A 56099-nucleotide genomic window follows, 5' to 3' on the forward strand; every position below is an offset into this window, starting at 1 on the left:
CCGGCCCCCGACTACCCGCTGTGGACGGCCGCCGTCTCCCTCTCCGGCGGCACGGCGGTCCACTACCGCTGCGACGAGCAGTCGGACTGGATGCCGGACCTCGCGGACGTCGAGCGCAAGGTCACCGACCGCACCAAGGCCATCGTCATCATCAACCCGAACAACCCCACGGGCGCGGTGTACGACGAGGCGATGGTGCGGGGCCTCACGGACATCGCCCGCCGCCACAACCTGCTGGTCTGCTCCGACGAGATCTACGACAAGATCCTCTACGACGGCGCCCGGCACACCCCGACCGCCTCGGTCGCCCCGGACCTGCTGACCCTCACCTTCAACGGCATGTCGAAGGCGTACCGGGTGGCCGGCTACCGGGTCGGCTGGATGTCGATCTCCGGCCCGCGCGCCCACGCCGACTCCTACATCGAGGGTCTGACGATCCTGGCGAACATGCGGCTGTGCGCGAACATGCCGGGCCAGCACGGCGTTGTGGCCGCGCTGAGCGGACGGCAGACCATCAACGACCTGGTGCTGCCCGGCGGGCGGCTCAAGGAGCAGATGGACACCGCGTACGAGCTGCTGACGCAGATCCCGGGCGTGACGTGCGTACGGCCGAAGGGGGCGCTGTACCTCTTCCCGCGGCTGGACCCGACGGTGTTCAAGATCAGGGACGACCGGCGGATGGTCCTGGACCTGCTGCGGCGGGAGAAGATCATGGTGGTCCAGGGCACCGGCTTCAACTGGCCGGAGCCGGACCACTTCCGGGTGGTGACCCTGCCGACGGTGACGGATCTCCGGGACGCCGTGGGCCGTATCGGGCGCTTCCTGGACGGCTACAGCCAGCACTGACGTCACCGCGACGCTCACGGCCGGTGATGGACCGGTCCCGGTTTTGCGATCGGCTCAACTTTAGACGAAATCTAAGCTAGGATGGTTTCCTGTCAGAGCACGGGAGGCCATCCTCATGTACGAACCGATCCGTACCAAGTCGGTCCACAGCACGATGGCCGGCACCACCTCCGACTTCCCCCACCGGTCCCGCGAGGAGGAGCTGGACATCCAGCTCGCGGGGCATCTCGCGGCACTGCTCGCCGTCACCGACGAGCTGCGCGCGCCGGCACCGTCCACCGACCTGGACACCGCGGCCGAACGGCTCGCGCAGCAGGTGGCCCGGCTGCGGGGAGGACGGACGCCGGTCCGTACGACCCCGACCGTCAACCGGTCCGAGCCGCCCCTGGCGGCCCTCCACGAGCGGGCGCACACCCTGGCGGGCCGCGCGCTCGTCGTCGCGGCGTCCCGCGCGGACACGGCGGCGGCGATCCTGGCGGCGGAGCGCATGGACGCGCACGCCGCCGCGCTGGCGGAGCACAAGGAGCTGAGCGCCGCCGGCTGACCCCTCCCGGGGTCCCGTGAACGGCCCCGGTCCGCGTGCACCCGCAGCGACGCGCGGACCGGGCGCCCTACACCGCGCCGACTCGAACGGCGCGCCGACCGCACCCTCGTCGGCCGGCGCCCGCGCGGCCGCGACGCCCACGCGGGGCGGGCTCCGGACCCGCCGGACCGCGTCGGAGCGACCCGCGACGAGCCGGCACCGGCCCGCGGAGATCCTGGTCCCGCCCGGCGGTCATCGACCGGGTCTCGTCCTCGAAGAAGGCGGCCGGCTCCGTGAACGGGCCGCCGCCCGCGTGCCGCGTCGTCGGGCAGCGAAGGACCACGGGGTGCGAGCCGTACCGGCCCGATCGCCGGGCGGGACGGCCGAACCGCCCGACGAGCAGCCCGAACGCCGTGCGGCGAGTCACCGCCACGGTGACGGCCACGACCACGGCCTGCACCGCCGCGCACTGCGCGAAGGCGCCGGCCGCACGCCCCCGCCCGGGCCGGGTCGCCGTCACGGCGGACGGGAACCCCGCGCCGGCGGCCGACGACCAGCACCACCCGGCCACCCCACCACGCTCCCGCACAGGCGAAGGCCCGCCGTCACCGGGCCGTCGGGGCGGACGGTCCGGGGACGGCGGGCCCAGAGCTCCTCACGCCGTTGTGCGGAGCCTCGCCGGTCCTTGGTGCTCACCGCGGCCGGCCGTGACGATGTTGCTGGTCAGGGCACGATCGGAGCCGGCCGCGGCGTCTTGGGGGGCTTGCTCAGCCCAGGCGCTCCACCAGCGCGCGGTACTCGTCCCACAGCTCCTTGGGCGTGTGGTCGCCGAAGGTGTTGAGGTGCTCGGGGACCAGGGCGGCCTCCTCACGCCACACGTCCTTGTCGACGGTGAGCAGGAAGTCCAGGTCGGAGTCGGACAGGTCGAGACCGTCGGTGTCGAGGGCCTCCCTGGTCGGCAGGATGCCGATCGGGGTCTCGACGCCCTCCGCCTTGCCCTCCAGGCGCTCCACGATCCACTTCAGCACGCGGCTGTTCTCGCCGAAGCCGGGCCAGACGAACGCGCCCTCGTCGTTCTTCCGGAACCAGTTGACGTAGTAGATCTTCGGCAGCTTCGCCGGGTCCTTGTCCTTGGCGACGTCGATCCAGTGGCCCATGTAGTCGCCCATGTTGTAGCCGCAGAACGGCAGCATGGCGAACGGGTCGCGGCGCAGCTCGCCGACCTTGCCCTCGGCCGCGGCGGTCTTCTCGGAGGCCACGTTGGCGCCGAGGAACACACCGTGGTTCCAGTCGAAGGACTCCGTCACCAGCGGTACGGCGGTGGCCCGGCGCCCGCCGAAGAGGATCGCCGAGATCGGCACGCCCCGGGGGTCCTCCCACTCGGGCGCGATGATCGGGCACTGGGACGCCGGGACGGTGAAGCGGGCGTTCGGGTGGGCGGCCGGGGTGCCGGACTGCGGCGTCCAGTCGTTGCCCTTCCAGTCCGTCAGGTGGGCCGGAGTCTCCTCCGTCATGCCCTCCCACCAGATGTCGTTGTCGTCCGTGAGCGCCACGTTCGTGAAGACCGAGTTGCCCCACAGCGTCTTCATGGCGTTGGCGTTGGTGTGCTCACCGGTGCCGGGCGCGACGCCGAAGAAGCCGGCCTCGGGGTTGATGGCGTACAGGCGGCCGTCCTCGCCGAAGCGCATCCAGGCGATGTCGTCGCCGATCGTCTCCACCGTCCAGCCGGAGATCGTCGGCTCCAGCATGGCGAGGTTCGTCTTTCCGCAGGCGCTCGGGAAGGCCGCGGCGACGTACTTGGACTCGCCCTGCGGCGGGGTCAGTTTGAGGATCAGCATGTGCTCGGCGAGCCAGCCCTCGTCGCGGGCCATGACGGAGGCGATGCGCAGGGCGTAGCACTTCTTGCCGAGCAGGGCGTTGCCGCCGTAGCCGGAGCCGTAGGACCAGATCTCGCGGGTCTCGGGGAAGTGGGAGATGTACTTGGTGCTGTTGCAGGGCCACGGGACGTCCTCCTGGCCCTCCTCCAGCGGCGCCCCGAGCGTGTGCACGGCACGCACGAAGAAGCCGTCGGAGCCCAGTTCGTCCAGCACCGGCCGGCCCATCCGGGTCATGGTGCGCATGGACACGGCGACGTAGGCGGAGTCGGTGATCTCGACGCCGATCGCGGAGAGGTCCGAGCCGAGCGGGCCCATGCAGAACGGGACGACGTACATCGTCCGGCCGCGCATCGAGCCGCGGAAGACGCCCTTCTCGCCCTGGAAGATCTCCCGCATCTCCGCGGGGGCCTTCCAGTGGTTGGTCGGGCCCGCGTCCTCCTCCTTCTCGGAGCAGATGAAGGTGCGGTCCTCGACCCGGGCGACATCGGTCGGATCGGAGGCCGCGTAGTACGAGTTGGGGCGCTTGATCGGGTCGAGTTTCCGGAAGGTGCCCTTCTCGACCAGCTCCTCGCACAGGCGCTGGTACTCGGCCTCGGATCCGTCACACCAGACCACGTTGTCCGGCTGGGTCAGTTCGGCGATCTCGTTGACCCACGAGATCAGTTCCTGGTGCTGGGTGGGGATGACGGGGGGAGCCGCGATGTCGCGCGCCACGATCGCTCCTAGGTGAGGGTTTTGTCCTTGTCTGCCCCGTGGGGGCCGCGACCCGGATGCTTCGCAGCGAGCTGCTGAGCGCTCATCCGGTGCCGACCGCACTCATTTGATCATCCGACGTGTCGGCGCATCTGTCCAGAGGAGGTCACAGATGAGCGGCGTGAGGCTCGCCACGTGGACCCACGGGCACTCTCGCGGGTAGCCGGCCGACCGTGAGAGGATGGCCACTCCTGGCCCCCATCTCGCCCTGTCGAGCCGTAACTTACGGTTCCGTAGGTACGATGCGGGACATGACTGCGTCCGCCCCCGACGCGCGTACGGAGACTCCGGCCGCCGGCCAGGGTCCTGTCGCGCTCTCCCTGCCGCATCCGGTCAAACCCAAACTCCGCGGCTGGCTGCATCTCGGCATGTTCCCGGCCGCCCTCATCGCGGGCCTCGTGCTCACCGCGCTCGCCGACTCCCCGCGCGGCCGCCTGGCCTGCGGCATCTACGCCCTGACCGCGTGCCTGCTGTTCGGCGTGAGCGCGCTGTACCACCGGGGCGACTGGAGTCCGCGCATGGACGGCATCCTGCGCCGGCTCGACCACGCCAACATCTTCCTGATCATCGCGGGCACCTACACCCCGCTGACCATGCTGCTCCTGCCCGGAGCCAAGGGACAGTGGCTGCTGTGGGGCATCTGGGCCGCCGCGGCGGCAGGCATCGTCTTCCGGGTGTTCTGGGTGGGCGCCCCGCGCTGGCTGTACACCCCGTGCTACATCGCGATGGGCTGGGCGGCCGTCTTCTTCCTGCCGGACTTCATGCGCACGGGCGGCATCACCGTCCTCGTCCTGGTGGTCGTGGGCGGTCTCCTCTACAGCGCGGGCGGCGTGATCTACGGCATCCAGCGCCCCAACCCCTCACCGCGGTGGTTCGGCTTCCACGAGGTCTTCCACTCCTTCACGCTGGCCGCGTTCGTCGTGCACTACGTCGGCATCTCGCTGGTGGCGTACCAGCACGCGTAGCCGCGCGCGGATCCCGTTCCCCCGCTCCTTCCTCCCGCTCATTCCAGGGCCACGGCTTTCGAGCCGTGGCCCTTTTTCTTGACAGCTGCAGGTTTATGACAGTTACTCTCATTTAATGGTTACTGCCACTTCACCCGATCCCCGCCGCTGGTGGGCCCTCGGCGCCCTCGTCGCGAGCATGCTGACGCTCGGCTTCGACATGACGATCCTCAACGTGGCGCTGCCGACGATGGCCGGACAGCTCGGCGCCGGCACCGGGGAACAGCAGTGGATGGCGGACGCGTACGTCGTCGTCTTCGCCGCGCTGATGCTCCCGGCGGGACTCCTCGGCGACCGGTTCGGACGGCGCCGGATGCTGATGACCGGGCTCGGCGTCTTCCTGGCCGGTTCGCTGGCGGGCACGCTGGCCGGCGACGTGGACGCCGTCATCGCGGCGCGCACCGTGATGGGCGTCGGCGCGGCGCTGGTCACGCCGCTCGCCCTGTCGGTCCTGCCCTCGCTGTTCGCGCCGGACGAGCGCACCAAGGCCGTCGGCATCGTCTCCGCCGGCTCGATGCTCGGCCTGCCGCTCGGTCCGATCATCGGCGGCTGGCTGCTCGACCACTTCTGGTGGGGCTCGGTCTTCCTCATCAACGTGCCGATGGCCGCGCTCGGCATCGCCGCCTGCGTCTTCCTGCTGCCCGAGACCCGCGACCCGGCCTCCCCCAGGGTCGACGCCCTCTCCACGGCGCTCACCGCCGCCGGGCTCGGCGCGCTCGTCTACGCGATCATCGAGGCGCCCGCCCGGGGCTGGACCGACCCCTTGGTGCCGGCCCTGTCCGGCGCGGCCGTCGTCCTGATCGCCGCGCTGGTGCTGCGCGAACGGCGGTCGGCGCGGCCCATGCTCGACATGACCCTGCTCGCCCGCCGCGGCTTCCTGTTCAACACGCTCGCGGCGACCCTGGTGATGTTCGTCCTGTCCGGCCTGATGTTCGTCCTGCCGCCGTACCTCCAGGCCGTCCTCGGCCACGACGCCCTCGGCACCGGGGTGCGGCTGCTGCCGATGATGGGCGGCCTGCTGGTGGCCGCGCGGGCCGCCCAGCCCGTCGTCGCCCGGTTCGGGGCGCGGGCCGTGGTCGGCGCGGGCCTGGTCGTCCTGGCCTTCGCCGCGTTCCTGGGCAGCCGTACGACGGTGGAGTCCGGCTACGGCTTCACCGCGCTGTGGCTGTCCGTCGCCGGACTCGGCTGCGGCCTCTCGATCGTGCCCGCGATGACCGGCGCCCTGAGCACCCTGCCCGCCGACCGGGCCGGCAGCGGCTCCGGGCTGCTGATGACGCTGCGCCAGGTGGGCGGCGCGATCGGCATCGCCCTGCTCGGCAGCCTGCTCGCGGGCGCCTACCGCGACCGCCTGGACGTCAGCGGGCTGCCCGCGGGCGCCGCCGACACCGCCGGCGAGTCGGTGGTCGCCGCCCACCTCGTCGCGGGCCGGACCGGCCCGGCCGACCTCGCGGCCTCCGCGAACGGCGCGTACGTCCACGGCATGAGCCTCACCCTGCTGGTGTGCGGAACCGCCGCCCTGGTCGCCGCCCTGCTGACCGCCGCCCTCCTGCCGGGCACACCGCCGGCCGCCGCCGCCGAGGACCCGAGCGGACCACCGGCCACTGCCACTGCCACCGAGGACCCGAGCGGTCCGGCCGTGGTCACCCCTCGCGCCGATGCCCGACAATGACCAGCATGACGGCCGCACGTACCTCTTCCCCCGCCGACCGCCCCCAGCTCGGACTCCGCGAACGCAAGAAGATCAAGACCCGCGAGGCCATCCGCGCCGCGACCTACGCGCTGGTCGAGGAGCAGGGCTACGAGGCCACCACGATCGAGCAGATCGCCGACCGGGCCGAGGTGTCACCGTCGACCGTCTTCCGCTACTTCCCGACCAAGGAGGACATCGTCCTCACGGACGAGTACGACCCCGTCCTGGTCGAGGAACTGCGCTCCCGGCCCGCCGGCGAACCGTGGCCGGACAGTCTCCGGCACGTGATGCGCGAGGCCATCCGCACGGGCGTCGAGGGCGACATGGAGGTGGCCCGGCTGCGCACCCGGCTGATGGTCGAGGTCCCCGCGGTGCGCTCCCGGATGATGGAGAGCATGTCGGTCACCGGTCGCATGCTCTGCACCGCCATCGGCGAGCGCACCGGCCGCGACCCCGACAGCCTGGAGGTGCGGATCTACGCGATGTCCCTCATCGGCGGCCTGATGGAGACGTCCCTGTACTGGGCCGAGAGGGGCCACCAGGACGATTTCACCTCCCTCGTCGACCGCACCCTGTCGGTCCTCCAGCACGGTCTCCCCCGGGAAAACCCCTGAGGCGCCGCCGCTCCCGCGTGCCATCCTGACCGGGTGAGCACACCCGAGATCCACGTCGACGTCGCCCCCGAGCTGGCCCTGTTCGTTCCGCACGCCCGGCGCGGGGGCGCCCACGCCCTCGCCGTCGACGGGGTCTCCACCCTGGGCCATGTCGTCGAGTCCCTCGGCGTCCCGCTGACCGAGGTCGGCACGCTGGTCGTCGACGGCCGTGAGGTGCCCGTCTCGCACGTCCCGGCGCACGGCGAGTCGGTGAGCGTCCGCCCGGTCGAGCGCCCCCAGCGGGTCCCGGGCGCGCCGCTGCGCTTCCTCCTCGACGTCCACCTCGGCACCCTCGCCCGCCGGCTGCGGCTGCTCGGCGTGGACACGGCGTACGAGTCGACGGACATCGGCGATCCGGCGCTCGCGGCACGCTCGGCGGCCGAGCGGCGGGTCATGCTCAGCCGCGACCGGGGCCTGCTGCGCCGCCGCGAGCTGTGGGCCGGCGCGTTCGTCTACAGCACCCGGCCCGACGACCAACTCCGCGACGTCCTCGACCGGTTCGCGCCCGAGCTGCGCCCCTGGACGCGGTGCACCGCGTGCAACGGACTGCTGAAGGAGGCGAGCAAGGACGAGGTGGCGCACCAGCTGAAGCACGGCACGCAGCGGTCGTACGACGTGTTCGCGCAGTGCCGGGAGTGCGGGCGGGCGTACTGGAAGGGCGCGCACCACGAGCAGCTGGAGGCCATCGTGGAGCGCGCCCTGGAGGAGTTCGCGGGCGACCGCTAGTCCTACGTCCTCCTCACGTCGCCCTTTCCGCAGGCGATGCCGTCCTTGTTGCGGTCCAGGCCGTGGCGGTCACGGCCGCCGACCGGGAGGCCGGTGCCGTAGCCCTTCTTCTTGAGCCAGTCGCACCGCTCGGGGATCTTGTCCACCTTCTTCGGGAAGGTCCACGGCACGCACTGGCTGATGGTGCCGTAGGAGTGGTCGCAGCCGTCGAAGCCGGCGGGCATCTTGTGGCCCTTGTGCCCCTGGTGGTGCTGGACGTCGGTCCTGGCGGTGCTCTTCGGGCTCACCGTGCTCTTCTTGCTCGCCGGAACCTCGGTCAGGTCCTCCGCGAACTCCAGCACGCGGGCCTGGGCGACCTGCCCGTCGGCGCCGATCCGCACCCAGCGGGACACCGAGGGCACGCCGTTGGCGTCCACCACCGACAGCATGTACCAGCCGGGCGGTGCCAGGTTGGGGTTGCTGGTCAGACTGAGGTCGATGGTGTTGCCCTCGACCGTCATCGGCAGGTCGACATAGCGCTGGTTGGGGTCGGAGGAGTGGGTGATCGCGGCCGGACGGATCAGGGACGCCTTGACCACCGGCTTGTCGACCGTGATGCGCTGCGCGGTGCCGTACGCCCAGCTGGCGTTGGCCACCGAGGTGATCTTCGGCCGGGCGCCCTTGAAGAGGTACGGCGGCTTGTAGATCGACACCCGCTGGTCGAAGGAGCCGTCGCCCGGGTTGTCGCCGACGCTCAGGACACGGCCGTCGGGCAGCAGCAGGGACGAGGAGTGGTACGTCCGCGGGACCGGGTCGGTGGCCAGGCCCGGCTCGAACGTGTTGGTCGCCGGGTCGTACATCGAGGCCTCGAAGACGGGGTCCTCGCGGTAGGTGTGCAGGGCGCCGCCGGTCTCCAGGACCTTGCCGTCCGGGAGGATGACCGCCGAGACGTACACCTTGCCCTGGTCGCCGGTCTGCCGGGTGCCGTCCTGGTAGCGGCCCTGCGGCAGGTTCGGTCCGGGCACGTACTGCGGCGCGTCGGCCTTCATGTCGATGACGTCGACGAGCCGGTGCGCGTCGGGCGAGACGGTGTGGTTGCCGCCGCCGATGGTGATGACCCTCTGGTCCTGGGCGGGCGGCAGCAGCACCGACATGGACTGGTCCCGCTCGTCCTTCCTGCGCAGGCCGGGTACGTCGGCGATGGTGCCGGCGTCGTAGTCGTAGACGGAGGCGCCGGTGCCGGGCAGGCCGTTGCCGAAGACGTGGCTGCCGGTGTAGAAGAGGCGGCCGTCCTGGAGCAGGATCATCGACGGGTACAGGCCCCAGAAGGACCAGGCCTGCTTGGCCTCGCCGAGCGGCAGCCACTTGTTCTGGGCGTGGGAGAAGTGCTCGTTGACGACCGTGCCCGAGGAGTCCTCGGCGAGGCCGCCCAGCGAGATGACGTCACCGTTGCCCATCGCGGTCGCCGACGGGTACCAGTGGCCCGCCAGCATGTCGTTGACCTTGGTGTACTTGTTCTGCGCCGGGTCGAAGACGTAGCTGGACCTGAGGCCCTTGTAGCCGACGCTGCCGTCGGGTGCGGCGTAGTCCTTGTTGCCGCCCATGACCAGGACGCGGCCGTCGGGGAGCTGGACGTGTCCGGCGCAGAAGAAGTCCTCCGGCGTCGGGATGTCGGTGTAGGTGCCCGCCACCGGGTCGTATACCGAGGTCTTGAAGGTGCCGGCCTCGAACATGTCGAGGTCGTTGCCGGAGCCGGCGATCAGCAGGACCTTGCCGGTGTGCAGCAGCACCGAGTGGATCGCCCGGACCGGCGTCTTCGTGGTCTGGACGGTCCACTCGCCCTTGCACTGCGGTCCCGTGCCGCCCGTGGTGCAGGGGTCGGGGGCCGAGGGGACGGTGGCGTCGGTCATCGCGTAGTCGTCGGTGGTGAGGGTGCCCACGCCGTAGAGGGCGCCGCCCCAGGTGATCCGGTCGGTGTGGGGCGGGATCACCGGGGTGCGGACCTCGGTGCGGGCCCAGCCGGCCGACTGTTCCAGGGTCTTGAGGTCGGTCCAGTAGACCCAGCCCTGGATGGTGTCGTGGCGGAAGAGGGTGAAGGCCACGTTCGGCGTCGTCGACTTGTACCAGAACGACAGGTCGTACTGGTGGTCCGGAGTGACCTGCGGGGCGCAGGAGTTCTCCAGCATCATCGTCTTGCGGTCGCCGTCGGCGCGCCGGGTCAGCTCGATGCGGACGGCGCGGCTGCCGGAGTGGGCGTCGTCGGTGACGGTGAAGGTGTGGTCGTTGTCTCCCCAGCCCGACTTCTCGAAGCACTGCGGGAACTGGGAGGCTCCGTCGAGGATCTCCAGGCCCGGGTTCGTGACCAGGTTGGTGGCGGCGGTGGCGGGTTGGACGCCCAGCGGGCCGAGCCCGAGGGCGGCGGCGAAGAGCATGAGGGCGGTCAGCAGCAGGCGGGGCGTTCTGCCTCGTGGCAGTGGCCGGCGCCATGCTGGTCTTCGGGCTCCGTACATGTGGGTCCCCTTTTGCTCACGGGCCCCCGTCCGGGACGGGGGCCCGTGTGTCACTCGTCGTTCTCGATGCGGAGGATGTCGATCCGGCCGCCGCCCTCGCCGAAGGTGGCGACGGGCGTGCCGTGCGCGAACAGGTCCCGCAGGGTGGGCAGGTGTTCGCGCTCACCGCGCAGGGCCGCGGTGGACACCACGTAGTCGATGTCCTTCCAGCCGTGCGGCAGCGTCTTGGTGACCGCCGGGTCCTGGTCGAGCTTGTAGTGCCAGATGACACCGGTGCCCGGCCGGTAGCCGGCGTCGACCGCGTCCAGCCACAGCACGCCGTCGGTGACGATGCGCACGCGGTCGCGGTCGCCGACGGGCGTCTCGCGCAGCCAGCGCGCGGCGTCGTGGTAGACGCCGTTGTCGTGGGCCTGCACGGCGGCGCGGTCCCGCTCGTACCAGTGCGGTCCGGCGAGTGCCGCGGCGGCGGCCGCGGCCGCGACGGCGGCGACGGTCCGCAGGTGCGGTGTGCCGGGCAGCCGGGCCACCACGGCCTGGGTGAGCCCGGCGAGGGTGAGCGCCAGGAACGGCAGGACCTGCACGATGTACATCTGCGGCAGGTATCCGCCGGGCCGCAGCGCGACGAGGGCCAGCACCAGGACGGCGAGCGCGGCCGGCCGCAGCCGGCGCACCGCGAAGGCGCACACGGCCGCCGCGGCACCGCCGATCAGCAGGTACGGGTCCCGGTCCAGCCAGTCCGTGAAGAGCTGGTGGGCGTCGGTGCCCTCCTGGAAGGCCGAGCCGCTGCCCTCGCGTCCGCCGAGCTGGAACTTGAGCGTGCCGAGCAGGGACACGTGTCCGTCGCCCGGGAACAGCTCGCCCTTGAGCAGCGCGTACAGCGGATAGAACAGGCCGGTCAGGACGAACCCGGAGCCGAAGCCCGCGAAGGAGAACTTGCGGGTGCTGGAGTGGCTGCCCTGCCAGAGGGTGACCAGCAGGACGGGCAGCAGGACCCCGATGGTCTCCTTGGAGAGCACCGCCACCGCGAACGCCATGCCGGCCGCGACGTGGTGCCACAGGTGGCGGCGCGGCGACAGCGCGAACGCGAAGGACACCAGCACCCACAGGACGGCGATGTTGTCCAGGTAGATCTGCCGGTGCAGCACCACGGCGAGCGGTGACAGCGCGTACAGCAGCATGGCCGCGGCGGCGGTGGGCCGGGCGAGCCCGAGGCGCCGGCCGATCACGTAGACCAGGACGCTCGCGGCCGCGGCCACCGGCAGCATGGCGATCCGCCCCTGCACGAAGGTGGGCAGGTCGGGCAGGAGCCAGTTGGGCAGCCAGGAGACGCCGGCGAGCTGGATCCAGCCCAGGGGCGGGTGGTCGTACCAGTAGGTGTAATGCGCGAGTTCACCGTGCTGTACGGCCCACGCCTGCGCGAGATATGTGCCCTCGTCATCATTCGGGAATGGGTAATTGCCGATTCCCAGGATCCTCACGAGGAGGCCCGCGAGGAATACGGGGGCAACCCAGAAAACATCCTTCCGTAACACGCCCCCGCGTATGGAGGTGTGCCCGCCGCCCGAATCCTCGGACGACGGACGGGAAACGGAAGAAGAGCCTTCGGAAACTTCTGTATCGGACGCATCACGCGCACGCGTGTGCGGTATTGCGATCCCCATGCGAAAATCCCCCCACCCACTTCTGGGCCTGATGACAGCCGTGGGCCTCCCCCATGAAACCCCCCGGAATCAGGCATGCCGGAGCATCATGACACACCCTCGGACCCCACATAAGCCGAACCTATGATTCCGCTTGCGGCGGGGATCATCACGCCGAGGCCACATTGCGGGGGAAATGCCGAACCTGCTAACTTCGGCCCTACTTTGCTCGTGGGCCTTGCTTCGATCATGCGCGAAAACGCCGGGAAACCGGGGTGGGAACCGGCTGGGAACCGGCCCGTCGCCAAGGGCCATGAATGATCACGAGCATCTTTGGAAGTCCCGTCGGTCGGGGGGCCGCAGACGGACGAGGGCATTCCGCGCACACCCGAGTCGAACCACCGTTCACATCAAGGATGACCAAGAAAGACCGAGGGGGGAATTCGTGGTCTCCGCCATTCTTTTCATTGATTCGATCATCCTCATGGCCGCCGCCGGCGTGACCCTGTGGTGGATGCTGCACGCCTGGCGCACCCCGGAGACTCTGGAGTCGACGGCCTTCGCCACACCGGACGGCAGAGCGGAGCTGTCCTTCTCGCTCCTCGTCCCCGCCCGGCACGAGGAGGCCGTCCTGCGGCACACGGTCGAGCAGATGCTGCGCATCGACCACCCGGACTTCGAGATCCTGCTGATCGTCGGCCACGACGACCCGGGGACCGCCGCCATCGCCCACGAGCTCGCCGCCGAGCACCCCGACACGGTGCGCACGGTGGTCGACACCCACGCCAGCAAGAACAAGCCCCGCGCCCTCAACACCGCGCTGCCGCACGCCCGCGGGCAGGTCATCGGGGTCTTCGACGCCGAGGACGTCGTCCACCCCGAGCTGCTCAGCCACGTCGACTTCGCCTTCCGGCGCGAGGACGCCGACGTCGTCCAGGGCGGCGTCCAGCTCATCAACTACCAGAGCAGCTGGTACAGCCTGCGCAACTGCCTGGAGTACTTCTTCTGGTTCCGCAGCCGGCTGCACCTGCACGCCCGCAAGGGGTTCATCCCGCTCGGCGGCAACACCGTCTTCGTCCGGTCCGCGCTGCTGCGGGAGACCGGCGGCTGGGACGGCGACTGCCTCGCCGAGGACTGCGACCTGGGGGTCCGGCTGTCCAGCGGCGGCGCCAGGGTCGTCGTCGCCTACCACTCCGCGCTCGTCACCCGTGAGGAGACGCCCGACTCCGTCAGGGCGCTCTACAAGCAGCGCACCCGCTGGAACCAGGGCTTCCTCCAGGTGCTGCGCAAGGGAGAGTGGCGCCGGCTGCCCGGCTTCGGCCAGCGGATGCTCGCCCGCTACACGCTCAGCACGCCGTTCGTGCAGGCCGCGACCGGCGTGATGATCCCGATGGGCATTTTCCTCGCCCTCGTCGGCGGCGTCCCGCTGCCGTTCTCGATGTTCGCCTGGCTGCCCATGCTGCCGATGGCCGCGATGATCGTCTTCGAGGCGGTCGCGCTGCACGACTTCGGCCGCGAGTACGGCTTCCGCATCGGCTTCGGGCACTACGCCAAACTCGTCCTCGGCGGCCCCGTGTACGCCGTGATCCTCGCGGCCGCCGCGCTGCGTGCCGTGTGGCGCGAGTACACCGGGCGCCGCGACTGGGAGCTGACCTCCCACGTCGGCGCGCACCTGCCCGTCCAGACCCCGCAGCCCCAGGAGGTACGGTGACGGCGCTGCCGGCCGACGTGTCCCTAGTCGTCCCGACCTTCAACGAGGCCGACAACATCCACGAGCTGCTCGCCCGCGTCTGCGCCGCGATCCCCGCCGGGATCCGCGCGGAGGTCGTCTTCGCCGACGACTCCACCGACCACACCTGCGAGGTCATCGAGGAGGCGGCGCGGTACAGCCCGGTCCCGGTGGTCCTGCACCACCGGCCGGTCCCCGAGGGCGGCTTGGGCGGCGCGGTGGTCGAGGGCATCTCCCGGGCCTCGGCCCCGTGGATCGTCGTCATCGACGCCGACCTCCAGCACCCGCCGGAACTCATCCCCGAACTGATCGCCCGGGGCGAGGCCACCGGCGCCGAACTGGTCGTGGCCAGCCGCTACGCGGCCGGCGGCGACCGCGGCGGCCTGGACGGCGGCTACCGCAAAATGGTCTCCAGCACCTCCACGCTGGTCACCAAGTCGCTCTTCCCCCGCGCCCTGAGCGGGCTCACCGACCCGATGAGCGGCTTCTTCGCCATCCGCCGCACGGCGGTCGACCGCGCGTCCACCGAGGACGAGGGCCTCCAGCCGCTCGGCTACAAGATCCTCCTCGAACTGGCGGTGCGGTGCCGGCCCCGCGGCATCGCCGAGGTCCCGTACGCCTTCGGCGAGCGCCACGCCGGCGAGTCCAAGTCGACGGCCCGCGAGGGCATGCGCTTCCTGCGCCACCTGATCACCCTGCGCACCGCCGACCCCCGTGCCCGAGCGGTCGTGTTCGGCCTGGTCGGCCTGTCGGGCTTCGTCCCGAACCTGGCCCTGCTCTGGCTGCTCACCACCTGGGCCCCGGGCCTGCACTACGCCCCGGCGGAGATCATCGCCAACCAGGCGGGACTCCTCTGGAACTTCGCCCTGATCGACTCCTTCGTCTACCGCAACCAACGCGGCCACCGCCGGCGCGCCATACGCCTGCTGTCGTTCGCGGCCGTCGGCAACGCCGACCTGGTCGCCCGCATCCCGCTGGGCGCGCTCTTCATCAGCGCCGGCGGGATGACCGCCCTGCCCGCCACGGCCCTCGCCATGGCGATCGTCTTCACGGCCCGATTCCTGGTCGTCGACCGCTGGCTCTACCGCCGCCTGCGCCTGCGGGAGACGGTCGGGCGGGAGACGGTGCCGGTCACCCGGGTCGCCCCCGAGAAGGTGGCGGACCCGGTACCGGACCCGCTGGGCTGACCGGACGCGGAAGGGCCCGGGGGCGTAAGCGTCCCCGGGCCCTTCCGCCGCACCGGCGAAGGCGACACGCCGCCGTTCGGGGGCGCGGGGCCGTATCGATGTGCGGTTCCGCCGCGCGGGCGCGACCGGCCACGGGGGCGCCGCACCCCGCGCGCGGAACGCCCCCCTCACCTCACGGCGTGACCTTCTCCCGCAGTGCGGCCGCGTCCGTCACCGGCATGTCGCACACGAAGCCCCGGCAGACGTACGCCGTCGGCGCGCCGTCGATCAGCGTGCGGTCGGCGAGCAGCGGGAACTCGTCGCCGCCCGGCGTGCCGCAGGCGACCACCGCACCCGGCGCGGTCCCCAGCAGGGCGGTGCGGTGCAGTTCCCTGGTGGCGGGGTCGTCGGCGGAGGGTCCGGCCACCGCCACCTCGCGCGGCCCGTCGAGCAGCGCCTCGGCGACGGCGAGGCCCCATCCGATGAACCGCGGCACCCGGGGCCCGAGCGCCTTGACCACGCCCAGCGCCCGCTCGGCGGCGGAGCGGTGGGGCTCGGAACCGGTGTGGGCCGCATAGGAGAGCAGTGCGCCGGCGGCGGCCGACCACCCGGAGGGCGTCGCGTTGTCGGTCGGGTCCTGGGGGCGGCGGATGAGCTGTTCGGCGTCGGCGGCGGTGTCGTAGAGGGTGCCGGAGTCGGGGTCGGTGAAGCGGGCGAGGACGTGGTCGAGGAGGAAGCCGGAGAACTCCAGCCACACCCCCTCGCCCGTCACGGAGGCCAGCGCGAGGAAGCCCTCCGCCACGTCGGCGTAGTCCTCCAGCACCCCCGCGTTGGCGCCGACGTGCCCGTCCTTGCTGGTGCGGGCCAGCCGGGCCCGGTCGTCGAGGTGCAGGCGGACCAGGAGGTCGGCGGCGGCGAGGGCCGCGTCGACCAGGTCGGGGCGGTCGAAGTAGGCGCCGGTCTCGGCGAGCGCGGCGATCGCGAGCCCGTTCCAGGCGGCGACGACCTTGTCGTCCCGGCCGGGGGCGGGGCGGGCCGCCCGCGCGTCGAACAGCCGCTGCCTGATCGAGGCGATCCTGTCGGCGTCGAACACCCCCTCGTGCTGCGGGAGTTGCAGGACGGAGGCGCCCTCCTCGAAGGTGCCCTCCGCGGTCACGCCGAAGTAGTGGGCGGCCATCTCCGCGTCCTCGGCACCGAGGACCCCGGTGAGCTGCTCCGGCGTCCAGACGTAGTACGCGCCCTCGACGTGCCTGCCGGTCCCGTCGTCGCTGTCGGCGTCCAGCGCGGAGGCGAACCCGCCCTCGGCGGTGCGCAGTTCGCGCACCATGAAGTCGGCGGTCTCCAGCGCCACCCGGCGGGCGAGCTCGGAGCCGGTGGCCCGCCACAGGTGGGCGTACACCCGGCAGAGCAGCGCGTTGTCGTACAGCATCTTCTCGAAGTGCGGCACCACCCAGTCCCGGTCCACGGAGTAGCGCGCGAAGCCGCCGCCGAGCTGGTCGTAGATCCCGCCGCGGGCCATCCGCTCACACGTGTCCCGCGCCATCTCCAGCGCGCCCTCGGCCCCGGTCCGCGCGTGGTGCCGCAGCAGGAACTCGATCGCCATGGACGGCGGGAACTTCGGCGCCCCGCCGAACCCGCCGCGCTGCGGGTCGTACTCCCGGGTCAGCCCGAGCAGCGCCTGCGCCAGCTCCTGCTCCCCCGGCGCCACACTGTCCCCGTAGGAGATCTCCCGCCCCGCGAGGTCCCGCACGATCTTCCCGGCGACCTCGGCGACCTCGTCCCGGCGGTCCGTCCAGGCCTGGTGGACGCCCTCCAATACCTGCCGGAAGGACGGCATGCCGTGGCGTGGGGCGGGCGGGAAGTACGTCCCGAAGTAGAAGGGCTCGGCGTCCGGCGTGAGGAAGACGGTCATCGGCCAGCCGCCCTGCCCGGTGGCGGCCTGGACGGCCTCCATGTAGACGGCGTCGACGTCGGGGCGTTCCTCGCGGTCGACCTTCACGCTCAGGAAGTGCTCGTTGAGGTAGTCGGCGGTCGCCCGGTCCTCGAAGGACTCGTGGGCCATGACGTGGCACCAGTGGCAGCTCGAGTAGCCGACGCTCAGCAGCACCGGCACGCCCCGCCTGCGCGCCTCCTCGAACGCCTCCGTCGTCCAGGGCCACCAGTCGACCGGGTTGTCGGCGTGCTGGAGGAGGTAGGGAGAGGTCTCATGGGCCAGTCGGTTCGCCATGGAGTCCATCCTGCCGCAGTACCGTTCCCAGAGCCTGAGCGGGAGAGAGTCCCGGGGTCAGGACCCCCGCTCAGCCGTATGCCCCGAACGGTGTCCGGCACACGGTGCCTCCCCGGCGGGCGCACTCCGGCGGCTGCGGCTCCCCGGACGCCCCGCACGCGACGGGCACACCCGGGCGGCTGCGGCTCCCCACCCGCCCGGCACGCGTCCGGCGCCTCCCGCCCGCCGGCGCACCCCGGCGATCGGACCGCGTTCGCACTCTCGCGCCCGTGCGCCCCGCGCCGCACACTTGACCGGGACACGCTGTGGCCGCCGGAGGGGGACGTTATATGCGGGACAGCCATCGGGCGGAAGCCGAGCGGCTGTTGGTGCGGGCCGTGGAGGAAGAGGTACGGCGCTCGGGCGGCCGTACCGACCGGCAGGCGCTGATGACACGGGCCCGGGGCGCGCTGGACGCGATCGCGGAGACCGCCGCCGAGGAGTACGAGGCGTACGCGCGGGCCGCGGCGGAGGCGGAGGCCGGCCGGCTCAGCTTCGGACAGCGGTATGCGCGGGAGGCCGCCGGCGGGGCTCCGCTGCTGGTGGCGGGGGTCGCGGCGGTGACGACGGCCGTCGCGGACCTGGCGCTCGGCACGGGTCCGGGTACGGCGCTGGGGGCCGGCGTGGCCGTCGGGGTCGTCGGGGCCGCGACGACCGTGGTGAAGGTCGCCGGGTCGCATCTGCCGGCCGCCCATCACCGCGCGGGTGAGGCCGGGCAGCCCGGCGGTCCGGAACAGCTCAGGTTGCAGTGGCTGACGGCGCTGGAGGTGCGCGGGATCCGCCCGTTCCTGGACCAGCAGCGGGTGCTGAGCGCGACGACGGGCCCGAAGAAGCCGGGGCCGCGGCTGCGTGGCGCGGACAAGAGCGCGGCGGCACGCGGGCGGACGGTGCTGGAGCAGTCGTACACCCAACTGCCGGACGTCATCGGGCCGTTCGCGGGGCGGCGGCAGGAGCTGGGGCGGATCCGGCAGTGGGTGCAGTCGGCCCGGGCCAGTACGCGGACCCGGCCGACGGTGGTCGTCCTGCACGGGGCGTCCGGCAGTGGCCGCAGCACGCTCGCGGTGCGGGCCGCGCACGATCTGCGGGACCAGTTCCGGGGCGCGTGCGTCGTGGACCTGCGCGGAGACAGCGCGGAGGAGGCTCCGCTGTCCACCCGGGACGCGCTGCTGCATCTGCTGAACCGGCTCGGCGCGCCCCGCGAGCAGCTGCTCTTCCGGGAGCGTTCCTCCCCGGAGCAGCAGGTCAAGCGGCTGGGCGAGCTGTACCACCAGCATCTGACGGGCCTGCCGGTGACGGTGATCCTGGAAGGCGCCTCCGACCCGGACCAGGTCCGCGCGCTCGTCCCCGAACGCTCCGACAGCCTGGTCCTGGTCACCACCCGGACCCCGCTGCGCCTGCCGGCCGAGCTGTCCGCCTGGGTGCACGAGCTGGAGGTGGGGCCCCTGGAGGCGGCGGGCGCGGAGGAACTGCTGGGCGCGGTGGCGCAGGACGCCTCGGGCCCGTACGACGCCGAGTCCGCCGACCGGATCCGGGAGTTGTGCGGCGGGCTGCCGCTGGCGCTGCGGGTCGCGGGCTCCTCGCTGGGCCCGCGCTCCCCGCGCCGGCTGGCGGCGGACCTGGGGGCGTACGGCCCGGTGGACCCGGTCGAGCGCGCCCTGTGGCTGCGCTACACCGACCAGCCGGAGGGGACCCGCCGGCTGCTGCGGCGGCTTGCGCTGGCCGGCCGGTCCTCGCTCGGCGCGGCCGCGGCCGCCGCCCTGCTCGCCACCGACCGCGCGGAGGCGACCCGCCATCTGACCGCCCTCGCCCGGGCGGGCCTGGTCGACCAGGTGCGGGGCGACCGCTACCGCCTGCACGACCTGGTCCGCGCCTTCGCGCAGGCCCGCCTGGCCGACGAGGAGGAGCCGGCCGACCGCACGGCCGCCCAGGAACGCCTGATCGTCAGCTACGCCGAGCTGGCCGACTCGGTGCTGCGCCTGGTCGACGGCAACATGTCGACCCGCTCGGACCGTTTCACCCCGCACGGCTTCACCTCCCTGGACGAGGCGCTGCGCTGGCTCGACGACGAGTCGGGCTTCATCACGGCGACCCTGCGGCAGGCGGAGGGCGTCAACCAGGCGGCCGTCCTCAGCCTGCTGGGCGCCCTGTGCGACTACTGCCTGCTGCGCGGCGACCTGTACCGCCTCGGCGAGATCAGCGAGCTGGCCCAGTCCGTCGGCCAGGACCTGCTGGTCCGGTCCGTGCAGTGGCGTACCGGCATCGCGGCCCGCCAGCTGGGCGAGCTGGACAAGGCCCGCACCACCCTGAGCTCCGTGGTGGACCTCTACCTCCAGGCCCACCACGACGCCGGCGCGGCCCGCGCCCTGTGCTCCCTGGGCATCACCCTGCACCACCAGGGGCAGCTCGCCGAGGCGGCGGCGAAGCTGCGGGAGGCGCTGGACCTCCAGGCGGCACCCGAGCTGGCGACGGACCGGGCCTGGACCATGCACGCCCTCGCGGCGGTGGAACGGGACCGGGCGCGACTGGCCGAGGCCCTGGATCTGCTGACCAGGTCCCTGGTGCTGCACCGCGAGGGCGGCTCGGTGCACGGCGAGGCGTGGGCCAACTACCAGCTCGGCCAGCTGAACCTGCGCCGCGGCGACGTCCCGCGCGCGGAGACCGAACTGCGCCGCGCCCTCGACCTGTACGGCCGCACCCGCGACGTCCGCGGCGAGGCCTGGGCGCTGACCCAGCTGGCCCGCGCCCGGCTGATCGCCGGGGACCCGTCCCCGGCGGTGGACGGCCTGCGCCGGGCGGCGGCCCGCCACCGCGACAACGAGGACGTGCGCGGGGAGGCGTGGACGGTGTACTACCTGGGCCTGGCCCTGGAGGAGACGGGCGGCCTCGACCAGGCGGTCCGGGAACTGGAACGCTCCCGCTCCCTCTTCTCCCGCATGCGCGACGTCTACGGCCTGGCCTGCGCCCGTCACCACTCGGCGCGGGTGACCCGCGACCAGCGCGCGGCCCAGACGGGCTCGCTCCGCAACTCGGGCTTCGCCCGGCAGCTCCTGGTGGACGCCCGCGCCGACTTCCAGCGCATCGGCGTCGCCCACGGCGAGGCCTGGACCTGCCTGGAACTCGCGATCGTCGACGCGGGCAACGCCCGCGCCCAGCAGGCCCTGGCCCTGTGCGACGAGGCCGCGGGCCTCTTCGCGTCCTACGGCGACCGCCGCGGCGAGGACTGGGCCCGTTTCCTGCGCTGCACGCTGCTGCCGTACGCGGCCCCGGGCGGCGTCGAGGTCGGCACGGCGGTGGCCCAGGAGGAACTGACCCAGCTGTCCCGCTCGCCCCACCCCTTGCGGGACACCAGACTCACCGAGTCGCTGGAGGCCTACGCCCTGCTCCTGGAACGGGGCATCCGCCTGGAGTCGGGCTGGCAGGCCTGGCGACTGGGGCTGGTGCCGGGCAGGCATGCCCGGGAGGTGATGGGGGTGACGGTGGAGGTCGGGGAGGGGTAGGACCCCACCCCCATGTCAGCGCCCTGCCAGACCCGGCTCGCACGTCAGGGCCCGGCAGGATACGGCCCTCACGTCGGCGCCCGGCAGGAACAGCCCGCACGTCGGCGCCCGCCCGACCGGCCCGCGCGTCGGCGCCCGGCAGGCCGGCTGAGGCTCACGCCATCGCGCTCGCCGTCGCCGTCGTCGGTCGGGCGTCGCCGTCAGCCGGGCTCAGCCCTTCGCCGGCGAGGCCTTCCCCGCGCCGCCCTTGTCGGCAGCGCCCTTGCCGGAGGCGGCCCCGTCGGTGGCGTCCTCCGGCGTCTCCTCGAAGTCGACCTTGCCCATGTGCCTGTTCATGGACTTCATCAGGCCCCACACGGCCAGTGCCATCACCGCGAAGACGATGAATCCGAGGACACCCGGGGTGACCTTGTCCTCGTCCACCTCCTTGGCGAGGGTGGCGAACTGCGTCACTGCCAGGCTCACGCTTGCGCTCATATCAGGCATTGTCGCGGATGCCCGCGAAGAGGTCGTCCTCGGGGAGGGAGACGTCCACCCGCGACTTCGCGAGCTCGTACTCCTCCGTCGGCCAGACCTCCTTCTGGATCTCCATCGGCACCCGGAACCAGCCCCCGTCGGGGTCGATCTGCGTGGCGTGCGCGATCAGTGCCTTGTCGCGGATCTCGTAGAAGTCGGCGCACGGCACGTGCGTGGTGAGCGTGCGTTCCTTCTGCCCGAACTCGTCCCAGCGCTTGAGCCACTCCCCGTAGGGGGACTCCAGGCCGCGGTCGAGCATGGCCTGGTGCAGCGCCTCGGTGCGCGGTCGGTTGAAGCCCTGGTTGTAGTAGAGCTTCAGCGGCCGGTACGCCGGCCCGAACTCGTCCTCCGGGTACTTCACGGTGTCGTCCGCGCCCTCGAAGGCCACCATCGAGATCTTGTGGGTCATGATGTGGTCGGGGTGCGGGTAGCCGCCGTTCTCGTCATAGGTGGTGATCACCTGGGGACGGAAGGAGCGGATCTGCCGCACCAGCTCGCCGGCGGCGGTGTCGACGTCCTCCAGGGCGAAGCAGCCCTCGGGCAGCGGCGGCAGCGGGTCGCCCTCGGGGAGGCCGGAGTCGACGAAGCCGAGCCACTCCTGCCTGACGCCGAGGATCTCGCGGGCCTCGTCCATCTCCTTCTTGCGTACCTCGTGGATGTGCTCCTCGATGTACTTGTCGCCCTGCAGCTTGGGATTGAGGATGGACCCGCGCTCCCCGCCCGTGCAGGTCACGACCAGCACGTCCACCCCCTCGGACACGTACTTCGCCATGGTGGCCGCGCCCTTGCTCGACTCGTCGTCGGGGTGCGCGTGGACGGCCATCAGTCGCAGCTGGTCAGTCAAGACTCAATCCTCGGTAGTCGGCGCCCCCTGGGAAGGGGTGCGATCGGCGGCTTCTATAGTGACCGAATCGGGGGGCCAATAATTCCGGAGCCGGGCTCCAGGAGCCCTTTGGGGACCTTCGTCCCGTCCGTGTCGAGAGGACGATCATGAGTACGGCGAGCACGCGAGGGCCCGAGGGCCGCTACGGCCGCTCCTCGGACGAGCGCGCCGACCGTACGCTCAAGGTCGCCGGCACGGTCCTGGGCACGGCCCTGCTCGCCCTGGTGGGCTACCTCGGCTACCACTACGTCGGCGAGAGCAGGATCAGCGGCGAGCTGATCGCCTTCTCGATCTCGGACGACGCGGTGAAGGTGCACCTGGAGGTCCGCAAGGACGCGGGCACCAGCGGCTACTGCACGGTCCGCTCGCAGGCCGAGAACGGCGCCGAGGTGGGCCGCGCCGACTTCCGCTTCTCCGGCTCGGACACGCGGATCGACAAGGTGGTCACGCTCCGCACGACGGCCAGAGGCACCTCGGCGGAGCTGCTCGGCTGTCACGCCGACTGACACCACAGCGGGGGTTCCTCCGGAATACGTATGCTCTGACCTGCGTTGACGTAATTCTGGTGGCTTATGTCCTCCCCCTTCGGCCGCTGAATTGTTAGGCTCGTGGTTTCGCCCGTCCCTGGAGGAACATGCTTCCGGGTAGGGCGATGCTTTGTATTTCCCAGTACCGACGAGGAGCACCCTGTGACCCAGACCAGCGAGAACGTCACCTGGCTGACCCAGGAGGCGTACAACAAGCTCAAGGATGAGCTTGCGTACCTTACTGGTCCTGCGCGCACGGAGATCGCCGCCAAGATCGCGGCCGCGCGCGAGGAGGGCGACCTGCGTGAGAACGGCGGGTACCACGCGGCCAAGGAGGAGCAGGGCAAGCAGGAGCTCCGTGTGCGCCAGCTGACCCAGCTCCTGGAGAACGCGAAGGTCGGCGAGGCCCCGGCGTCCGCGGACGGCGCGGTGGCGCCCGGCATGGTCGTGACGATCGCCTTCGACGGTGACGAGGACGACACCCTGACCTTCCTGCTGGCTTCGCGCGAGTACGCCAGCTCCGACATCGAGACCTACTCGCCGCAGTCCCCGCTGGGCACCGGCGTGATCGGCCACAAGGTCGGCGAGGACGCGGAGTACGAGCTGCCGAACGGCAAGAAGGCCTCCGTGCGCATCCTCAAGGCCGAGCCCTACAACGGCTGACCAACCGCATCGGCTCGACGAGGCCCCCGGCGCCCCCGTGGCGCCGGGGGCCTCGTCATGCGGTGGTGAGGCGGTGCTCGGGCAGTCCTGAGGCCGTGGGTACGGGCAGGGCGCTCAGGCAGGGCGCTCAGGCAGGGCGCTCAGGCGGTGGCCGAGCGGTACTTGCGGACCGCCAGCGTGCGGAATATCAGGATGATCAGCACCGAGTAGATCAGTGAGGCCCAGACCGGGTGCTGCATGGGCCAGGCGTCGGACGCCGACTGTCCGGGGTTGGCGAAGAGGACACGGCAGGCCTGGACGGTGGCGCTGAACGGGTTCCACTCGGCGATATGGCGCAGCCAGGGCGTCATGTTGCCGGTGTCCACGAACGCGTTCGAGATGAAGGTGACCGGGAAGAGCCAGATCAGTCCGCCGGAGGTGGCCGCCTCCGGGGTGCGTACGGACAGGCCGATCAGGGCGCCGATCCAGGTGAAGGCGTAGCCGAGCAGGAGCAGCAGGCCGAAGGCGGCCAGGACGCGCCCGATGTCGGTGCCGCCGTCGGAGCCGACGCGCCACCCGACCAGGAGGGCGACGACGGCGAGGACGAGCAGGGTCAGGGCGGTCTGCACGAGGTCGGCGAGGGTGCGGCCGGTGAGCACCGCGCCGCGCGCCATGGGCAGGGAGCGGAAGCGGTCGATGAGGCCCTTGTGCATGTCGTCGGCGATACCCGCACCGGCTCCGGCGGTGGCGAAGGTGACGGTCTGGGCGAAGATCCCCGCCATGAGGAAGTTCTTGTAGTCGGTGGCGCTGGTGCTGCCGCCGATCTGCATCGAGCCGCCGAAGACATAGGTGAAGAGCACCACGAACATGATGGGCTGAATCAGCCCGAAGATGACCATTTCCGGAATCCTGGACATCCTGATCAAGTTGCGTTTTGCAACGACCAGCGAGTCCCGGACGGCCTGCCCGAACGGGCGGGTGGGCGCCGCACTCCGTACGGCGGCGTCGGTGACGGCGCTCATTTCACGGCCTCCTTGCCGCTCTTGTCGTTCACGTCGTCTCTCGCCTCGGCCACGTGCCCCGTCAGGGAGAGGAAGACGTCGTCCAGGGTGGGGCGGCGCAGGCCGATGTCGTCGATCTCGATGCCGCGGGTGTCGAGCTCGCGGATCACCTCGGCGAGGAGCTTCGCCCCGCCCGTGACGGGCACGGTGAGCTTGCGGGTGTGCTCGTCGATGCTGGTGTCGCCCTTGCCGAAGCCGGCCAGCACCTCGGCGGCGGTCGCGATGTGCTCGCGCTCGTGCACCACGACCTCCACGCGCTCACCGCCGGTACGGGCCTTGAGCTGGTCGGAGGTGCCGCGGGCGATGACCCGCCCGTGGTCGACGACCGCGATGTCGTGCGCGAGGTGGTCGGCCTCCTCCAGGTACTGCGTGGTCAGCAGCAGGGTCGTACCGCCGGAGACGAGGCGCTTGATGACGTCCCACAGCAGTTGGCGGTTGCGCGGGTCGAGGCCGGTGGTCGGCTCGTCCATGAACATCACGGGCGGCGAGACCACCAGTGCGGCGGCCAGGTCGAGGCGGCGGCGCATGCCTCCCGAGTAGGTCTTCGCGGGGCGGTCGGCGGCGTCCGCGAGGTCGAACTGTTCCAGCAGTTCGGCGGCCCGCGCCTTCGCCGCTCCGGCCTTCATCTGGTAGAGCTGCCCGACCATCCGGAGGTTCTCACGGCCGGTCAGGTACTCGTCGACCGCGGCGAACTGGCCGGACAGGCCTATCGAGCGTCGGACCTCATGGGGATGCTTGAGCACGTCGATGCCGGCGACCACGGCCCGGCCGCGGTCGGGACGCAGGAGGGTGGTCAGGCAGCGGACCGTGGTGGTCTTGCCCGCGCCGTTCGGCCCGAGCAGGCCGAGGACGGTGCCCTCCGGGACGTCGAGGTCGACGCCGTCCAGAGCCTTGACGTCACCGAAGGTCTTCACCAGACCTTCGGCATGGATGGCGCCTGGCATATGAGTCTCCACGTCGTTGGGGAAGCTGCTAAAAGGATGGGTACGCGCTTGTCGTTCCGCCCGAGGGGTGGCATGCGCCTCACCGTATCGCGATGTATCGCGTCTCTCAACGGAGTTACTCGAACGAGTGACGCAACGCCCGGGCGGCAGGTCCGGCCTCAGCCGATGACCCGGTAACCGGCCTCGCGCAGGGCCTGGCCGACCTCGACGCAGTGCGCCGGCCCCTTCGTCTCCAGGTGCAGCTCGACCTCCGCCTCCGCGAGCCCGAGCCGGGGGTCGGTCCGTACGTGGCTCACGTCGAGGACGTTGGCGTCGACCACCGACAACACCCCGAGGAGTGTCGCCAGGGCGCCCGGGCGGTCCGTCAGGCGCAGTCGCACGGCCAGGTAACGGCCCTGGGCGGCCATGCCGTGCCGCAGCACGCGCTGCATCAGCACCGGGTCGACGTTGCCACCGGAGAGCACCGCGACGACCGGGCCCTCGAAGGCGCCGGGCTCGCTCAGCAGCGCCGCGACCGGGCTCGCCCCGGCCGGCTCGACGACCAGCTTCGCCCGCTCCAGGCACAGCAGCAGCGCGGTGGACAGCTCGTCCTCCGACACCGTGCGCACCTCGTCCACCAGGTCGCCGACGATCCCGAACGGCACGTCACCGGGCCGGCCGACCCTGATGCCGTCGGCCATCGTCGCCGGGTTCTCCACCGCCACCGGACGCCCGGCCGCCAGCGAGGGCGGGTACGCCGCCGCCCCCTCCGCCTGCACACCGACGATCCGCACGTCCGGCCGCAGCGCCTTCACCGCGACCGCGATGCCCGCGGCCAGACCCCCGCCGCCGATCCCGACGACGATCGTGCGCACCTCCGGGCACTGCTCCAGGATCTCCAGGCCGACCGTGCCCTGCCCCGCGATGACGTCCGGGTGGTCGAAGGGGTGGATGAACACCGCGCCGGTCCCGGCCGCGTACTCCTGCGCCGCGGCCAGCGTCTCGTCGACCACCTGCCCGTGCAGGCGTACCTCGGCGCCGTACTCCCGGGTCGCGCTGATCTTCGGCAGCGGGGCACCCTTCGGCATGAACACCGTCGAGCCCACGCCCAGCAGCGAGGACGCCAGCGCGACGCCCTGCGCGTGGTTGCCGGCGCTCGCGGCGACGACCCCCGCGGCCCGCTCCTCCGGCAGCAGTCCGGCGATCCGCACATACGCGCCGCGCAGCTTGAACGAACCCGTCCGCTGGAGGTTCTCGCACTTGAAGTGCACCGGCGCCCCGACGAGCTGGGACAGGTGCCTGCTGCCCTCCATCGCGGTCACCCGCGCCACGCCCGACAGCATCTTCTGGGCGCCGCGCACGTCGTCGAGGGTGACGGGCCGCAAGGAGTCAGCCGTGCCATAGCTCATGACACAAGCATCGCAGTTCACAGGCGGGAACGACCGCTGTGACCAACCACCGAGACTGGTTTCCGCAGCCCCGGTACGACCCGCCTTCCGGCCGCGTACCCTGTCCCCCAACCCAGCACCCCTTTCATGAAGCGAGCCCCCGGCCATGCCCACAACACCTGAAATGTCGATGGACATGACGACCGTCGCTGACACCGGTCTTCTGGACACGCTGCAGCACGAGGTCGCCGTCTTCGCGCGCCGTGCCGAACAGACCCGGCTCGGCGGCGTCGGGCAGGTGCGCAACTCCATGGACCGCGCCGCGTACCTGCTGCTCAACCGTCTCGACAAGGAAGGCCCCATGGGCGTCAAGGCGCTCGCCGCGAGCATGGGCATCGACTCGTCGACCGTCACCCGGCAGGTGGCTCCCCTCGTCGACACCGGCCTGGTCAAGCGCACCTCGCACCCCGAGGACGGGCGGGCCGTGGTGCTCCAGCTCTCCCCGCGCGGGATGTCGCGTCTGGAGGAAGTGCGCTCCTCCCGGCGTCAGTTGATGGCCGAGCTGACACACGACTGGGCGCCGGAGGAGCGCGTGGCGTTCTGCACGCTCCTCACGCGCTTCAACAGCGCGCTGTCCGCCCGGATGGCCGCCCAGGGCGTCCCCGGCGCGGAGCCCGCCCCGGCGTCCTGACGCCCCGCGCGCGGAGCGCGCATCCCGCACGTGCGCGACTCTTGACCGACGGCCCGGCCCTGGCCTCATATGAGACCGGGTCCCCGTTCGCCGCGTGCGGCCGGGATCCGTTCCCAGGGGGTCGCCGGCAGGCGGGAGGCGCGCGGTGCGAGCACGGCATGCGGCCCGGAGTGCCCGCCGGGCCCGGGAGTTCGAGGCGTTCGTCGCCGGCGCGGGCGGCCGGCTGCTGCACACCGCCACCCTGCTCACCTCGGAGGCACCGGACGACAACCCGCGCGCGCGACGCCTGCTGACACTGGCCCTCGCGCACACGTACGCGTGCTGGGACCGACTGCGCGGCGAGGACCCCTACGACTGGACCCGCCGAGACCTCGCCACCCGCTTCGCCCACCGGGCGTGGCGCGAGTACGGCGGCAGCCTCGCCCGCGCCCGTCCCCACCCCACCGGCGCGCTCGCCCTGCTCACCGCCCGGGAACGCCTCGTCCTGGTCCTCAGGCTCCACGAGGGCGTGGCCGAGGAGCAGGTGGCGGCGCTGCTCGGCCTCCCACCGGAACGCGTCCACACCATCTGCGACCGCGCGACAGCGACCCTGCTGCATCCCCCGCGCGGGCGGACGGCAGCGGTGGTGGGCGCCGAGCCGGCGGCGTCGTGAGGCGGGACCCCCGCGCGGCCCACCGGGCCCCGGGCCGGCCGGCCGAAGGCAGCGGAGCGCCCAGGGGCCGCGGCGGTGCGCCGACGTGGACCTGCGCCCAGGGGAGGTCCAGGTGAACCGGACCGAGCGGGAGGCCGCCGTGCGGCAGATCATGGAGCGGGCGGTGCCGCGGGTGCCGCCCGAGCTGCACGCGGACGTCGTACGCCGTGGCAGCCGCATGCTGCGGCGGCGGACGGTCGTGCGGCGTCTGCTGTGGCTGCTGCTGTGCGCGGGCGTCGTGGCGTTCGCCGTGTGGGCCGTGACGGCCCAGCCGTGGGTGGAGCCGCCGTCGGAGACGACCCCACCCCTCACCGACTGGTGACCCGGGTCCGCGCGGGGACCGGGCTCCGGCGTCGGCCGGGCGCCGCAGCCCCGGGTCGGGCCGATCCGGAGGACACGGTCTAGCCGAGGGCCTGCTGTAGGTCCTCCAGCAGGTCGTCGACGTTCTCGATGCCCACGGAGAGACGCACCAGGTCGCCCGGGACCTCCAGGGCCGAACCGGCCGCCGACGCGTGCGTCATGCGTCCGGGGTGCTCGATCAGGGACTCGACACCACCGAGGGACTCGCCGAGGGTGAACACCTTGGCGCGGTTGCACACCTCGACAGCCGCCTGCTCGCCGCCCGCGACCCGGAACGAGACCATGCCGCCGAACGCCCGCATCTGCTTGGCGGCGACCTCGTGACCGGGGTGGTCCGGCAGGCCCGGGTACAGCACGTCCGTCACGCGCGCGTGACGGGTCAGCATGTCGGCGACCTTCGTGGCGTTCTCGCTGTGCCGGTCCATGCGCACCGACAGCGTCTTCGTGCCGCGCAGCACCAGCCAGGAGTCGAAGGGCCCGGCCACGGCGCCCATCGCGTTCTGGTGGTACGCCAGCTCCTCGCCGAGCTCCCGGTCGCCCACGATCAGCGCGCCGCCGACGACGTCCGAGTGACCGCCCATGTACTTGGTCAGCGAGTGCACGACGATGTCGGCGCCGAGCGCCAGCGGCTGCTGCAGGTACGGGGTGGCGAAGGTGTTGTCCACGACGAGCCGGGCGCCCGCGTCCCCGGCGACCTGGGCGACGGCGGCGATGTCGGTGATGCCGAGGAGCGGGTTGGAGGGGGTCTCCACCCACACCACCTTGGTCTTCGGGGTGATCGCGGCGCGTACGGCGGCCGCATCGCCGGTGTCGGCGACCGACCACTCCACGCCCCACCGCGAGACGACCTTCGCGAACAGCCGGAACGTGCCGCCGTACGCGTCGTTCGGGATGACCACGTGGTCGCCGGGGCTGAGCAGCGTACGCAACAGGCAGTCCTCCGCCGCCAGTCCGGAAGCGAACGCGAGACCCCGGACGCCGCCCTCCAGGGCGGCCAGGTTCTCCTCCAGGGCGGTCCTGGTCGGGTTGGCGCTACGGCTGTACTCGTAGCCGCCCCGCAGACCGCCGACGCCGTCCTGCTTGTAGGTCGAGACCTGGTAGATCGGCGGGACGACCGCGCCGGTGAGGGGATCGGCGGTGTTGCCCGCGTGGATCGCGAGGGTCTCGAAGTGCTGACTGATGTGCCTGTCGCTCATGGGCACCGAGCGTAGTGCGCCGGAGGACGAGGTGCGGGCCGGCGGGTCGCCGGGCGCTGGGCGCCGCGGGCGCCCACGAGGCCGTCCCGGGCGGTTTTCCACAGGTCGGGCGGAGGGGGTTGGCCAATTGTCGTCGGCGTCTGGAACCCTTGAGACATGGAGATTCTGTGGGTCCTGATGGCGCTGGTCATGTTCGGCTTCGTGCTGTTGCCGTTCCTGCGTCGCCGGCGCGGCGTGATCGAGCAGGTCCCGGCGGGCCACCCGGACGCCGCGGACCCGGCGAACTACGGCTTCGTGCAGACGGAGGAGCTGGACATCCGCATGCCCGGCCCCGACAAGGACCTGCTGGACGTCCTCGACGTGGTGCAGCGCACCCAGGACTACCGGGCGGCGCAGCAGCTGCTGGCCGGTACGGAGACGGAGGGCGAGCTGCGCTGGCAGCGCGTGCAGGCCTTCGCGGGCGCCGCGGCGCTGGAGCTCAAGCAGCGGCCGGGCGGGGTCGGCGACCCGCCCGGCGGGCAGTGGCTGCGGGTGTGGCGGACGGAGGCGCCCAAGGACGCGGGCGGCGCCGCGGTGCACGCCGAGTTCCTGGTGCAGCAGGCGTGGCGGACGTCGACGCCGGGCACGGACGACTTCCGGATCATCATGGAGGAGGCGAAGGACGCCTGCGGCCAGGCGGCGCTGCTCGCCCCCGGTGACCCGATCCCGTACATCGTCGAACTGTCGGTGGCCCGCGGCCTGAACTACTCGCAGGCGGAGTTCGACCAGCTCTGGCTGAAGATCCTGGACCGGGCTCCGGCGCACATGGGGGCGCATCTGGCGGCCCTGCACTACTGGTGCGAGAAGTGGCACGGCTCGCGCGAGACGGCGAAGTCGTTCGCCGAGGCCGCGGCGGCGCGCGCGCCCCAGGGCTCGCTCCTCGCGGCGATGCCCCTGTTCGCGGTGTTCGAGCACCTCCCCGAGGTGAACCTGGTCAGCGGCTTCTACCAGAGCGAGGTGGTGACGAAGGCGATCCACGGCGCGCTCTACGCCGTGCACGCCGCCCGCCCCGACGACCCGATGCTGGCGCACGTACGCCATCTGCTCGTCTTCTTCCTGGTGCGCGCCGAGCGCTGGTCGGAGGCGATGAACCAGCTGATACACGTCGACGGCCACGTGGGCGCGCTGCCCTGGACGCTGTCCCCGGACCCGGCGGCGGAGTTCGCGGTGTACCGGGCGCTGGCGGTGGCGGGCTACGAGGCGAACGGCGGCAGCCCGGCGACGCTCCCGCACTGAGACCGGGCCGGAATGCACCGAGGTCCGCACACGTTGAGGTGTGCGGACCCCCGATTGGAGACCGCATGTTCCTGCACAGCCGTACGCCCCAGCTCCCGACGCCCGAGCAGGCTCTGCGGGGCCGCCCGGAGCCGGCGTTCTCCGTCCCCGACCGCCACACGGTCCTCGGCAACCCGCTCCTCGGCCCCTACCCCGAGGGCCTGGAGACCGCCGACTTCGGCCTGGGCTGCTTCTGGGGCGCGGAGCGCAAGTTCTGGCAGCTTCCCGCGGGCGTGTGGACGACGCTGGTCGGCTACCAGGGCGGCCACACCGAGAACCCCATGTACGAGGAGGTCTGCTCGGGCCTGACCGGCCACACGGAGGTCGTCCGCGTGGTCTTCGACCCGAAGGTGATCTCGTACGAGACCCTCCTGAAGACGTTCTGGGAGTCCCACGACCCCACCCAGGGCTTCCGCCAGGGCAACGACGTCGGCACCCAGTACCGCTCGGCGATCTACACCCACTCCCCCGCCCAGGCGGCCACCGCCGAATCCTCCCGCGAGGCCTACCAGAAGGTCCTCACGGACTCGGGCCACGGCACGATCACGACGGAGATCCTGCCGGCGGCAGACCGGACGTTCTATCCGGCGGAGGCATACCACCAGCAGTATCTCGACAAGAACCCGGGCGGGTACTGCGGCGTGGGCGGGACCGGCGTCTCCTGCCCGATCGGTGTCGCGAAGGCCGAAGGCTGACGTCACCGGGTGGGCTTCGGAACGTACGCGCGCAGAGTGCGTGACGAGCGGTTGCCGCTCTCCCGACGGCACACGGCACTCCGGTGTGCCGTTGGGGACTACTGCCCGCTCGGTTTCAACGCGACCTGGGCGTATCTCGCCGCGACGGCGTGCCCCGCTCCCGATCTGCGCAGGGATCCCGCGGCCCTGCTGCGCGCGCTGGACGTGTTGGAGGAGAGCCGAGCGGTTCACCTGGAGGCGGTGGACGCCTTCGCTGCCCGCCGCCGGATGGAGAAGGCGGAAGGCCGGCGCACTCCGCGGGCCCGCGACACCGCCGCTCTTCGTGGTCCCCGCTGGCCGAGTGCGGCGGCGCCCTCCCGGCTGGGTTGATCGCCGCCGTGGCGAACCGACACTCCGCGTTCCAGCGCTTCCCCCACCCCGACGAGACGCTCTCCCCCGATGCCCGGGTACGACAGCTCGCCGACCTGCGCGCGCGGCTCGACGCCTGCGCCTCGTCGTACCTCACGTCCCTCGGCCGCACCGACGGCCCGGCATCGAGGGAATTGGCCGACACCGTCCACGGCATCCGCAGCCTTGTCCGTCCGGGCTACACGCCGCTGAACTCGTACCTGTTCCCCTGGCTGCGCTTCGCGCGCCTCCTCGCCTACGCGGCCGGGGTCCCATCACGCGATTGACCACGGGCACCGGCAGTACCTCGACAAGAGCCGGGCGGGGTACTGCGGTACCGGGGGGAGGGGCGGGGCCTGTCCGATCGGTGTCGTGTCGGCGCGCGTTCCCGCCGGCCTCGGCGGATCACCTGCTGCTGTGTGACCGCGAGTGGCTGTGCCCCGATACCGGGCGGCGCGGAAAATGCCCCGGCCGACAGCCCCGTTCATGAGTTACTGACCCGAGCAGTTCGACCGAGCAGGGGGTAACGCGCGTGAAGAGCAGTACCGGCAGCAGTGAGGTGTTCCTGATAGGGGGCGGTTGGGATCCCGCCGTCACCGAAGCCGTCCACGGCCCGTTCCTCCGGGCCGCCTCCGTCGCTTCGCCCCGCATCCTGTGTGTGCTCGTCGACGAGGGCGACGGTGTCCAGCAGTTCGCGCGGTACGACGCGGTGTTGCGGAAGGCCGGGGACTGTACGCCCGTACCGCTGCTGTTGCCGGTCGGGGAGTCGTTCGAGGTCGGGGCGTTGTCGGCCGACGTGGACGGGGTGCTGGTCTGCGGTGGGCTGACGCCGGCTTACCAGGAGGCGTTCGCAGGCTGCCGTGAGGCGCTGCCCGCGCTGCTCGCCGAGCGCGGGCTGCCGTACGCCGGTTTCTCCGCCGGGGCGGCGGTCGCGGCGCGGGACGCCGTGGTCGGGGGGTGGCTGGCGGACGGGGTCGCGGTGTGTCCGCCGGACACCGCGGAGGACCTGGAGGAGGTCGAGGTGCGGCCGGGGCTGGGACTGGTGCCGTTCGGGGTGGATGTGCACGGCGCGCAGTGGGGGACGTTGGCACGGCTGGTCGCGGTCGTCGGGGACGGGCGGCTCGCCCACGGGGTCGCCGTCGACGAGAACACCGTCGTACGGGTCACGGGTGACGGGCGCGCCGGTGTCGCCGGCGCGGGGCGCGCCCACTCGGTACGCCCCGCGCCGGGCGGTGGAGTCCTCGTACGGTCCTACCGGGACGGCGAGTCCTTCGACGCCCGGTAGGCGGCAGGGCGGGAGCCGTCAGCCGTGACCGCTTCCGTAGGGCCGGGTCAGGATTTCCAGGCGGTGGCCGTTGGGGTCGTCGAAGTACACGCCGCGGCCGCCGTCGTTGTGGTTGATCTCGTCGCGGTGGTGGTGGAACGGGTCGGCCCAGTACGTCAGCCCCGCCGCGCGGACGCGGTCGAAGATCGTGTCGAAGTCGTCCTCGGAGACCAGGAACGCGTAGTGCTGCGGGGTGATCTCCCCCGGCGTGTTCATGAAGTCGAGGGTCACCCCGTTGGGGAACTCGACCGGGACGAACGGGCCGAACGGCGGGCTCACCCTGAGTCCCAGGATGTCGGCGAGGAAGCGGGCCGAAGCCCGCCTGTCGTGCGCGGCGACGATGGTGTGGTTCAGCTGGACGGTCATCTCGAAACCCTCCTCGTCCCCAAGATACTCCGGCAGGAAGTAAGGCTTGCCTTACTTCCTGCCGGACGCGGGAGGGCCCCCGGCGGCGCGCCGGGGGCCCTCCCGGGAAGACGGCGAAGGCGTCAGATCGTGGCCGTGTCGATCACGAACCGGTACCGCACATCACTGTTGAGCACCCGCTCGTACGCCTCGTTGATCTCGGACGCGCTGATCAGCTCGATCTCCGCGCCGAAGCCGTGCTCGGCGCAGAAGTCCAGCATCTCCTGGGTCTCGCGGATGCCGCCGATGCCGGAGCCGGCGAGGGTCTTGCGGCCGCCGATCACCGAGAACAGGTTGAGGGCGACCGGCTCCTCGGGCGCGCCGACGTTCACGAAGGCGCCGTCCGTCCTCAGCAGGGACAGGTAGGCGTCCAGGTTCAGCGGGGCGGAGACGGTGGACAGGATCAGGTCGAAGGTGCCGGCCAGTTCCTTGAAGGTCTCCGGGTCGCTGGTGGCGTAGTAGTGGTCGGCGCCCAGCTTCAGGCCGTCGTCCTTCTTGCGCAGCGACTGGGACAGGACCGTCACCTCGGCGCCGAGCGCGTGGGCGATCTTCACGCCCATGTGGCCGAGGCCGCCCATGCCGAGGATCGCGACCTTCTTGCCGGGTCCGGCGTTCCAGTGCTTCAGGGGGGAGTACGTGGTGATGCCGGCGCAGAGCAGCGGGGCGGCCACGTCGAGCGAGAGCCCGTCGGGGATGCGGACGACGTAGTTCTCGTCGACGACGATCTTCTCCGAGTAGCCGCCGTAGGTGGGCTCGCCGTTCTTGTCGAGGGCGTTGTACGTGCCGACGCTGCCGCCGGTGCAGTACTGCTCCAGGCCGGCCTCGCAGTTGTCGCACTCCCGGCAGGAGTCGACCAGGCAGCCGACGCCCACGCGGTCACCGACGGCGAACTTCGTCACCCCCGGTCCGACCTGCGAGACGACGCCCGCTATCTCGTGGCCGGGCACCATCGGGAAGATCGCCTCACCCCAGCCCTCCCTGGCCTGGTGGATGTCGGAGTGGCAGATTCCGGCGAACCTGATGTCGATCAGGACGTCGAACTCGCGGACCTCTCGGCGCTCGATGGTCGTGCGCTCCAGCGGAGCCTTGGCGGACGGTGCGGCGTATGCGGCGACGGTGGTCGTGCCAGTGGTCATGCTGGGATCTCCTAGCAGGTCGTACGCCCGGTCTGCCTTCGGACCGGGCATGTGGCCCAGCGTGCCGTACCGCCCGGCCGTCACCCAGACCTCACCTGTGCCTACGTCCCCCGTGCCTACCACTGGCGGGGTCAGGATCGCGTGCGTACGACCGTGAATACTGGACGCATGGACGAACAGCCCGAAGCCGTACCGCAGCCCGGCGGGGGCCTGGACCGGCGTGCCGAGCTCAGCGAGTTCCTGCGCACCCGGCGGGCCCGGCTCAAGCCGGAGGACGTGGGGCTGCCGGACTTCGGGCGGCACCGCCGGGTGCCGGGGCTGCGGCGCGAGGAGCTGGCGCAGCTGGCCGGGGTGTCGGTGGCGTACTACACGCGCCTGGAGCAGGGCAACGGGCGGAACGTGTCGGCGGAGGTGCTGGACTCCATCGCGCGTGCGCTGCGGCTGACCGACGCCGAGCACGCCCATCTCACCCACCTGGCGAAGCCGAAGCACAAGAAGAAGCAGGCGGCACGGTCGCAGCAGGCGCGGGCCTCGCTGCGGCAGCTCCTGGACCAGATGGACGGGGTGCCCGCCTACATCGGGGGGCGGCGCACGGAGATCCTCGCGTGGAACCGGATGGCCGCGGCCGTGTTCGGGGACTGGGCCGAGCTGCCGGCCGCCGAGCGGAACTGGGCCCGGATGGTGTTCCTGCGGCCCGAGTACCGCGAGCTGTTCGTCGACTGGGAGCAGAAGGCGATCGACATCGTGTGCGTGCTGCGCATGGACGCCGGGTGCTACCCGGACGACCCCCGCCTGTCGGCGCTGGTGGGCGAGTTGTCGGTGAAGAGCGAGGACTTCCGGCGGCTGTGGGCGACCCACGACGTCAAGGAGAAGAGCCACGGGGTGAAGCGGCTGAGGCATCCGCTGGTGGGGGAACTCTCCCTGAACTTCGAGGGGTTCAGGCTGGCGGACGACGGTGAGCAGTCGATGGTGGTGTACCACGCGGAGCCGGGCTCGCCCTCGGCGGAGGCGCTGCGGCTGCTGGCGAGCTGGGGGGCCGACGCGACGCGCGCGGGGGCGGGGAGTCAGGCGCCGTCCGTTTGACATCGGTGCCCGTGCGGGTGCGGGCCGCCTCGGCCGGGGGCTGCCGCTGCCCCGGGCCCCCGTCGCCCGCCCCGGGCCTCTGCTGCCGCCCCCGGACTGCTGCCGCCCCCGGACCCCGCCCGTCGGTCCAGACCGCCGCTGCCGGCCCCGGGACCTGCTGCCGGCCCTGAAGGAGCCTCGTCCTCGATCGCCGGACGGGCTGGATCGACCAGCCGCTCGCCGACGACGAAGCAGCCGCTGGATCGCCCGGACCCTCACCCCCGACACGGCGGCATCACCCCCCACCCCCACTTCGGCACCGCCTGATCCGTCGGCGGCTTCGCGTCCGGGCCCGAGAAGTGCACGGCGAGGCGGGTGCCCCACTCGACGTAGGCGAGGAAGGCCGAGCGGAACTCCGCGTCCGTGGGCGGACCGGCCTCGTCCGCCGCGTCCTGGACGAGGTTCACCCAGCGGCGGCGATGGGGCTCGGTGATGCCCCGGCCCACGTGCCTGGCGACCATGTGGCCGTGGCCGCCCTGGGTCGCGGAGCAGGCCGCGGGGCCGCCGAAGACCTCCACCGGCCAGAGGGCGACGTGCTCGACGTGCTCGGGGACCAGGCCCGCGAAGACCGGGGCCAGGAGGCCGCCCTCCAGCACCTTGGCGTAGAAGGCCTCCGCCAGGCGGGAGAAGGCCTCGGCGCCGCCCGCCCACTCGTACAGGGTGGGCACGGCGGAGCCCTCGCCGGGCACCGGGACGTGGGCCTGTAGTGGCCCATCTCCTGAAGGGCGCTGCGCGAGAGGCTCTCGCCGACAGTCACTCGCCGCCGTTTTGGACCAGCCGAGGCAGCCGGGTTTGGCCCTGTCGGTCGGGCCATGGCCCCGGCAGGGTGAAGGGACCCCGAACCTCCCGGAGGTCAACCATGCGGAGATCAACCTTGCGAACCTTGCGGAGACCAACCTTGCGGAGGTCAACCTCGCGAACCTTGCGGAGGACCCCTTGAGCATCGCGTTCCTGCTGACCGCGCTGGTCATGGCGGTCACCCCCGGCACCGGGGTGGTGTACACCCTCGCCGCCGGGCTGTCCCACGGACGCCGGGCGAGCGTGGTCGCCGCGTTCGGCTGCACCCTCGGCATCGTGCCGCACCTGGCGGCGACGATCACCGGTCTCGCCGCGCTGCTGCACACCAGCGCGGTCGCCTACGAGACGGTGAAGTACCTCGGGGTCGGCTATCTGCTGTACATGGCGTGGGCCGTGGTGCGCGACAAGGGGGCGCTGGTGGTGGACGGGGACGCGCCTCGGCCGGCTGCCCGGGTGATCGGCTCCGCGGTGCTGGTCAACCTGCTCAACCCGAAGCTGACGATCTTCTTCGTCGCGTTCCTGCCGCAGTTCGTCCCGGCCGGCGGTTCCGGCGCCGCCGACGGTTCCGGGCCGGTGGGCGCGATGCTGCTGCTCGGGGTCGTCTTCATGGCGCTGACCTTCGTCGTCTTCGCCGCGTACGGTCTGTGCGCCGCCGCCGTGCGCGACCGTCTGCTGGCCCGGCCGCGGGTGATGACCGGCCTGCGCGGGGTGTTCGCCGCCTGCTTCGTGGGCCTGAGCGCGCGGCTGGCGGTGGCGTGAGCATGCGTTTCCGGCACGCGGACGCCGTCCGCCGCGACCACCCCGGCCTCACCGCCGGCGCCCTGTACGCCACCGGTGTCGACGCCACGGCCGACGTCGGCCCGAGCGTCGCCGAGTACACCTCGCGCGCGCTGGACCGGCTGGCCGGCGGCACCGAGAGCGGGTTCCCCGAAGTGCTGGCCTGGCGGCGGGCGTTCGCCCGGATGGGGCTCCGGCCGACGCAGTACCGGTGCGCCTCCGAGTCGCTGCTGAGGCGGCTGCGCAAGGAGGGGAGCCTGCCGCGCATCCATCCGGTGGTCGACCTGTGCAACGCCGTCTCGGCGGCCTACGCGATCCCGGTGGCGGCCCTCGACGCCGACCGTATCGCCGGGCCGCTGCTGGAGGTGCGCCACGCCCGCGGCGACGAGCGGTACACGACGTTCGGCGGCGGCATCGAGCATCCAGCGCCCGGCGAGGTGATCTTCGCGGACTCGGCCGGGCGGTCCCATGCCCGGCGCTGGACCAACCGGCAGAGCGGCCACTCCGCGGTCGGCGAGCACACCGGCAGGATCCTCGTGGTGGTGGAGGCCCTGCACGACGGCGGTGCGGAGGCCGTACCGGAACTGCTGAAGACCCTCGCGCAGGAGCTGGCCGCGCACTGGCCGACCGACCCGACGCCGGCCGGTCCCACACCGGCCGGTTCCACACCGACCGGTCCCACACGGGCCGACGCCACCACGGCCGGTCCCACACGGGCCGACGTAACCACCACCGCCGGTCCCACGCGGGCCGACGCCACCACAGCCGCCGCCACCACGGCCCGTGCTCCCGCAGCCGGTCCCGCGATGGCCGTCCTCACCGCCACCGCACCCGAGTTCCTCTTCCCCGACCCGGTCCCGGCCGGGGAACGGCAGCCGGGGTGACCCGTGGCAGCATGGGCGGGGTGACCGAGCGGGACCACGGAACGGGAACGGACCCCACGACCGAGACCCCGGCGGCATACGACAGGGACGACGGGCCCCCGGCCCACGGCTCCGACTTCCTCCAGCTCGACGCCGGCCACGCGCCGCCCGGCGGCAAGGCGGACTGGCTGGTGCGCCAGTTGCGCCGGGCGATGGCCGACGGCCGGCTCACCGTGGGCAGCAGGCTCCCGCCGACCCGGGTGCTCGCCGCCGAGCTGCGCGTCTCCCGCGGGGTGGTCGCCGAGGCGTACCGGCGGCTGACGGAGGACGGCCACGTGGAGGGGCGCCGACGCGGCGGGACGGTGGTGGTGGCGGTCTCCCCCGCCCCGCCGTCGTCCCGGCCCCCGGCCCCGATCGCCCCGGAACGCGCAGCGCCGGACTCGCTGTTCGTCGGCGCACCGGGCCCCGACGTCTTCGACGCGCTGCGGGCCGCCCCGTCCCGCATCGACTTCACACCCGGCCGGCCCGACCTCACCGCCTTCCCCCGCTCGGCCTGGCTGCGCGCGGAACGCGCCGTGCTCACCGGGCTGGCCGCCGAGCACCTCGGCTACGGAGACCCGCGCGGCGCCCCGGAGCTGCGCCGCGCCGTCGCCGGCTGGCTGGCGCGCGGGCGCGGGATCCGGGTGGAGCCGGACGAGGTGCTCGTCGTCGCGGGCACCGCACAGGCGCTGACCCTGCTGCACCCGGTGCTGGCGGCGGACGGCATCGACGCCGTCGCCGTCGAGGACCCCGGCTCGCTCGGCACCCGCCAGCACCTGGAGTACGGGGGCCTGGCCACCCCGCCGGTGCCGGTGGACGACGACGGCGTACGCGTGGACGCGCTGCGTGCCACCGGCGCCCGGGCGGTGCTGCTCACGCCCGCCCACCAGTTCCCCGTCGGCGTGGTGACGAGCGGTGAGCGCCGCCGGGAGCTGCTGCGCTGGGCGGCGGACGGCGGCCTGATCGTCGAGGACGACTACGACGCCGAACACCGCTACGACCGGCCCCCGGTGCCCGCTCTGCGCGGCCTCCTCGACGACCGGGTCTGCTACCTGGGCAGCGTGTCCAAGCTGCTCGCGCCCGCGCTGCGGATCGGCTGGATGGTGCCGCCGCGCCGCCACCGGGACGCGCTGGTCGCCGCGAAACGCTTCACCGACCTGGGCAATGCCGTACTGCCGCAGCTGGTCCTGGCCCGGCTGATGGAGTCCGGCGGCCTGGAACGGCAGCTACGGCTGCTGCGCGGCCGCCACCGGCGCCGCCGCGACGCGATGATCCACGCCCTCGCCGGCCATCTGCCGGGCGCGGTGGTGCACGGCGCCGCGGCCGGCCTGCACCTCACCGTCACCTACGCCCCGGACGTCCCGGACACCGAGCTGGCCGCCGCCGCGCTGGCCCGGGGCGTGAAGGTGCAGCCCCTGTCCTGGCACCGCCAACTGCCCGGCCGCCCCGGCCTGGTCCTCGGCTACGCGGCCACCCCGGCCGGCGTCATCGCCGAAGGCGTCGCGGCGCTCGGCGAGGCGCTGCGCGCACTGGCCGCCTGACACGCGTCGGCCCGGCCGCGTCCTCATCGAGGCCGGGACCGGGCCGGGACCGGACCGGACCGGACCGGACCGGACCGCTGCGAGGAGACCTTCGCGGAGCCAGAGCCAGAGCCCACGCGCCCGCCCGCACGCACGCCGCCCGCCCGCCCGAACGCACGCACACACACACCGCGAACCCCCCGGAACAGGAAGTATGCCGGGGGGCGCGGAGACGGACACGTCACGGGGACGTCAGGTGGCGGCGTTCTCCTGCACCGAGATCCTGCCCTTGCGAAGGGTCGCCAGGCGGGGGGCCTTCTTCGCGATCGACGAGTCGTGGGTGACCATGATGAAGGTGAGCCCGTGCTCCTTCCACAGCGTCTCGAGCACGTCCATGATCTCGTCGCGCATGGACTCGTCGAGGTTGCCGGTGGGCTCGTCGGCGAGCAGCACCTTCGGCCGCTTCACCAGGGCGCGGGCGATGGCCACGCGCTGCTGCTGTCCGCCGGACATCTCACCGGGCAGGTGCCCGAGCCGCTCGCCGAGCCCGACCGACCTGAGCGCCTCGGCGGCCCGCTCGCGCCGCTCCCCGGGCTTCACGCCGAGGGGGACGAGGGCGGTCTCGACGTTCTCCTGCGCGGTGAGCGTCGGGATGAGGTTGAACGACTGGAAGACGAAGCCGATGTTCTCACTGCGCACCTTCGTCAGCCTGGCCTCCGACAGTTCGGCCAGATCGACACCGTCGAGGACGACCTCGCCCGCGCTGGGCCGGTCGAGCGCGCCGAGCATCTGGAGCAGCGTCGACTTGCCACCGCCGGTGGGCCCCTGGATGACGAGCCGGTCGCCGTCCGGGATGGTCAGATCGACACCGTCGAGGGCGTGGACGGTCTCCTTGCCGCGGGTGTAGCGCTTGGTGACGCCTCTGAGTTCGTACATGGGGTCAGCTCCTGGGTGGGATGAGGGGGTTGGGGTTGCGGACGCCGGCTACTCGACGCGCCGCAGTGCGTCGGCCGGCCGCAGCCGGGACGCCCGCCAGCCACCGAACGCCCCCGCGATCAGCCCACCGGCCACCGCGAGCGCCACGGCGATCGCCACGGTCGTGACACTCACGGGCGCGGTGAGCGCGACGTCGAGCGTCCTCGCCGCCGCCTGCCGCCCGGGGCCACCGAAGCCCCCGCCGCCCCCGGGGCCGCCACTGCCGGCGCCGCCACCGCCCAGCTGCGCCTGAAGCGTGGGGCTGATCGCCGTCACCGCGTACGCTCCCGCCAGTCCGACCGCGATCCCCAGCACGCCGCCCAGCAGCCCGTTGACCATGGCCTCCCCGACGACCTGCCGGGTGACCCTCCCGGAGTTCCAGCCGAGCGCCTTCAGCGTCCCGAACTCCCGCACGCGCCGTGACACCGCCGACGAGGTCAGCAGCCCGGCCACCAGGAACGCGGCGATCAGCACCGCGATGGACAGCCACGTGCCGACGCTGGTGGCGAGGGAGGACGCCGTGGCCAGGGAGCCGGAGACCGTGTCCGCGAGGTCCGCGGAGGTCGTCACCGTCGTACCCGAGACGTTCTTCTGGATCGCGGACTTGACGCTGTCGATCTTCTGGGAGTCGGTCGCCGTGACGTAGATCGTGGTGACCTTGTTCTTCGAGTCGCTGAGGGTCTGGGCCTGGGTCAGCGGGATGTAGACGTTGGCGGCGGAGTCGCCGCTGTCGGCGGTGGCGATGCCGATCACGTCGAACTCGACGTTCTTGATGGTGACGGTGGAGCCGACCTCGAGCTTCTTCTCCTTGGCGTACGCCGAGTCGACGACGGCGACCTTGGCATTGGTCTCCGTCGACGTGAACGTACGGCCGCTGGTGATCTTGGAGGAGGTCAGCGGGCCGAGCGCGGGCTCGGTGACGTCGGTGCCGTAGACGGAGTAGTTGTTGACGTCGAAGTTGGCCCCGCCGCCCTGCACTTCGCCCTGCGGCTGACCGCCGGTGCCGCCCTGACCGCCCGGCTGGCCTGCGCCGCTGCCGCCGTTGCCGTCCTGCTGGAACTGGCCGCGGGTGAACTGGCCGCTGACCTTGATGACCTGGAGGCTCAGTCCGCCGACCGCGTCCGCGACGCCGTCCTGCTTGCCGACCCGGGTGACGGTCGAGGCCGCCAGGGTCTGGAAGCCCTGGACCATGACGCGGTCGCTGCTCTGCTCCTCGTCGGAGCCGTTGTCCTGCGCGTCGAACTGGAAGCGCGGCCGCTCGGAGGGGTTCGCGGTGGGCGAGGCGGCCTTGGTGACCGTCATGTCCGTGCCCAGGCCGTACAGGGACTGAAGGACCTTGTCCTGGGCCTTCCCCATGCCGGAGGACACGGACGTGACCACGATGACCAGCGCGATGCCCAGCGCGAGGCCGGAGGCGACGACGAGGGCCGCCTTTCTGCGGCGGCGCAGTTCGCGCCTCAGGTAGGTGAAGAACATGCGCCGCAAGCTAGGTACGGACCGTGATGAAGCGATAAGGCTGGCATAAAAGATGGATGAGAAGCCTGTGCCCGGCTCCGGAAACACCGATGCCGCCCCTGGGGGCGGCATCGGAAAGCTGTGCGTCGACCGGGCGTCAGACGGCCGAACCGGCCTTCCACTGCGCCCAGTCCATGTTCCAGCCGTTGAGGCCGTTGTCCGGGCTGACGGTCTTGTCGCCGGTGTTCTGGACGACCACGACGTCACCGACGATCGAGTTGTTGTAGAACCAGGCGCCCGGCGTGCTCGGGTCGTCGGCGCCCTTGGTGTCGGACAGGCCGACGCAGCCGTGGCTGGTGTTCACCGAGCCGAAGATGGACTTCGCGCCCCAGTAGTTGCCGTGCACGAAGGTGCCGGAGGTGGTCAGGCGCATGGCGTGCGGCACGTCCTTGATGTCGTACTCGCCCTTGCCGTCGTCGTCGGTGAAGCCGACCGTCGCGCCGTTCATCCGGGTCTCCTTGAACTTCTCGGAGATCACCATCTGGCCCTCGTACGTCTTGTTGTCGGGCGAGCCGGCGGAGATCGGGATGGTCCGGACCGTCTTGCCGTCCTGCGTGACCTTCATCTGCTTGGTCTTCGCGTCGACGTAGGTGACCTGGTTGCGGCCGATCTTGAAGGTGACCGTCTTCTGCTGGACGCCGAAGACACCCTCGGCACCCTCGACGCCGTCGAGCGCGAGCTTCAGCGTGACGGTGGAGTTCTCCTGCCAGTAGTCCTCGGGCCGGCAGTCCATGCGCTGGGTGTTGAACCAGTGGCAGACGACCTCCTGGCCGCTGCTGGAGCTGACCGTGATGCCCTTCTGGACGGCGGCCTTGTTGGTGATCTCCTTGTTGAAGTTGATCGACACCGGCATGCCCACGCCGACGGTGGAGCCGTCCTCCGGCGTGAAGTTGCCTATGAAGCTGTTGTCGGGCGAGACCGTGGTGAAGGACGCGTTCTCGTGGGCCTCGCGACCCTCGGAGTCCTTCGCGGTCGCCGCGAGCTTGTAGGTGGTGGAGCGCTCGAGCTGGACGCTGGGCTTCCAGCTGGTCTTGTCGGCGGAGAGCTCGCCCTCCACCGCGGTGCCGTCGGCGGTGGTCATCGTCACCTGGGTGAGCGTGCCCTTGCTCACCGTGACGGCCGCCGAGTTGTTGATGGAGGCGTTGTCCGAGCCGTCCGCGGGCGTGATCTTGATCTGGGCCTCCGACGCCTTCTCGGCCGCCGCCTCGTCGGCCTTGGCCTGCGAGGAGCCGCCCTTGCCGCCGTCGGAGGCGCTGCTGTCGCCGCCGGAGCACGCAGAGAGCACCAGAACACCGCCGAGCAGTGCGGACGCGGTCCTCAGACCCCTGCGCCGCCTACTGTTCGTCATCACACGCTTCTCCATCGTTGCCGATTCCCCAAAACCCCGAGAGTCCCCGTCAAGAACATCAACGCTACGACCGGTTCGTCCCGTTCCACATCCCTGGAATGTGTGGGCCACACCACGTCCACAGGGGCGGTGAACCCGCCCGGGACCCGTGTGCGGTGTCGGTCAGTGCGTCCTTTGAGACGACGAAACCCCGGGCGGCGGTTGCCGCCCGGGGTCACGAATTCCCCAAGACGTTCAGCCGATGCCGCCCGTGCGGGCGTCCTCTTCGCCGTCCGCCGCGTCATCCTCGTCGACATCATCCTCGTCGAGGTCCCACTCCGGCGAATCCGGGTCGTAGTCAATGGGCTCGCTGGACCAGGAGGCCTGCTGGAGTTCAACCCCCGGGACCTCCCTGACCAGGTCGAACGGATCGACGAGATAGGCGAGCGCCTCGGCGGTGTCCTCGGTCACAGCGCTCTCGGCGTGCGCCCGCTCGGCCTCCGGCGTCCCGGGATCCGCCGCGATGCGCCGCACGGCGGCCCCGGTCACGGCGTCCGCGTCCTCGACCTCCAGGACGACCTCCACGCGAAGTCGGACATATCGGGATGTCTTTTCAGTGCTCATGCCCGGAGCGTACGGCTCCCGGCTCCCTCAACTTTCCCGCGACCCGCGCCTTTCATTAGCATCGGACCACACGGCCAATTCGCCAGCGCCACAAGGGGATCGATATTCCGTGTCATCCGCTCGCCGTCCGTTGCTGACCGCCACCGCCGCGGGGACCCTGCTGGGCGCCCTGTGGTTCGTCCCGAACGCCAACGCGACGCAGGACGCCCCGGCGAGAACGGCCGCGACGCCGCAGGCCACCGCCCAGGCGCGGGCCGCGAACACGATCAGCTCCGACGCCACCGCGACCTCCGCCGCCGACGGGGACGGCACCGGCGACGGCACTCGCCTCGCCGACACCGGAAGCTTCGACACCACCCCGTACGTGGTGGGTGGAACCACTTTGCTCGCTTTGGGTGCGGGGTTCGTGGTTTATTCCGTTCGCCGGGAACGCCTCGGTTTTTGAAATGACTTGACGCTTACTTGACCAGAGCTTCATAGTCCGCCCATGAAGAGATCATCGGGGGCGCGGCTGTGCGCCACGGCTGCCGTGGGCGCTCTGTCGCTCGCCCTCATCACGGGTTGTTCGAGCGACGGGTCGAAGAAGAGCAAGGGATCCGACGGTTCCGGTTCGGGTTCCGGTGCGTCCTCCTCGTCGTCGGCTCCGGCCGCGAACGCCCTGACCGCCGCCGAGTTGGAGAAGCTGCTGCTGACCCAGGGCGAGGTCAAGGGCTACAAGGTCGACTCGGGCGACGACACCCTCCCGAAGTCCAAGACCGAGGTGAAGACCGACAAGGCGGCGTGCGACCCGCTCGCCTGGGCCACGGCCGCTCTCGCCCCGGGCGACACGGACGCCAACGCCAGCAACACCGTCGCGGAGGACAAGGCGTCGACCGCCACCGCGCAGCCGGAGGACATCGCGGACGCCTTCAACGTCGACATGACGTTCGTGGGCCTGTCGTCGTACGCCGGCGACGGCGCCGAGAAGGCCATGAAGGCCGTTTCCGACGGCGTGCCGGCCTGCTCCGGCGGGTACGGCCTCGCCACTGGGGGCGAGGACTCGAAGGTCACCAAGGTCGCCCCGGCGAAGGGCTCCGGACTGGGTGACGAGTCGGTCGCGTTCGCCGAGGACGTCGACATGGACGGCGAGGGCACGGCCACCTTCCACACCGAGGTGGTGCGCAAGGGCAACGTCATCGCCACGTTCTACACGGTGAACTTCGCCGCGCTCGGCTCCGGTGAGACCGCCGAGATCCCGGCGGCCGTGGTCCAGGCGCAGGTCGCCAAGCTCAAGTAATCCGTCCGGCGAACTTTTCGGGGCCCTGCCGTCACCCGTGGACGGCAGGGCCCGCGCTGTCTTCTCGCCGGGCTCCTACCGCAGCGGCCCGGTGACCGTCTCCACGGCCGCGACGAGCCGCCCCGCCCGCACGAAGGCGTCCGCCGCGGCGAGATCGGGGGCGAGGAACCGGTCGGGACCGGGCCCCTGGACCCCCGCCTCCCGTACGGCGTCGATGACCGCCCGGGTGGCCGGCGCCGGGGTCAGCCCCTCGCGCAGTTCGACGGCGCGCGTGGCGGCGTACAGCTCGACGGCGAGCACGCGCGTGAGGTTGTCGACGGCCGTGCGCAGCTTGCGCGCCGCGGACCAGCCCATCGACACGTGGTCCTCCTGCATCGCGGAGGACGGGATCGAGTCCGCCGAGGCGGGTACGGCCAGCCGCTTCAACTCGCTGACCAGCGCGGCCTGGGTGTACTGGGCGATCATCAGCCCGGAGTCGACCCCGGCGTCGTCCGCGAGGAACGGCGGCAGCCCGTGGCTGCGGTTCTTGTCCAGCAGCCGGTCGGTGCGGCGCTCGGCGATGGAGGCGAGGTCGGCGGCGGCGATGGCGAGGAAGTCGAGGACGTAGGCGACCGGGGCGCCGTGGAAGTTCCCGTTGGACTCGACCCGCCCTTCCCCGGGCAGCACGACGGGGTTGTCGATGGCCGAGGCCAGCTCCCGCTCGGCGACCAGCCGGGCGTGGGCCATGGTGTCCCGTCCGGCGCCGGCGACCTGCGGGGCGCAGCGCACCGAGTAGGCGTCCTGGACGCGGGGCGCGTCGTCCTGGTGGTGCCCGGTCAGCCCGGAGCCCTTCAGGACGGCCAGCATGTTGGCGGCGCTGGCCTCCTGCCCGGGGTGCGGGCGGATGGCGTGCAGTTCGGGCGCGAGCACCTTGTCGGTGCCGAGGAGGGCCTCCAGCGAGAGCGCCGCCGTGACGTCGGCGGACTTGTAGAGGGTGTCGAGGTCGTCCAGGGCCATGATCAGCATGCCGAGCATGCCGTCGGTGCCGTTGAGGAGGGCGAGGCCCTCCTTCTCGCGCAGCTCGACGGGTGCGATCCCGTGGGCGGCGAGCAGTTCCCCGGCGGGCCGTACGACGCCGTCCGGGCCCTCGGCGTCGCCCTCTCCCATGAGCGTGAGGGCGCAGTGGGAGAGCGGGGCCAGGTCGCCGGAGCAGCCGAGGGAGCCGTACTCGTGGACGACGGGGGTGATGCCGGCGTTCAGCAGGGCGGCCATGGTCCGCGCGACCTCGGGCCGCACCCCGGTGTGCCCGGAGCAGACGGTCTTCAGCCGCAGGAACATCAGGGCCCGTACGACCTCCCGCTCGACGCGCGGGCCCATGCCGGCGGCGTGCGAGCGGACGATGTTGCGCTGGAGCTGGGTGCGCAGTTCCTGGCTGATGTGCCGGGTGGCGAGGGCGCCGAAACCGGTGGAGACGCCGTAGACGGGGTCGGGCTTGGCCGCCAGCGCTTCGACGATCTCGCGGGCGGCGGCGAGGGCCGCCAACGCCTCCTCGGAGAGCTCGACCCGGGCGCCGCCGCGCGCCACGGCGAGGACGTCGGACGCGGTGACCCCGGACGTCCCCACCACCACAGTGTGCATATCCATATTCAGGAGCGTACGCAGTGAAGACAGAGATGTCACCAGTGGGGCCGGGCTTCGCCCCTTACCGATACGTCACACCTCAGTCCCGCCGCCCCCGGAACCTGCGCCGCTCGACGGCCGGCCCCTGGGGCGGCTCGTCGGCGAGGCGTACGACGGGGTCGTCGGGCCCCGCCCGCCCGGCGACGACCGGCCGGGCGGCCCGGAGGGCCTTGGCCCGGTACTGGGCGGCGTCCGCGAGCCGGAACAGCCGCCGGGCGGAGCGCACCGGCCCGATGGGGTCCTGGGTGGAGGCGACCCCGCAGGCCACTCCCTCCCCGAGCTCCAGCTCGGCGGCCCGGCGGCACAGTTCGTCGGCCACCTTCACCACGTCGTCGGCGGACGGCCCCACCGCGAGCAGGCAGAACTCGTCCCCGCCCAGCCGGGCGGCCAGCGCCCCGGGCAGCATGGCCCCGCACAGCGACAGCACCGAGCCGAACCGCTCCAGCAGCCGGTCCCCGACCGCATGCCCCTGGCTGTCGTTCACCCGCTTGAGCCCGTTGAGATCGCACACGACCAGGCTCACCACGTCCCCGCGCGCCCGGTGCCGCTCGACCGCCTCCTCCAGCCGTACGTCGACGGCGCGGCGGTTGGCCAGGCCGGTGAGGGAGTCGGTGAAGGCGAGTCGGCGGGCCTCCTCCAGCCGCTCGGTCTGAGCCAGCCCGGCGGCGACGACGGCGGCCAGGACGGTGGCGAAGTCGGCGTCGGCGCGGTCGAAGACGGGCGTGCCGGTGGAGCGGGCCACGTACAGCTCGCCCCAGGCGCGGCCGTGCAGCACGATCGGCGCGACGACGCAGGAGCCGCGCCCGCGCCGGCGCAGGGCGGCGACCCGCTGGTGGCAGTAGCCGGGCCGCCCGGCGGCCGGCCCCTCCGCCGTCTCCACCCAGGCGTTGGGCTCACCGCCGGCCACCCAGCGTTCGTGCAGGAACTCGGTGATCTCCGGGAACTGGTGCACGGGATAGGCCTCGCCGTCCGGGAACTCCTCCTCGTCCGGTGCCCGGTCCCCCACGTTCACGAGGACGCGCAGCCGGCCGAGGTCCCGCTCCCACACCGAGAGCGCGGCGAACGCACCGGCCAGCGCCCGGCACGCCCCGAGCGCCGCCGCCCGCCACGACTCCTGGGGCGTGTGCGCGGCCGCCATCCCCTGCGCCAGCGCCACCACGGCCGCGAGGCGTCTGTCGTCACCCATTTCATCAGGCTAGGGACATTTACCCAGCAAGGGGACACCGGGGGGCGCTTGGAGTGACGGCACCGCGCCCGCCCCTCGGATCCCTGTCACTCCCCCGGCCACTGCGGCTTCCGCTTCTCGTTGAACGCCGCCACCCCTTCCGCCCGGTCCCCCGAGAAGGCCACCGACCGCCACGCCGCGTCCTCGACCTCCAGCCCGGCCCGCAGGTCCAGCCCCTGCCCGAGTCGCAGGGCCCGCTTGGCCGCCCGCAGCCCCACCGGAGAGTTCGCCCCGATCCGCGCGGCCAGCGCCAACGCCTCCTCGCGGTCCTTCCCCTCCTCCACCAGTACGTCCACCAGCCCCAGCTCCCGCGCCTCCGCGGCCTCCACCCGCCGGGCGCTGAAGATCAGCTCGGCCGCCCGGGCCGCCCCCACCCGCCGGGGCAGCAGCTGCGTCCCCCCACCGCCCGGGATCACCCCGACCGACACCTCGGGCAGCCCCACCACGGCCGTACGGTCGGCCACGATCACGTCACACGCCAGCGCCAGCTCGAACCCACCCCCCAGCGCGAACCCGTGCACCGCCGCGACCGTCGGCACCGGAAGCTCCAGCACCCCGGTGTACGCCCCCCGCGCCACCGGCCGCTGCCGCACCAGCTCGGCGTCGCTGAACGAGTTCCGCTCCTTCAGGTCGGCCCCCACGCAGAAGGCCCGCTCGTGCGTCGAGGTCACCACGACCACCCGTACGTCCCGGTCGTCCCCCAGTGCCGCGCAGGCCGCCCCGATGGAGCGGGCCATCCCGGTCGAGACGGCGTTCATGGCCTTGGGCCGGTCCAGGGCCAGCTCCGCGACATGCCCGTCCCCGTGCCGCCGCACCAGCACGAACTCCCCGAACCGCTCCTCGCTCATGACACCCTCCGGATCGAAGCAGGTTAACGCGGGTTAACCTTCCCGCTCGACCGATCATCGCAGGCCGGGTGCGCCGGGGAAAGAGCGGGCGAGGGCCGCCCCGTAGCCGCGTCGCCGCCCGCCCGTTCGCCACATTCCCACCCGCCCACCCGTTCGAGTGACATCCCGCCCAACTCCCACCCGACCGCCCAGAGGAGCGCATAAGGTGCGGCCGCCCCGGCGCATCGGGGGCGCGAACCGCACCGGGGAGGGAACGCGATGACGAGCACACCGGTGAGTACGCCGACCGGACGAGGCATCGGTACCGACGAGACCCAGGCGGAGTCCGTTCGTCTCCGGGCCGCCTCCCGGGGCCGGCACCGCCGCCCCCGCCCCCGCAAGGCGCTGGTCACCGCGGGCGGCCTCGCACTGGCCGCCGGTGTGCTGGGGTTCCTCCGGATGGTGCCCGACCCGGGCGTCGGCGGCCTCGGCACCGCGGAGGCGGGACCCCGCCCCGCCCCTGTCACGGGCGCGGACCCGGACACCGACCGCCCGACCCACGCGGGCGCCACCGTCCCGACGGCCTCCGCCACCGTGGGCGGGGCGAGCGCGCGCCCGGTGCCCGAGGTCGCCCTGGTCCCGGGCAGCCCCGGGGCACCGACGTCCGTCGCCCTCACCCCGGGCGCCACCTACACCCCGGCGGTCCCCCGCGTCAGCCCGTCACCGGCCGCGACCCGGGCCCCCGCGCCCACCGCGAGCAGCCGTCCGCGGCCCGCGTCGACTCCGCCGCCGAGGTCCACGCCGACCTCCCCGGCGCCCGCCGCCCCACCGCAGCAGCCCGGCCGGCCGGCCCTGTGCGTCCCCGTGATCGGGCTGTGCGTGGACCCGCTCGACGCGCCCATGCCCTGACGACGCCGATCACGAGCGTGGGTGACACTCGTCGGACGGTCCCAAGGACACGGCCGAGGCCCCGGCCGGGTCACTCGCCGCCGTCGTCCCGGCGGGTCAGCAGCCAGGGCTCGACGACACCGAGCCCACGCACGGGCCGCTGCCACATCGGCTGGAGCGCGAACCGGTAGACGGGCGGCTCCTCGCCCTCCTTCTCGGCGGCGGCCGCCTCCTCCGCTGCCTCCGCCTCCGAGGCGGGCGCGTCCCCGGTACGGATGAGTTCCTCCGCGAACGCGCTGTCGACCAGGACGGCGTCCCGGGGCGCGATCGACGTCAGCCGCGAGGCCAGGTTGACGGTCGTACCGAACACATCGCCCATCCGGGTGGTCACCGTCCCGAACGCCATGCCGACGCGCAGCTCGGGCATCGTCTCGTCGTTGCTCATCGTCTCCACGAGACGCAGCGCGATGTCGGCGGCGGTCCCGGCGTCGTCGGCGGCGTACAGGACCTCGTCGCCCAGCGTCTTGATGAGCCGCCCGCCCCGCGCGGCGACCAGGTCGGCGGCGGTGGTCTCGAAGGCCTCGACGAGCTCGCCGAGCTCCTCCTCCTCCATACGGCGGGTCAGCCGGGTGAACCCGACCAGGTCCGCGAACCCGACCGCGAGCCGCCGGTCGACCATCTCCTCGTCGTCCGCGGCCTGCACGACCCGTCCGGCCGAGGCGGCCAGCTGCCGGCGCCACACGTAGACCAGGAACTCCTCGAGCTCCGGCAGCAGCAGCTCGACGATCGGATACGTGACCTCGGTGCGGGTCATGCCCGGCTCGGGAGGCTCGGTCAGCCCCTCCAGGAAGGAATCGATCTGCCACTCCGCCAACCGGGCGGTGGTCTGCCCGGTCGACCGTGCCACCTGCACCGCCATGGCCTCGCTCAGCAGCCCCGCCTCCACGAGACCGGCGAGCCGCCGCAGAGCCAGCACATCGGCCTCGGTGAGGGCCTTGGCCTGCCCGATGTCGGCGAAGCCCATGGCCCGCCAGAAACGGGACGCCAGCTCCATGGAGACACCGGCGCTGCGGGCCGCCTGAAACGGGGTGTAGCGCCGCTCGGCGCCGAGGATGAGCTGCTCCAGACGCAGGGCGAGCGGGTCATCGCCGGATTCGGCGGCGTGGGCGTCCCCCTGCTCGAGCGAACTCGAGAGCGGGGGAGGGTCCACCCGGCCGTCCGCGCCCGCGCCGGAGCCCGTGTCGTCGACGGTCACGCCTGCTGCCCTTCCGATCTATCGCGGTCAGGTATCGACCGGCCTCAACTCTACGGCAGGTGTGCGCCAGCTCACTCGGTCAGGTGGACCGGACGTACCCCTCACGCCGGCCGCAGGTGCACGATGTCCCCCGCACCCACCGGCTCCTGTACGCCGTTCTCCGTGGCGATCACCAGCCTGCCGTCGCCGTCGACCGCCACCGCCTCCCCCACCACCGACCGCTCCCCCGGCAGCTCCGCCCGCACCATCCGCCCGAGCGTCGCGCACCCGGCCGCGTACGTCTCCTGCACCCCGCTCACCGCGGGATCGCCCCCGGCGGTGCGCCACCGGCCGTACCACTCCTCCAGCGACCGCAGCACGGCCCGCAGCAGCGGGTCCCGGTCCGTGCTCACCGACCCGGCCAGCGCCAGCGACCCCGCCTGCGGCACCGGCAGCTCGTCGGCCCGCAGCGAGACGTTGATGCCGATGCCCAGGACCACGCCGTCCGCCCCGGCCCGCTCCGCCAGGATCCCGCCGGCCTTGCGTTCCTCCCCGCCCACGGTCACCAGCAGGTCGTTGGGCCACTTGAGCGCCGTGTCGACGCCCGCGGCCCGCGACAGCCCCGTGGCCACCGCCACCCCCGCCAGCAGCGGCAACCAGCCCCACCGCTCCACCGGCACCCCGGCCGGCCGCAGCAGCACGGAGAAGAAGAGCCCGGACCGGGCGGGCGCCGTCCAGCGCCGGTCGAGCCGCCCCCGCGCGGCGGTCTGCTCCTCGGCCACCAGCACCGAGCCCTCGTCCGCCTTGCCCGCGGCCGCCAGGGCCACGAGATCGGAGTTCGTGGACCCGGTCCGCTGCACGACCGCCACGTCGCGCCACAGCCCGCCCTCCCGTACGAGCCCGCGCCGCAGCGCGAGGGCGTTGAGGGGAGGGCGGTCCAGGTCGGACCACCGGCTGTTGTGGGCGTCTGATGCATCTCGCGGCGTCATGCAAGCCACCCTAGGTGTGGTAAACGCCGCACTGCCGATTGGTAGGCGCACCACTACGCTACGGATGAGTAACCGTCCCCCCGTTTGAGCAGGCAGGGAGCCGCATCCCGATGTCCGAGCCGGAAGAGACCGACATCCACACGACCGCGGGAAAGCTCGCGGATCTCCAGCGCCGCGTCCAGGAGGCGACGCACGCCGGCTCCGAACGCGCCGTCGAGAAGCAGCACGCCAAGGGCAAGCTGACGGCCCGTGAGCGCATCGAACTCCTTCTCGACGCGGGCTCGTTCGTCGAGCTCGACGAGTTCGCCCGCCACCGCTCCACCCACTTCGGGCTGGAGCAGAACCGCCCGTACGGAGACGGCGTGGTGACCGGGTACGGGACGGTCGACGGCCGGCCCGTCGCCGTCTTCTCCCAGGACTTCACCGTCTTCGGCGGCGCCCTGGGCGAGGTCTACGGCCAGAAGATCGTCAAGGTCATGGACTTCGCGCTGAAGACCGGCTGCCCGGTCATCGGCATCAACGACTCCGGCGGCGCCCGCATCCAGGAGGGCGTGGCCTCGCTGGGCGCGTACGGCGAGATCTTCCGCCGCAACACGCACGCCAGCGGTGTCATCCCGCAGATCTCGCTCGTCGTCGGGCCCTGCGCGGGCGGCGCGGTCTACTCCCCCGCGATCACCGACTTCACGGTCATGGTCGACCAGACCTCGCACATGTTCATCACCGGCCCGGACGTCATCAAGACGGTCACCGGCGAGGACGTCGGCTTCGAGGAGCTGGGCGGTGCCCGCACCCACAACTCGACGTCGGGCGTGGCGCACCACATGGCGGGCGACGAGAAGGACGCCATCGAGTACGTCAAGCAGCTGCTGTCGTACCTGCCGTCAAACAACCTCAGCGAGGCCCCGGCGTTCCCGGAGGAGGCGGACCTCTCCGTCACCGACGAGGACCTGGAGCTGGACACGCTCGTCCCGGACAGCGCGAACCAGCCGTACGACATGCACACGGTGATCGAGCACGTCCTCGACGACGCCGAGTTCTTCGAGACGCAGCCGCTGTTCGCGCCGAACATCCTCACCGGTTTCGGCCGGGTCGAGGGGCACCCGGTCGGGATCGTCGCGAACCAGCCGATGCAGTTCGCGGGCTGCCTGGACATCAAGGCCTCCGAGAAGGCCGCCCGCTTCGTCCGGACGTGCGACGCCTTCAACGTCCCCGTCATCACCTTCGTGGACGTCCCCGGCTTCCTGCCCGGCGTCGACCAGGAACACGACGGCATCATCCGCCGCGGCGCCAAGCTGATCTACGCCTACGCGGAGGCCACCGTCCCCCTGATCACGGTCATCACCCGCAAGGCCTTCGGCGGCGCCTACGACGTCATGGGCTCCAAGCACCTGGGCGCCGACCTCAACCTGGCCTGGCCCACCGCCCAGATCGCCGTCATGGGCGCGCAGGGCGCGGTCAACATCCTGCACCGCCGCACGATCGCCGAGGCCGCGGCGAGCGGTGAGGACGTCGAGGCGGTCCGCGCCCGGCTGATCCAGGAGTACGAGGACACCCTCCTCAACCCCTACGTCGCGGCCGAGCGCGGTTACGTCGACGCGGTGGTCATGCCGTCGGACACCCGCCGGCACATCGTGCGCGGCCTGCGTCAACTGCGTACGAAGCGGGAATCCCTGCCTCCGAAGAAGCACGGCAACATCCCCCTGTAAGGAGCCGCTGTGATCAAGGTCGTACGGGGCAACCCGACCCCGGAGGAGCTGGCCGCCGCACTGGCGGTGGTCAGGGCCCGCGCCGCGGCGGCGTCCGCCACGCCGTCCGGCGCGCCCCGCTCCCGCGACTCCTGGTCGGACCCGTCCCGCATCGCGGCCCACCGCCTGCCCTCACCGGGCCGGTCGGCATGGGCCCGCACCTACTGGCCGAGCTGAGGGCAGCCGGCCACCCGGCGCGGGGCCGCATCGGCATGCGGTCCCGCCGCGCGGGCGCGCCCAGCCCTCCACCGGCCCGCAGCCGCCGTGCTGCGGGCCGGCACTTTGAGTACGCGTACTCAGGCGCCCCGGCGGCAGCCTCCCGCACGCTGGAGCCATGCTGTGGTCCGACCCGAAGAACGAGCCGCCTGACGAACTCCGTGCCATGGAGGAGACACTGAGGCGGCTCGGCCTCTTCCTGGCGCTGGCCATGGTGATCGCGATGATCGTGCTCGGCCTCCGCTGACCGCGGCCCGGACCGGGGTCGGCGATACGCTGACCGCATGACTGATCAGCCGCGCCGTCGACTCGTGCTCGCCTCCCAGTCCCCCGCCCGTCTGGGCCTGCTGCGGCAGGCCGGGCTCGACCCCGAGGTGATCGTGAGCGGGGTCGACGAGGACGCCGTCACCGCCCCCACCCCGGCCGAGCTGGCGCTGGCCCTCGCCGAGGCGAAGGCCTCCGTCGTGGCCGCGAAGCCCGAGGTCAAGGGCGCCCTGGTGATCGGCTGCGACTCGGTCCTCGACCTGGACGGCGAGGCGCTGGGCAAGCCGGCGGACGCCGAGGAGGCCACCGCCCGCTGGAAGGCGATGCGGGGACGGGCCGGCACGCTGCAGACCGGGCACTGCGTCTACGACACCGTCAGCGGCCGGTACGCCTCGGCCACCGCCTCCACGGTCGTCCGCTTCGGCGAGCCGACCGACGAGGAGATCGCCGCGTACGTCGCCTCGGGCGAGCCCCTCTACGTCGCCGGGGCGTTCACCCTCGACGGCCGTTCCGCCCCGTTCATCGACGGCATCGACGGCGACCACGGCAACGTCATCGGCATCAGCCTGCCCCTGGTCCGCCGCCTGCTGGCGCAACTGGGGGTCGGCATCACGGAGTTGTGGGCGCCGGCGGACCGCTGACCGGGGCGGGACCCTCGTCCTCGGGGCCGCCGGCCGGGACTGTCCCCGGTTCCGCGCCGGCCGGCCCCTCCCGGTGGTCCTGGCTCATCAGCAGCAGCACGATCAGCGCCAGCACCACCACCATGAACAGGAACGCCGGCCAGCCCACCAGCCCCCAGGCGAACGCGCCCAGCAGCCCGTGCACCACCGCGGCGGAGATCAGCAGGACGCGGCCGAGACCGGCGGGCGGCCGGTGGCGTATCGCCACCAGCAGGGCGACCAGGCCGCACAGGGCGAAGTAGAGGCCGAAGACGATCCCGCCGATCTTCGACGAGGTCGACATCATGTGCGGGTCCAGGCCGGCCAGCGACATGTCCTGCCGGTCCACGACGACCCCGAGGAACCAGTTCAGCGCCGCCACGCCGAGCGCCTCGACGAACAGCACGACCGCCACGATCGCTGCCACCGGTCTGCGGACCACCGGTCCCACCCACTTTCGCCCCAGCCCGAGCAGGACTGCTGTTACCCCAAGTACGTTCGAGACATCGTGAACGCTACTAACGGGTAAACCCGGGGACAAGGGTTCTGCGCGCGGCAA

The 56099-nt window shown here is 72.2% G+C and carries 52 protein-coding genes and 1 pseudogene (1 of these 53 running past the window's edge); 30 read left to right on the forward strand and 23 right to left on the reverse strand.

What is annotated here, in order from left to right; all coding sequences use genetic code 11:
- Together ACF1A1_RS15110 and ACF1A1_RS15115 are read left to right on the forward strand one after the other, a co-directional pair.
- Positions 1–846 carry the 3' portion of a pyridoxal phosphate-dependent aminotransferase gene (locus ACF1A1_RS15110; protein WP_392000033.1) on the forward strand. The gene continues 366 nt to the left of window position 1, outside the view, so the window shows 846 of its 1212 coding nt (coding positions 367–1212); its start codon lies beyond the left edge, outside the window; it ends in the stop codon at positions 844–846.
- Between the two features lie 115 nt (positions 847–961).
- Positions 962–1390, forward strand: coding sequence for a hypothetical protein (locus ACF1A1_RS15115; protein ID WP_392000034.1), 429 nt, complete (start codon positions 962–964; stop codon positions 1388–1390).
- A 746-nt stretch (positions 1391–2136) separates the two neighbouring features.
- Here the strand turns inward: ACF1A1_RS15115 and ACF1A1_RS15120 are convergent.
- Positions 2137–3960 carry a phosphoenolpyruvate carboxykinase (GTP) gene (locus ACF1A1_RS15120; protein WP_392000036.1) on the reverse strand — a complete coding sequence of 608 codons (1824 nt, stop codon included), beginning with the start codon at positions 3958–3960 and terminating at the stop codon, positions 2137–2139.
- 290 nt (positions 3961–4250) lie between these two features.
- On the opposite strand from ACF1A1_RS15120, the gene ACF1A1_RS15125 reads away from it, so the two are divergent.
- The 4 genes from ACF1A1_RS15125 to ACF1A1_RS15140 all read left to right on the forward strand — a co-directional run bounded on the left by ACF1A1_RS15125 (position 4251) and on the right by ACF1A1_RS15140 (position 8072).
- Complete coding sequence (locus ACF1A1_RS15125; RefSeq protein ID WP_392000038.1) at positions 4251–4964, forward strand: hemolysin III family protein; 714 nt, start codon at positions 4251–4253, stop codon at positions 4962–4964.
- A gap of 115 nt (positions 4965–5079) precedes the next feature.
- Complete coding sequence (locus tag ACF1A1_RS15130; RefSeq protein ID WP_392000040.1) at positions 5080–6672, forward strand: DHA2 family efflux MFS transporter permease subunit; 1593 nt, start codon at positions 5080–5082, stop codon at positions 6670–6672.
- Positions 6669–7307 carry a TetR/AcrR family transcriptional regulator gene (locus ACF1A1_RS15135; RefSeq protein WP_392000042.1) on the forward strand — a complete coding sequence of 213 codons (639 nt, stop codon included), beginning with the start codon at positions 6669–6671 and terminating at the stop codon, positions 7305–7307. Before ACF1A1_RS15130 ends, ACF1A1_RS15135 begins: the two co-directional genes overlap by 4 nt.
- A 33-nt stretch (positions 7308–7340) precedes the next feature.
- A complete protein-coding gene (locus tag ACF1A1_RS15140; protein WP_392000044.1) occupies positions 7341–8072 on the forward strand; it encodes a Mut7-C RNAse domain-containing protein in 732 nt (243 codons plus the stop codon).
- A 2-nt stretch (positions 8073–8074) separates the two neighbouring features.
- Here the strand turns inward: ACF1A1_RS15140 and ACF1A1_RS15145 are convergent, their stop codons facing one another.
- Together ACF1A1_RS15145 and ACF1A1_RS15150 are read right to left on the reverse strand one after the other, a co-directional pair.
- Positions 8075–10561 (reverse strand): galactose oxidase-like domain-containing protein, encoded by a 2487-nt coding sequence (locus ACF1A1_RS15145; RefSeq protein WP_392000045.1) that lies wholly within the window; start codon positions 10559–10561, stop codon positions 8075–8077.
- A gap of 50 nt (positions 10562–10611) precedes the next feature.
- Entirely contained in the window at positions 10612–12039 is a 1428-nt protein-coding gene (locus ACF1A1_RS15150; RefSeq protein ID WP_392000046.1) for an ArnT family glycosyltransferase, read from the reverse strand.
- A 646-nt stretch (positions 12040–12685) separates the two neighbouring features.
- On the opposite strand from ACF1A1_RS15150, the gene ACF1A1_RS15155 reads away from it, so the two are divergent.
- Both ACF1A1_RS15155 and ACF1A1_RS15160 read left to right on the forward strand, forming a co-directional pair.
- On the forward strand, positions 12686–13912 hold the full coding sequence (locus ACF1A1_RS15155) for a glycosyltransferase (RefSeq protein ID WP_392000048.1): 1227 nt from the start codon (positions 12686–12688) through the stop codon (positions 13910–13912).
- A complete protein-coding gene (locus ACF1A1_RS15160) occupies positions 13909–15117 on the forward strand; it encodes a glycosyltransferase (protein ID WP_392000049.1) in 1209 nt (402 codons plus the stop codon). Before ACF1A1_RS15155 ends, ACF1A1_RS15160 begins: the two co-directional genes overlap by 4 nt.
- Positions 15118–15289: 172 nt before the next feature.
- Here ACF1A1_RS15160 and ACF1A1_RS15165 read toward each other — a convergent pair whose 3' ends face one another.
- Positions 15290–17323, reverse strand: coding sequence for a thioredoxin domain-containing protein (locus tag ACF1A1_RS15165; protein WP_392000050.1), 2034 nt, complete (start codon positions 17321–17323; stop codon positions 15290–15292).
- A gap of 329 nt (positions 17324–17652) precedes the next feature.
- Here ACF1A1_RS15165 and ACF1A1_RS15170 point away from each other — a divergent pair, with 329 nt between their 5' ends.
- Positions 17653–20859 carry a tetratricopeptide repeat protein gene (locus ACF1A1_RS15170; protein WP_392000051.1) on the forward strand — a complete coding sequence of 1069 codons (3207 nt, stop codon included), beginning with the start codon at positions 17653–17655 and terminating at the stop codon, positions 20857–20859.
- A gap of 210 nt (positions 20860–21069) precedes the next feature.
- Here the strand turns inward: ACF1A1_RS15170 and ACF1A1_RS15175 are convergent, their stop codons facing one another.
- Both ACF1A1_RS15175 and mca read right to left on the reverse strand, forming a co-directional pair.
- On the reverse strand, positions 21070–21345 hold the full coding sequence (locus tag ACF1A1_RS15175) for a hypothetical protein (RefSeq protein WP_392000053.1): 276 nt from the start codon (positions 21343–21345) through the stop codon (positions 21070–21072).
- On the reverse strand, positions 21338–22219 hold the full coding sequence (gene mca, locus ACF1A1_RS15180; protein ID WP_392000054.1) for a mycothiol conjugate amidase Mca: 882 nt from the start codon (positions 22217–22219) through the stop codon (positions 21338–21340). Before mca ends, ACF1A1_RS15175 begins: the two co-directional genes overlap by 8 nt.
- 146 nt (positions 22220–22365) lie before the next feature.
- Between mca and ACF1A1_RS15185 the strand changes: the two genes are divergently transcribed.
- Together ACF1A1_RS15185 and greA are read left to right on the forward strand one after the other, a co-directional pair.
- Positions 22366–22764 (forward strand): DUF4307 domain-containing protein, encoded by a 399-nt coding sequence (locus ACF1A1_RS15185; protein WP_392000055.1) that lies wholly within the window; start codon positions 22366–22368, stop codon positions 22762–22764.
- A 183-nt stretch (positions 22765–22947) separates the two neighbouring features.
- Positions 22948–23448 (forward strand): transcription elongation factor GreA, encoded by a 501-nt coding sequence (gene greA, locus ACF1A1_RS15190; protein WP_392000057.1) that lies wholly within the window; start codon positions 22948–22950, stop codon positions 23446–23448.
- 140 nt (positions 23449–23588) lie between these two features.
- On the opposite strand, the gene ACF1A1_RS15195 is transcribed toward greA, so the two are convergent.
- The 3 genes from ACF1A1_RS15195 to ilvA all read right to left on the reverse strand — a co-directional run bounded on the left by ACF1A1_RS15195 (position 23589) and on the right by ilvA (position 26820).
- A complete protein-coding gene (locus ACF1A1_RS15195; protein ID WP_392000059.1) occupies positions 23589–24449 on the reverse strand; it encodes an ABC transporter permease in 861 nt (286 codons plus the stop codon).
- Positions 24446–25432, reverse strand: coding sequence for an ATP-binding cassette domain-containing protein (locus tag ACF1A1_RS15200; RefSeq protein WP_392000060.1), 987 nt, complete (start codon positions 25430–25432; stop codon positions 24446–24448). Before ACF1A1_RS15200 ends, ACF1A1_RS15195 begins: the two co-directional genes overlap by 4 nt.
- Positions 25433–25590: 158 nt before the next feature.
- Positions 25591–26820: a threonine ammonia-lyase gene (gene ilvA, locus ACF1A1_RS15205; RefSeq protein WP_392000061.1), complete on the reverse strand. Its 1230-nt coding sequence runs from the start codon at positions 26818–26820 to the stop codon at positions 25591–25593.
- A 163-nt stretch (positions 26821–26983) separates the two neighbouring features.
- On the opposite strand from ilvA, the gene ACF1A1_RS15210 reads away from it, so the two are divergent.
- The 3 genes from ACF1A1_RS15210 (at position 26984) to ACF1A1_RS15220 (ending at position 28503) form a co-directional block, all read left to right on the forward strand.
- Entirely contained in the window at positions 26984–27490 is a 507-nt protein-coding gene (locus tag ACF1A1_RS15210) for a MarR family winged helix-turn-helix transcriptional regulator (RefSeq protein WP_392000063.1), read from the forward strand.
- Between the two features lie 145 nt (positions 27491–27635).
- A complete protein-coding gene (locus ACF1A1_RS15215; protein WP_392000065.1) occupies positions 27636–28142 on the forward strand; it encodes a sigma factor-like helix-turn-helix DNA-binding protein in 507 nt (168 codons plus the stop codon).
- A gap of 112 nt (positions 28143–28254) precedes the next feature.
- Positions 28255–28503 carry a hypothetical protein gene (locus ACF1A1_RS15220; protein WP_392000067.1) on the forward strand — a complete coding sequence of 83 codons (249 nt, stop codon included), beginning with the start codon at positions 28255–28257 and terminating at the stop codon, positions 28501–28503.
- A gap of 79 nt (positions 28504–28582) precedes the next feature.
- On the opposite strand, the gene ACF1A1_RS15225 is transcribed toward ACF1A1_RS15220, so the two are convergent.
- Positions 28583–29737 (reverse strand): cystathionine gamma-synthase, encoded by a 1155-nt coding sequence (locus ACF1A1_RS15225; protein WP_392000069.1) that lies wholly within the window; start codon positions 29735–29737, stop codon positions 28583–28585.
- A 156-nt stretch (positions 29738–29893) separates the two neighbouring features.
- Here ACF1A1_RS15225 and ACF1A1_RS15230 point away from each other — a divergent pair, with 156 nt between their 5' ends.
- The 5 genes from ACF1A1_RS15230 (at position 29894) to ACF1A1_RS15250 (ending at position 33418) form a co-directional block, all read left to right on the forward strand.
- Positions 29894–31012 carry a hypothetical protein gene (locus ACF1A1_RS15230; RefSeq protein WP_392000071.1) on the forward strand — a complete coding sequence of 373 codons (1119 nt, stop codon included), beginning with the start codon at positions 29894–29896 and terminating at the stop codon, positions 31010–31012.
- 65 nt (positions 31013–31077) lie between these two features.
- On the forward strand, positions 31078–31746 hold the full coding sequence (gene msrA, locus ACF1A1_RS15235; protein WP_392000073.1) for a peptide-methionine (S)-S-oxide reductase MsrA: 669 nt from the start codon (positions 31078–31080) through the stop codon (positions 31744–31746).
- Between the two features lie 9 nt (positions 31747–31755).
- A complete protein-coding gene (locus ACF1A1_RS15240; RefSeq protein ID WP_392000075.1) occupies positions 31756–32115 on the forward strand; it encodes a hypothetical protein in 360 nt (119 codons plus the stop codon).
- Positions 32116–32123: 8 nt separating this feature from the next.
- Positions 32124–32420, forward strand: a complete 297-nt coding sequence (locus ACF1A1_RS15245; RefSeq protein WP_392000076.1) for a hypothetical protein — start codon at positions 32124–32126, stop codon at positions 32418–32420.
- Between the two features lie 245 nt (positions 32421–32665).
- Complete coding sequence (locus ACF1A1_RS15250; protein ID WP_392000078.1) at positions 32666–33418, forward strand: hypothetical protein; 753 nt, start codon at positions 32666–32668, stop codon at positions 33416–33418.
- A gap of 18 nt (positions 33419–33436) precedes the next feature.
- On the opposite strand, the gene ACF1A1_RS15255 is transcribed toward ACF1A1_RS15250, so the two are convergent.
- Positions 33437–33823: a VOC family protein gene (locus ACF1A1_RS15255; protein ID WP_392000079.1), complete on the reverse strand. Its 387-nt coding sequence runs from the start codon at positions 33821–33823 to the stop codon at positions 33437–33439.
- Between the two features lie 122 nt (positions 33824–33945).
- Positions 33946–34998, reverse strand: coding sequence for an NAD(P)-dependent alcohol dehydrogenase (locus ACF1A1_RS15260; protein WP_392000081.1), 1053 nt, complete (start codon positions 34996–34998; stop codon positions 33946–33948).
- A gap of 168 nt (positions 34999–35166) precedes the next feature.
- Between ACF1A1_RS15260 and ACF1A1_RS15265 the strand changes: the two genes are divergently transcribed.
- Positions 35167–36081 carry a helix-turn-helix domain-containing protein gene (locus ACF1A1_RS15265; RefSeq protein ID WP_392000082.1) on the forward strand — a complete coding sequence of 305 codons (915 nt, stop codon included), beginning with the start codon at positions 35167–35169 and terminating at the stop codon, positions 36079–36081.
- A 254-nt stretch (positions 36082–36335) separates the two neighbouring features.
- On the opposite strand, the pseudogene ACF1A1_RS15270 reads toward ACF1A1_RS15265, so the two are convergent.
- Positions 36336–36844: pseudogene (locus ACF1A1_RS15270) on the reverse strand (group II truncated hemoglobin); the annotation flags it as partial.
- Positions 36845–37056: 212 nt separating this feature from the next.
- Here ACF1A1_RS15270 and ACF1A1_RS15275 point away from each other — a divergent pair.
- Genes ACF1A1_RS15275 through ACF1A1_RS15285 form a run of 3 tightly spaced genes read left to right on the forward strand, consistent with a single transcriptional unit; the run spans position 37057 to position 40138 of the window.
- Positions 37057–37677: a LysE family translocator gene (locus ACF1A1_RS15275; RefSeq protein ID WP_392000084.1), complete on the forward strand. Its 621-nt coding sequence runs from the start codon at positions 37057–37059 to the stop codon at positions 37675–37677.
- Positions 37678–37679: 2 nt separating this feature from the next.
- Complete coding sequence (locus tag ACF1A1_RS15280; protein ID WP_392000086.1) at positions 37680–38579, forward strand: B3/4 domain-containing protein; 900 nt, start codon at positions 37680–37682, stop codon at positions 38577–38579.
- An 11-nt stretch (positions 38580–38590) separates the two neighbouring features.
- A complete protein-coding gene (locus tag ACF1A1_RS15285) occupies positions 38591–40138 on the forward strand; it encodes a PLP-dependent aminotransferase family protein (protein ID WP_392000200.1) in 1548 nt (515 codons plus the stop codon).
- A gap of 231 nt (positions 40139–40369) precedes the next feature.
- Here the strand turns inward: ACF1A1_RS15285 and ACF1A1_RS15290 are convergent, their stop codons facing one another.
- From ACF1A1_RS15290 to ACF1A1_RS15305, 4 genes are all read right to left on the reverse strand, one after another.
- Entirely contained in the window at positions 40370–41053 is a 684-nt protein-coding gene (locus ACF1A1_RS15290) for an ABC transporter ATP-binding protein (RefSeq protein WP_392000088.1), read from the reverse strand.
- 48 nt (positions 41054–41101) lie between these two features.
- Positions 41102–42568, reverse strand: coding sequence for an ABC transporter permease (locus tag ACF1A1_RS15295; RefSeq protein WP_392000089.1), 1467 nt, complete (start codon positions 42566–42568; stop codon positions 41102–41104).
- Between the two features lie 136 nt (positions 42569–42704).
- Positions 42705–43955, reverse strand: a complete 1251-nt coding sequence (locus ACF1A1_RS15300) for an Ig-like domain-containing protein (RefSeq protein ID WP_392000090.1) — start codon at positions 43953–43955, stop codon at positions 42705–42707.
- A 234-nt stretch (positions 43956–44189) separates the two neighbouring features.
- Positions 44190–44558 (reverse strand): hypothetical protein, encoded by a 369-nt coding sequence (locus tag ACF1A1_RS15305; protein ID WP_392000092.1) that lies wholly within the window; start codon positions 44556–44558, stop codon positions 44190–44192.
- Positions 44559–44667: 109 nt separating this feature from the next.
- Here ACF1A1_RS15305 and ACF1A1_RS15310 point away from each other — a divergent pair, with 109 nt between their 5' ends.
- Both ACF1A1_RS15310 and ACF1A1_RS15315 read left to right on the forward strand, forming a co-directional pair.
- Positions 44668–45003 carry an LPXTG cell wall anchor domain-containing protein gene (locus ACF1A1_RS15310; RefSeq protein ID WP_392000093.1) on the forward strand — a complete coding sequence of 112 codons (336 nt, stop codon included), beginning with the start codon at positions 44668–44670 and terminating at the stop codon, positions 45001–45003.
- A 42-nt stretch (positions 45004–45045) separates the two neighbouring features.
- Positions 45046–45834, forward strand: a complete 789-nt coding sequence (locus ACF1A1_RS15315) for a hypothetical protein (RefSeq protein WP_392000094.1) — start codon at positions 45046–45048, stop codon at positions 45832–45834.
- A gap of 75 nt (positions 45835–45909) precedes the next feature.
- On the opposite strand, the gene hutH is transcribed toward ACF1A1_RS15315, so the two are convergent.
- The 3 genes from hutH to ACF1A1_RS15330 form a co-directional block, all read right to left on the reverse strand.
- Positions 45910–47451 carry a histidine ammonia-lyase gene (gene hutH, locus ACF1A1_RS15320; RefSeq protein ID WP_392000202.1) on the reverse strand — a complete coding sequence of 514 codons (1542 nt, stop codon included), beginning with the start codon at positions 47449–47451 and terminating at the stop codon, positions 45910–45912.
- A gap of 82 nt (positions 47452–47533) precedes the next feature.
- Complete coding sequence (locus ACF1A1_RS15325) at positions 47534–48679, reverse strand: diguanylate cyclase domain-containing protein (protein WP_392000095.1); 1146 nt, start codon at positions 48677–48679, stop codon at positions 47534–47536.
- Positions 48680–48765: 86 nt separating this feature from the next.
- Positions 48766–49566, reverse strand: coding sequence for an enoyl-CoA hydratase/isomerase family protein (locus ACF1A1_RS15330; protein ID WP_392000097.1), 801 nt, complete (start codon positions 49564–49566; stop codon positions 48766–48768).
- A 258-nt stretch (positions 49567–49824) separates the two neighbouring features.
- Here ACF1A1_RS15330 and ACF1A1_RS15335 point away from each other — a divergent pair, with 258 nt between their 5' ends.
- Positions 49825–50454, forward strand: a complete 630-nt coding sequence (locus tag ACF1A1_RS15335; RefSeq protein WP_392000099.1) for a hypothetical protein — start codon at positions 49825–49827, stop codon at positions 50452–50454.
- A gap of 70 nt (positions 50455–50524) precedes the next feature.
- Here the strand turns inward: ACF1A1_RS15335 and ACF1A1_RS15340 are convergent, their stop codons facing one another.
- Both ACF1A1_RS15340 and ACF1A1_RS15345 read right to left on the reverse strand, forming a co-directional pair.
- Positions 50525–51688 (reverse strand): adenylate/guanylate cyclase domain-containing protein, encoded by a 1164-nt coding sequence (locus ACF1A1_RS15340; protein ID WP_392000100.1) that lies wholly within the window; start codon positions 51686–51688, stop codon positions 50525–50527.
- Between the two features lie 101 nt (positions 51689–51789).
- Positions 51790–52656, reverse strand: coding sequence for a biotin--[acetyl-CoA-carboxylase] ligase (locus tag ACF1A1_RS15345; protein WP_392000102.1), 867 nt, complete (start codon positions 52654–52656; stop codon positions 51790–51792).
- A gap of 110 nt (positions 52657–52766) precedes the next feature.
- Between ACF1A1_RS15345 and ACF1A1_RS15350 the strand changes: the two genes are divergently transcribed.
- The 4 genes from ACF1A1_RS15350 (at position 52767) to ACF1A1_RS15365 (ending at position 55522) form a co-directional block, all read left to right on the forward strand.
- Positions 52767–54362: an acyl-CoA carboxylase subunit beta gene (locus tag ACF1A1_RS15350; protein ID WP_392000104.1), complete on the forward strand. Its 1596-nt coding sequence runs from the start codon at positions 52767–52769 to the stop codon at positions 54360–54362.
- A 9-nt stretch (positions 54363–54371) separates the two neighbouring features.
- Positions 54372–54578, forward strand: a complete 207-nt coding sequence (locus ACF1A1_RS15355) for an acyl-CoA carboxylase epsilon subunit (protein WP_392000105.1) — start codon at positions 54372–54374, stop codon at positions 54576–54578.
- A gap of 157 nt (positions 54579–54735) precedes the next feature.
- Positions 54736–54864 carry a morphogenic membrane protein MmpB gene (mmpB, locus tag ACF1A1_RS15360; protein WP_392000107.1) on the forward strand — a complete coding sequence of 43 codons (129 nt, stop codon included), beginning with the start codon at positions 54736–54738 and terminating at the stop codon, positions 54862–54864.
- Between the two features lie 37 nt (positions 54865–54901).
- Complete coding sequence (locus ACF1A1_RS15365; protein WP_392000108.1) at positions 54902–55522, forward strand: Maf family protein; 621 nt, start codon at positions 54902–54904, stop codon at positions 55520–55522.
- On the opposite strand, the gene ACF1A1_RS15370 is transcribed toward ACF1A1_RS15365, so the two are convergent.
- Entirely contained in the window at positions 55491–55982 is a 492-nt protein-coding gene (locus ACF1A1_RS15370) for a hypothetical protein (protein WP_392000109.1), read from the reverse strand. The two genes, ACF1A1_RS15365 and ACF1A1_RS15370, sit on opposite strands and share 32 nt — an antisense overlap.
- Positions 55983–56099 lie beyond the last annotated feature (117 nt).

This window comes from Streptomyces sp. NPDC014995 (genome assembly GCF_043080745.1).
In the GTDB taxonomy this organism is placed as follows: Bacteria; Actinomycetota; Actinomycetes; order Streptomycetales; family Streptomycetaceae; genus Streptomyces.

Coding starts and splice junctions, on each gene's coding strand:
- ACF1A1_RS15145 (WP_392000045.1), bottom strand. CDS start 10,561: ATGTACGGAGCCCGAAGACCAGCATGGCGCCGGCCACTGCCACGAGGC.
- ACF1A1_RS15315 (WP_392000094.1), top strand. CDS start 45,046: ATGAAGAGATCATCGGGGGCGCGGCTGTGCGCCACGGCTGCCGTGGGC.
- ACF1A1_RS15325 (WP_392000095.1), bottom strand. CDS start 48,679: ATGGGTGACGACAGACGCCTCGCGGCCGTGGTGGCGCTGGCGCAGGGG.
- ACF1A1_RS15285 (WP_392000200.1), top strand. CDS start 38,591: ATGGGCGGGGTGACCGAGCGGGACCACGGAACGGGAACGGACCCCACG.
- msrA (WP_392000073.1), top strand. CDS start 31,078: ATGTTCCTGCACAGCCGTACGCCCCAGCTCCCGACGCCCGAGCAGGCT.
- ACF1A1_RS15200 (WP_392000060.1), bottom strand. CDS start 25,432: ATGCCAGGCGCCATCCATGCCGAAGGTCTGGTGAAGACCTTCGGTGAC.
- ACF1A1_RS15195 (WP_392000059.1), bottom strand. CDS start 24,449: ATGAGCGCCGTCACCGACGCCGCCGTACGGAGTGCGGCGCCCACCCGC.
- ACF1A1_RS15230 (WP_392000071.1), top strand. CDS start 29,894: ATGGAGATTCTGTGGGTCCTGATGGCGCTGGTCATGTTCGGCTTCGTG.
- ACF1A1_RS15330 (WP_392000097.1), bottom strand. CDS start 49,566: ATGAGCGAGGAGCGGTTCGGGGAGTTCGTGCTGGTGCGGCGGCACGGG.
- ACF1A1_RS15170 (WP_392000051.1), top strand. CDS start 17,653: ATGCGGGACAGCCATCGGGCGGAAGCCGAGCGGCTGTTGGTGCGGGCC.
- ACF1A1_RS15260 (WP_392000081.1), bottom strand. CDS start 34,998: ATGACCACTGGCACGACCACCGTCGCCGCATACGCCGCACCGTCCGCC.
- ACF1A1_RS15345 (WP_392000102.1), bottom strand. CDS start 52,656: ATGACGCCGCGAGATGCATCAGACGCCCACAACAGCCGGTGGTCCGAC.
- ACF1A1_RS15365 (WP_392000108.1), top strand. CDS start 54,902: ATGACTGATCAGCCGCGCCGTCGACTCGTGCTCGCCTCCCAGTCCCCC.
- ilvA (WP_392000061.1), bottom strand. CDS start 26,820: ATGAGCTATGGCACGGCTGACTCCTTGCGGCCCGTCACCCTCGACGAC.
- ACF1A1_RS15165 (WP_392000050.1), bottom strand. CDS start 17,323: ATGGCGAACCGACTGGCCCATGAGACCTCTCCCTACCTCCTCCAGCAC.
- ACF1A1_RS15155 (WP_392000048.1), top strand. CDS start 12,686: ATGGCCGCCGCCGGCGTGACCCTGTGGTGGATGCTGCACGCCTGGCGC.
- ACF1A1_RS15265 (WP_392000082.1), top strand. CDS start 35,167: ATGGACGAACAGCCCGAAGCCGTACCGCAGCCCGGCGGGGGCCTGGAC.
- ACF1A1_RS15350 (WP_392000104.1), top strand. CDS start 52,767: ATGTCCGAGCCGGAAGAGACCGACATCCACACGACCGCGGGAAAGCTC.
- ACF1A1_RS15115 (WP_392000034.1), top strand. CDS start 962: ATGTACGAACCGATCCGTACCAAGTCGGTCCACAGCACGATGGCCGGC.
- ACF1A1_RS15130 (WP_392000040.1), top strand. CDS start 5,080: ATGGTTACTGCCACTTCACCCGATCCCCGCCGCTGGTGGGCCCTCGGC.
- ACF1A1_RS15135 (WP_392000042.1), top strand. CDS start 6,669: ATGACCAGCATGACGGCCGCACGTACCTCTTCCCCCGCCGACCGCCCC.
- mmpB (WP_392000107.1), top strand. CDS start 54,736: ATGCTGTGGTCCGACCCGAAGAACGAGCCGCCTGACGAACTCCGTGCC.
- ACF1A1_RS15300 (WP_392000090.1), bottom strand. CDS start 43,955: ATGACGAACAGTAGGCGGCGCAGGGGTCTGAGGACCGCGTCCGCACTG.
- ACF1A1_RS15335 (WP_392000099.1), top strand. CDS start 49,825: ATGACGAGCACACCGGTGAGTACGCCGACCGGACGAGGCATCGGTACC.
- ACF1A1_RS15305 (WP_392000092.1), bottom strand. CDS start 44,558: ATGAGCACTGAAAAGACATCCCGATATGTCCGACTTCGCGTGGAGGTC.
- ACF1A1_RS15210 (WP_392000063.1), top strand. CDS start 26,984: ATGTCGATGGACATGACGACCGTCGCTGACACCGGTCTTCTGGACACG.
- ACF1A1_RS15290 (WP_392000088.1), bottom strand. CDS start 41,053: ATGTACGAACTCAGAGGCGTCACCAAGCGCTACACCCGCGGCAAGGAG.
- ACF1A1_RS15255 (WP_392000079.1), bottom strand. CDS start 33,823: ATGACCGTCCAGCTGAACCACACCATCGTCGCCGCGCACGACAGGCGG.
- ACF1A1_RS15185 (WP_392000055.1), top strand. CDS start 22,366: ATGAGTACGGCGAGCACGCGAGGGCCCGAGGGCCGCTACGGCCGCTCC.
- ACF1A1_RS15295 (WP_392000089.1), bottom strand. CDS start 42,568: ATGTTCTTCACCTACCTGAGGCGCGAACTGCGCCGCCGCAGAAAGGCG.
- ACF1A1_RS15280 (WP_392000086.1), top strand. CDS start 37,680: ATGCGTTTCCGGCACGCGGACGCCGTCCGCCGCGACCACCCCGGCCTC.
- ACF1A1_RS15175 (WP_392000053.1), bottom strand. CDS start 21,345: ATGCCTGATATGAGCGCAAGCGTGAGCCTGGCAGTGACGCAGTTCGCC.
- hutH (WP_392000202.1), bottom strand. CDS start 47,451: ATGCACACTGTGGTGGTGGGGACGTCCGGGGTCACCGCGTCCGACGTC.
- ACF1A1_RS15225 (WP_392000069.1), bottom strand. CDS start 29,737: ATGAGCGACAGGCACATCAGTCAGCACTTCGAGACCCTCGCGATCCAC.
- ACF1A1_RS15125 (WP_392000038.1), top strand. CDS start 4,251: ATGACTGCGTCCGCCCCCGACGCGCGTACGGAGACTCCGGCCGCCGGC.